Raw genomic sequence first — 57671 nt, forward strand, 5'->3', positions numbered from 1 at the left:
ATAGACGTCTGATTAAATATTTCTTTTTTCATCGCCATTCCTAAGCCCCTCCTCTTCTATAATTACAGCAGTGTTGTAAAATAACCAATCGACATTCCCACAATTAAGGCAATGCCTAAAGACCATTCCTTAAGCCAGCTGATATTCCTTCTATTTGCAATGAATGAAATAAGCATCATCGTGACTCCTGATGCGATGGCTACTGTTGCATGGCTAAAACTATTCACCATTTGCTGGCTAGTTAGATAACCGAAGGCACCCAGCATCGCTGCAGTAGAAACAATTGCCATGGTTTTAGCATTTCTTTTTACAACTTTTTTTTGAATATTGCCGAGTGATTTCGTAAATAAAGCAGCGAATAATAGCCAGCCCGTTCCGCCTAAACACATTGTCCACACAACCGTTGTAAAGGCTTCAAGCGTAAAGTTATCACCGCCCAATTCAACACCGTATGCATTAGCTCCTATACCAGCTGCTGTTAATTCAGTTGCTGCTGAACCGATTATTCCAATTCTCATTAACGTCATTGGCGATCCAATTACCGTAATTAATGAAACAACAATAACAGCAATACCAAATGATGGCCCAAGACTACTGATAAAACCCGTACGAAGGGATTGTTTTACCTCAGCAGACGTCATCCCTATCTCCGGTGCGGTCTTTATTGAGATCTTCATAAAAATTAATGCTTGAAATATAACAATGAATACAACAAAAGAAGCAATCAGCCATATCGGCCAACTGTTAGCTACCTCCATAACTTCACTCATAATCATTTTCCCCTTTCATCCACTAACAGAGCTGAATATTATGATGATTCAGTCTATTATTGGTGTAAAATAGCCTGATCGAGCTGAATTAATCGCATAAATTAATTCAGCTCAGCTTCAAGCACATGGTTACTGCTTGATGTATGCTCAGCTTGATAATCAAATACGGCCAAGATAAATAATTTCCCGATATTCAGCATGGCTTGCTCATCAACATCAAATTTTGGATGATGGTGTGGAAATTGAGGGATTTTTTCAGGGGCAGCTCCTCCTACCCAGAAAAATGCACCAGGTACCTTCTGTACATAGTAAGCAAAATCCTCCATGCCCATATGAGGAGCAATTTCTTTTACTTGTTCCTCCCCAAAAAGGGATGCCGCCACTTTTTTAATTCGCTCAGTTTCTCGAGGATTATTTTTTACTGCAGGATAGCCTCTAACATAACGGTAATCTGCCGTTGCCCCTGACCCGCTGCATGTGCTTTCCGTTAATTCTCCAATTTTCTTCTCAATCATATCTCTTACATCTTCATCGAATGTACGTACAGTTCCAATAATTCTCGCCTTATCGGGAATGACATTAAATCCGCTCCCGCTGTTAAATGCACCCACAGTCACAACTGCTGGTTTAATTGGATCGACATTTCTGCTTACAATTTGCTGTAGATTAATATTTAGCTGGCTACCAATAATAATCGGATCCACAGTCAGATGAGGAGTTGCTCCATGCCCACCCTTGCCAAATATCTCAATTTCGAAGGTATCACCTGCAGCCATCATAGCACCTTCACGAATACCGACTACTCCAAGTGGGTCAACAGATGAAACATGAGCGCCATAAATAACATCCACTCCGTCAAGGCAACCGTCTTCAATCATCGACTTCGCCCCTCCTGGTATCACTTCTTCTGCAAACTGATGAATAAAAACGACATCGCCTTCTATCGTATCTTTTACTTCACTTAGGATTTTTGCTACACCTAGTAAAGCTGCTGTATGTATATCATGACCACATGCATGCATAACACCTGGTATACGTGATTTATACGGTACATCTTTTTCATCCTGAATCGGCAGGGCATCAAAATCGGCTCTTAAAGCAACCACTTTCCCTGGCTTGCCTCCTTTTAGTAAACCTACCACCCCTCTGCCTCCGACTTCTGTTCTTACCTCTAACCCTAATTCAATAAGAAAATCTGCTACTTTTTTTGGTGTATCCACCTCATGAAATGAAAGTTCAGGGTACATATGAAGATTTCTTCGGAATTCAACCATTTCTGGATATATAGCTTTCAATCTCTCAAATAGATGTTGTGCCATTGCGAAACTCTCCCTTCTTATCTTGTTACTATTATTTTCTGTTTGCTGCTAGACTCACCGCTGAAATACAAGCTACTACAATTTCAACTATTCAAAGACTGGCAATGTTTCATTTCGCAAAAGTAACCGAATCGCATTTCATATCATACATTTTAAAAAAACACTTAAATCCTCCTAATTAGAGTATTTTTAATCATAAAACTATGAATTCTAAACATTCTTCATATTACATGTTATTAAATATAACATAAAAAACAATTCTTTATCTAGTCATTAAATATATAAAATTAACGTTATATTTCATAACATATCATTTGACTGTTCCATGCGCATTGTCTCTTGAAACCCTCTCTATACACGTAATAACGAACCGTTTTTATTATTTAACACGAAAGATATTGCTTCTAAGATTACTTATTTTTCTGGTTTTTCTTTTTGCAGGATCGCAAAATTAATCACAGGTACATACTTTTAACATTTATAAGGTGTACACTGTTTTCCATTCACTTCTTTCTGTGTATACTTAAAAAGAAACTTGATGTAAAGTACGTTATTGTCTAGAAACGGCACAGATTTTACCTTAGCTGCTGAATACGATATATTTTAGCAATAACTTTCATTCCCCTGGAAGGAGACGTGCAAAAAATGAATGAAGATAAAATAATCCATAGTGAAGCAATGGACATGTTAATGGAGACAAGTCGAACTTTCTTTATTCCAATCAGTTATTTAGAAACAGGACTAAAAGAAACGATCGCTTCTGCGTATTTATGCATGAGAGCGATTGATGAGATAGAGGATCATGTTGAGGTGGAGCCAGAAATAAAGAGTGCTTTGCTTAAGTCTGTTAGTGAGCTTTTAAGAAAACCATTTGACAATAATGCTTATCTTTCTTTAATTCAGCCTTACAAGGATATCCTTCCCCCTGTAACACAACGACTCGATGAGTGGATCAGCCTATGCCCTTCCGAAATTGTTGAAAAAGTAAAAGAAAAAACGGCCATCATGGCTGATGGAATGGCTGAATGGGTAACAAAAGAATGGGAGATTAAATCCAAACAAGACTTGGATGAGTATACCTATTACGTCGCTGGACTTGTCGGTGTCATGCTTTCAGACATCTGGGAGTGGTACGATAATATTGACTCTGACAAAGATCTTGCTGTTTCATTTGGGAGAGGGCTGCAACTAGTTAACATCTTGCGCAATCGTCAAGAAGACTTAGAAAGAGGCGTCGACTTCTTCCCAAATGGCTGGACAATGGATGACATGTTCGCTTATGCGAAAGAAAATCTTGCTTCCGCCCATAAGTATATAGAAGATATAAACAATTCTACCGTAGTCGCCTTTTGCTCCATTCCACTTGCACTTGCTGACAGTACAATAGACGCGCTGGAAAAAGGGAGAGAGAAAATTAGCAGAGCAGAGGTAACCGAGCTCGTAAGTCAAGTACGCAGAGGATTATCATAGGCAACAAAGGAATCAACGCGGCAAGACTTCCCTTTTCTAGTCAAATAACAACATGAACAGAACCCGAATAGCGGACTTTTTATAAATCGTCCTCTCTATTCGGGTTTATCTATATGTGTAAAAAACCATTTCTTCATCATGTGATTTGAAGATAAAAAAAGACTTCGGCTCTCCTTACCCTTTTATTTTTTCTTTGTTAATTCTTGTTCGTATAAGTTTTTCAATATAAGTGCAAGTTCTTCGTTTTCTATCCTTTTACCTTCGTATTCACGGTGAGCGACCATTGCCATGACTTGGATATAAGCAAACGCTAGCGCCGTTGTAATAATTGACGCTGTAGCACCACTGATGAACCCGCCTAGAGCCGTTCCAACACCTGGAACGAGCTTAAGAACGTTCGCTACGATATAACGACCAAGAAAAGTTGCCCCGCTTGTTCCTCCAATTGATCCAATCAGACTCGTAAGGAGTGCTCTATCCATTGACACCCCAAAAATGGCGGTTATATGAGCTAGCATGCCGACCTGAATGGGAACCAAAACAGCTGCATCAGCAAAAGGGATTGGTGTAAAACCAGCTCCAAATGAGGTTCCGATATACCCAACAGACCACGACTGGGCTTCCTTCACCTTTTTATCAATATCTACTTTTTGCGCATTGTTAAAAGCTTTTTTTACCGATTGGGGTAACACCTCATAGGTTCGGCCCACTAATTCCTTTAAACCGTAAGGAGGAATCGTATAGTCTGCATGAATTTTATATGGCTCAGCCAGTACTAACTGAATCCCTTTTACATCCAAATTCATATTTTCCAAACTTTTTTTAAACTCTTCAGCACTTATACCAAAACTCTGAGTCAGTACAAGAAAAATGGGGGCCTTTTCAGATAACTGATTGATCATGTCAATCTCGTATTCTTCAATTCTGTTAGAACTCGCATTGATACAATACCAAATGGCATGGATATAGTCTTTCTCGTCTTTCCCTGTATATAATTCATGAATTTTATAATTAATTTCTTCTCGAATTTGTGACTGAATCTCCTGGTCAAGCTCAAGTCCACGGGTATCGTACAGCGTTATAGGGACGCCCTCCTTCGTAATCCTCCTAAGATGCTTCGTAACCGGTTGTCCAATACCCGTTTCTGCTAAATTTTCTCGAAAAATATTATTAATAAGCGTACTTTTTCCTACACCTGTTTTCCCAATAAGCATAATGTTGACAGGCAATAAACGATTAATCTCTTCTTTCGTTTTATTTAGTAACTCTTCTACGATTGTAGAATAGGCTGCTTGTGACATAAATTTCCCTCCTCATATTCAACGTGGTCCTAGATCTATTTTACAATAGTAGGTTGAAAAGGAAAAAATAATATTCTATTGTCCTGTTGTTCTTTTAATAGTAAATGGTCTGACACGATGTCCAATACATTGAATAAAAACCCATGTTTTTCTTTAATATGGTAAGATATTACGGTAGCAACAATATTTTTTACGCACGATTATGAATAACCATACATTTCGGTAGTCTTGATGAAAAGGAGACCTTTGCAATGGAGAGTCATCCATTCACCCGCTTCTTAGGGGTTATATGCTATTTAACAGTCATTCTTTATTTAATTGAGCTTTTTTATCCGAGTACAATGCTTGAACTTACATACAGCCTACTCTGTGCGATCTTACTGGCATGCGCTTTTCTTTATTTATCACGTATCACCAGGTTCATAGTTTTTACTTTATTGGCTGCAGGAAGTATTTGTTTATATGCGGAAGATATTTCTTTTAATGAATCGATGATAGGATTTGGGAAAAATACGAATCTTTTATCTTTATTTTTATTGATTCCATTGATTGGAACGTTTATGTCTACTGCTGGATATTTGTCTGCATTAAAAGAAAAAGTGCAAGCGTGGGAAAAAAAAGGAGCTTATCACCCCTATCGCTTCAGCTATTTCTTAACAGCAACAATAGGAATCCTATTAAACTTCGGTTCTATGGCAATTGTTAAACGGATTGCAGCGGAGAGCTTCTCTTCTTATCGCGATAAAAAGATCACACTGAATATTATGCGCGGGTTTGGCTTTGGCATGCTTTGGTCACCCTATTTTGTCAATATCGGGCTGGTCCTTGTATTATTTGAGTTATCGTGGTTTGATATCGGGGGATATGCATTTATACTTGCTGTTATCTATATCTTCTTTTGCTGGTTATCCTTTAGGAGTATTTCTTTTCCGGATGACCCGATCGTGGAATATGAACCTAAAAGTAAAAATTATTCCTATCATCAATCACTTGTACCATTCTTCTTTTTTAGTTTGATCCTTATTACTTTATCGTTTTTACTAGACTATCTCTTAGAAGTGAATATGCTGACAGTCGTTTCATTTCTGGCCATACTTCTGCCGCTAGTCTGGGCAGTATTTACAAAAATCATAAAAAACTACTTATACGATGTTTCGCAGCACATGCAGCTTTCATTTAATCGTCTCAAAAATGAGCTTGCAGTTTTTATCAGTGCTGGATTTTTTGGTATGGCGATCTCAAAAACAGCGTTTGGATCCATAGTTTCCAACCTTTTGTTCGACGCTTCATTCGGATCTATTTTTTTCTTGAGCCTAATTATTGTCACCCTGGCAATCGCACTCGGACAAATAGGCGTTCATCCAGTTATTATTGTAATTGGTATTGGGAGCTCATTGTCACCTGAAAAATTCGGTGTCAGTCCTGAATATATGGCACTGCTACTTATCATCGCTTGGACGACGGCTACACAAATGTCCCCTTTCTCCGGTCAGCTTTTAATGACCTCAAGGTTAATGAATCAGCCTCCATCGGTCATTATTAAACAAAACTACACCTTCGCACTATCATTAGCCGTGATTCTTACAACAACAATTTATAGCTTTCTTGTGATGGGCTTGCTATAAAGTCAGCAATCACAAGAAAGCTTTTGTGTGAAGGCGACTCGTGAAAATTGATCTTATACAAAATCGGTCTATTTCTTTCTAGTTTCCTAGCTAAGAATTAGGCCAATTTTTTATCATAGTAGATTTCTAAATTGCAGACTGTTTTTCAAAGCTAATGTGTAGCAATAAACAGCCTGCTTATTGTTTGAGAATCAAAATAATATCTCTTACTAATGGTTAAAATTGATCTTGTATTCATCGTGTAAGCTGAATAAACATTTAATACGCCCTATTTTACACGCAGAAGCAAATAGATAAAATAGGGGACGCTAATAATTGAAACAATAAGGCCTGCAGGTATTTCAATCTGAGCTAAAAGATTTTTGCCTAGTGTATCCGACAAAAGCAGGATCAGTGCACCGACAAGTGCTGCTGTTGGTAAAACAAAATGATGATCTGGTCCGACCATTCTTCGGGCTAAGTGTGGTGCAATTAATCCAAGAAAAGCAATCCCTCCACCTACTGATACCCCAATTCCTGCAAGTGCCACACCCGCAAATAGCATAATAAGCCGTTCCATATTCACATTAAGACCTAAGCCCCTAGCAAGGTCATCATGTAAATTTAATATATTTAGTTGTTTCGCTTTAAACATAACAAATGGTACAAGAACGGCGAACCACGGCAGTACAGCTAAAACATACGGCCATTGTGCCGCCCAAAGATCTCCTGACAGCCATACAGTTGTTCTCATAAAATCCTGCGGCTCAAGCCTTAGCTGAAAGTAAATTAGCCCAGCACTAAGACCTGCATTGATGGCAATCCCAACTAAAATAAGACGCATGGATTGAAAGTCTCCTCGCCACGATAGCATGAGAATTAAAACAGCCGTGATCATCGCGCCAGAAAAAGCGATGATTGGCATCAAAAAGATTCCAAAGGTCGGAAGATTAGTACTAAGAACATCAAAAAATGAAATATAAATGACAACAGCAAGTCCTGCGCCTGAGTTAATTCCGAGTATTCCAGGATCCGCAAGATCATTACGTGTGATTGCCTGCAAAACCACACCTGAAAGCGCCATTGCTATGCCTACTAATATGGCAAGCACAATAGCTGGAAGCCTAATTCTAAAAAGAACTAACTCAGATCTTTCTGTCCCTTGTCCCATTATTGTTTGAAAAATCTCGTTTGGTGAAAGTGTAACTGTACCAAGATTGAAGCTAACTACTGCAATAACCATCATTAAAGAGAGCAAGCTTATAATTGTTACAAAAAATCGATTGCGAAAAAAGTTCATTTCATGCTTCCGCCTTTTCGTTGGATTAAGTAAAGGAAAAATGGAACACCTAAAAGAGCTGTTACTACGCCTACAGGTGTTTCAAAAGGCGGGTTCATTAACTTGGAGCCCACATCCGCTAATACAAGCAATAAGCTCCCTAAAACGGTGCTAACTGGTATCATATATCTAAAATCGCCGCCAACTAGCATTTTACTAATATGGGGAACAATCAATCCTACAAAGCTGATCGCACCAGCAACTGATACGGAAGAACCTGTTAACAAAAGAATGGTAATAATAGAGAGAAGCTGGACAATCTTTATACGTACACCAAGACTGCTTGCAACATCCTCCCCGAATCTGAGCAGCGTCAATGGGTGCAGCAAATAAATTAAAACAGGAATCGCAATGGCTCCAAAAATTACCAGCAGTCTGGCATCATCCCATGTTGCAGTGGATAATGAACCCGCATACCAAAAGCTCATGTCCTTCGTCACGTCAAAATAAAGACTGATTGCGGTTGTTAAAGAAGTCAAAAACATGCCAATGGCCATACCGGCAAGTGTTAATTTAACTGGTGATGCGCCTCCTTTCACATAGGAAGCAAGCAAAACAATTAGTACCATTGCTATCGTGGCTCCAAGCATTGCAGCTGCTGTCGTCCCGAAAGTAGAAAGACCCGGAACTATAGCTAATGCTATGACCAGAACAAAAGCTGCCCCGCTTGAAATCCCAAGCAGACCAGGCTCTGCAAGCGCATTTCTCGTAAGCCCTTGCATAATGGCACCTGATACAGCGAGGTAGCCTCCAATTAAGAGTGCAACAACCATTCTGGGCATACGAATATCCAATATAATTTGACTTGCCTGACCACTCTCTTCATTCGATAGTAGGACATCCATCACTGTTTGGATGGAATAGTTTGTTGAACCGTACTGAAGAGATGAGATGGCAGCAGCCACGAGCAGCAGCAACCCACCCAATGTGATAACAATCGTTCTTCGTTTTATGTTTCTTGAAGCCATATAGTTTTTTTTAGGTCTTAACATTTATCATAATCCCCCAAGGCTTTATTACTGTTCAATATGTATGATAGCCGAAGCAATTTACATACTAAGCATTATGCCACTTTTAAGTATTTTTAGTAAGTAAATGCGATTAAAAATGAAAATTTCGAAAAAACAACCATTGACACTTCAAATGAAAATGATTATCATTACCATTGTACTAGCAAATCATTCACGATGGAGGAATATTTATGAAGTCTTTCAAAAAAAGTTTTCTTTTTGTCATTGTAGCATGTTCATTCATGTTGATTCTAGCAGCTTGTAGTGATACAGCGGAAGAATCTACTAACACTGAAGAACCACCCGCGCAGGAGGAAGTAACGGTAACAGACGCTACTGGAGAAGTGACAATCCCAACGAATGCAGAGAGAATTATAGCTCCTTATATGGAAGATAGTCTTCTATCATTGGATATTACCCCTGCTGCACAGTGGTCGATCGGAACAACTGTTTTAAATTATTTACAAGAAGACCTGACGGATATACCAACGATTGAGTGGAACCTTCCACTTGAAATGACCATCGAAGCTGATCCAGATCTCCTTATTTTCCAATCTCAAGCCGGTATGGCAGAGGGTGCATCTGAGGAGTATGAGGCAATAGCCCCTACCTATGTCTTTAAAGACGAAGAAGGAACTGACTGGCGGAAACAAATTGAAATAATCGGTACCCTGACCGGTAATGAAGAAAAGGCTGCGACCGTGCTGGCAGATTACGATACACATGCAGTCGAAGCCTCCGCTCAAGTGAATGAGCTTATTGGGGATGGAACTGCAGCTGTCATCTGGGTATTTGCAGACCAGTTCTATCTATTTGAAGAAAATCGTCACGCTGCAAACGTTTTATACAGTGACCTAGGAATCGCAGTTCCAGAATTCGTTAAAAACCTTGGTCCGGCACAACCTGCAGCTTGGAACCCGATCTCCCTTGAAGCATTGGCAAACCTTGATGCAGATCACGTTTTCCTAGTGGCAAATGAAGGTGAACCAGGTGTTGAACGTCTCAATAATAGTACTGTATGGCAGGGACTTCCAGCTGCACAAAATGATCAGGTCTATGTAATTCCAGATACGGGTCATTGGACACTTACTGGAAATATTGCGAACAGACTGACCATTGATAAGGTGCTTGAAGCATTGTCAAACGAATAAGAATAACAAATTTCACACTATCGTCTTTATTTAAATAAAAATCTGCCAGACATCATTGATTGGTTTCATGATGTCTGGCAGATTTTTTACTTTTCAATCTTATTTAATCCATCTTTACTCATTGATCCGCTTATATACTCTTGGAGTCGGCTGTTTCTTTCTTTCTGTTCTTCTTTAGAAACCAGGTCATATTTTTTAAAAAGATGAAACAATTCATTTAGTATTTGCTGTGAATGCTTGCTCTCAAGTTCCTTCTTCAATTCCTTGAACAAAGGCTCCGGTATAAATGCTTGTTGGCTATTAAGCTTTTGAATAACATCTTCCTGAGAATGATCGATCACACATTGTCCCATTTTATCCCCTCCTGCAGTACTAAGTTACTATTATATGCATGCTATTTTTTATCATAAAGACATGTTTAATTTTCTATTCATGCCGAATATTTTTATGGGCACGTTTAATATCTCTCTATACACCTTGATAACTGATAAGTCTTCAGCAGCAATTGGATTAGAAGGAAGCCTATCATACGATGTTAATAATTGTATCATATTCTCTACGCTACTCTATAAGAAAAATTAGTTCAGGCTCTCTCATGGTCAGTAAATGATGCGACTTTGAGAGAGCCTATCGTTATTCGATTTTTTTATGATGCACACTCAATTCGAGCAGGTCATGGGCCATATGGCTGTTTGGAAATAATGCTTGTGCCTCGCGCTCAAGCCGCTCTGCATCTTCCAATGTATATCTTGAACTAATATGAGTAAGCCAAAGTTCACCAACATTTGCATTTTTTGCGACAGTAGCTGCCTGTGCAGTTGTGGAATGAAAATATTGAGAAGCCATTACTTCGCTAGCTGCATCAAAGGTTGCTTCATGAATCAGCAAGTCTGCGTTATTAGCCAGTGATAAGGCTGATTTGCACATTCTTGTATCACCTAAAATGGTAACAACAAGCCCTTTTTTATCAGGACCTACAAATTCTTCTCCTGACAGTTCCTCTCCCTGCCAAAGCACCTTCTCTTTAGTTTTAAGCTGCTGATACAATGGACCAGGAGGAACACCGATTGCACGAAGTTTTTCTACCTGCAGCTCACCAGGACGGTCCTTTTCAATCACGCGATAGCCAAATGACGGAATTCCATGATCAAGCTGACCTATTATTATCTGATATTCATCCTCATCAATAACCATTCCGTCCTCTATCTCCACGACACTTAACGGATATTTCAGATGAGTGGCGCTAATGGATAGCGCAGCTGAGACAAATTCTTCAGTCCCTTTAGGTCCATAGACGATCAGCGGTTCAGTGCCCCCCTGAAATGACCTGCTCCCTAAAAACCCTGGCAAGCCATACAGGTGATCGCCATGAAGATGAGTGATAAAAATTTTTTCAATTCTTCTTGGCTTAATTGACGTGTGGAGAATTTGATGCTGAGTTGCCTCTCCACAATCAAATAGCCAAATAGAACCTCGTTTATTAAATAATTTTAAGGCGATAGATGTCACATTTCGCTGTTTTGCCGGGACACCCGCACCTGTTCCTAAAAATTGTATCTCCATCGATACAGCACCTCCAATCATCCGTTCACCATCTTACCATAACGTATCCTTGCCAAGGGTTCAACACAAGGATACGTCTAAAAAAAATGATCTTTATTGTGATGAACCCTACTATCATCTAGTTTGGATAATTATACTAATACCTTTTTCTTTTTTGAACATAAGCTTCTCCTTTTTTACAATAAATGATAAAAACCACTTGATTTTAGGTTAAATTATCGATTTTTTAATTTTCTTTTAATAAGGTTGTTGCATAAGAGTTGCATAACATACAATGCAACTATACAATTTAACTATTGCATCGACAGGTTATGCATTTTTCTGCTAACCTGCCAAAGCTTGAAATATCATAAAAGTGAGGTCTTAATCGTGAAACAAGAAAACACACCCCCAACATTGATCATGATATTTGGCGCAACGGGAGACCTTGCTAAACGTAAACTCTTTCCTTCCCTTTATCAGCTATTTTTGAAAGGAAGCCTGTCCCGCCGTTTTGCATTATTAGGTGTGGGCCGCAGAGAGTGGACCAACGATCAGTTTAAAGAACATGTTCGTGATTCATTAAAAGCATCCGGACATTCTCAGGAACAGGTTGAATCGTTTATCGAGCACTGTGTCTATCAGTCTCACGATGTGTCAGATTCTAATTCATACATACAGTTGAAAGAACTGGCAAATGAGCTTGATCATAAATTCGATTTAGAGGGCAATCGAATCTTCTATCTTGCGATGGCTCCAGAATTTTTCGGGACCATTACAGATCATTTAAAACTAGACGGCTTGACAGATACAAATGGTTTTACGCGTCTTGTGATTGAAAAACCATTTGGTCACGATTTGCGCTCTGCATCAAAGCTTAATGAACAAATACGTGAATCATTTTCTGAAGATGAGATTTATCGTATTGACCACTATCTAGGGAAAGAAATGGTTCAAAATATCGAAGTTATTCGCTTTGCTAATGCATTATTTGAACCGTTATGGAATAACAGATTTATTTCGAACATCCAAATTACTTCTTCAGAAACACTAGGTGTTGAAGAGCGTGGACGCTATTACGAAAAAAGCGGTGCTCTTCGTGACATGGTACAAAACCATATGCTTCAAATGGTTGCGCTGCTAGCAATGGAGCCGCCAATCAACCTTAGTACGGATGAGATCCGCAGTGAGAAAGTTCGTGCATTTCGTTCCATGCGCCCGATTGAAGGCGAAGAGGTAGACAAGTATTTTGTGCGCGGACAGTATGGTGCAGGGGAAATTAATGGTGAAGCAGTAAATGGCTATCGTGACGGTGATAATGTTGATGATCACTCGAACACCGAGACCTTTGTTTCAGGGAAAATAATGTTCGATAATTTCCGCTGGGCAGGGGTTCCATTCTATATCCGAACTGGAAAACGTATGAGTGTTAAATCAACAAAAATTGTTGTCCAGTTTAAAGATATTCCAATGAACCTTTACTACAATAAAGAACATTCCCTTGATCCAAACCTTCTCGTGATCCATATACAGCCTGATGAGGGTATAACGTTGCATTTAAATGCTAAGAAAACAAATCAAGGTGTAAACACAACTCCGGTTCAGCTTAGCTATTCTGCCAGCAGTATCGACGGAATCAACACACCTGAAGCCTATGAAAAGCTGTTATACGATTGCATTCTAGGCGATGCCACAAACTTTACGCATTGGGATGAGGTCAAGCTATCCTGGAGCTTTGTTGACAAAATCTCAGATTACTGGGAAGCTGTTCGCGAATCTTCCTTCCCTAATTACCAGTCTGGTACTATGGGACCTGAAAAAAGTGATGAGCTTCTCGCAGAAGAAGGTTTTCAGTGGTGGGCAATCGGAGAAATTGACGGTAATAAAGAATCATAAAATAGGATTCTTTTTGGATTTCTTCCCATCTATATTTTATTTTTCATTTACCCAATAATAGGATATTCATGAGTTGTAAAACATTCCTATTATATAGGCAAAGCTAACAGTTAAAACGTAAAGGCTTCTAAACTATCGCCATTACACCTACACCCATAGTAAAAAGAGCCTGTCCACAATTGGACAAGGCTCTTTTGTACTTTATTAGTCTTCTAACCACTCTGTGTGGAATGTTCCATCTTTATCAACGCGCTGATATGTGTGAGCGCCAAAGTAATCACGCTGAGCCTGAATAAGATTGGCCGGAAGCGTTTCTGTACGATAGCTGTCATAATAAGAAAGTGCCGTAGAGAAGCCAGGAACCGGTACACCATTTTTCACTGCGATTGAAATGACTTCACGAAGTGCAGCCTGGTAGGATTCAACAATTTCTTTAAAATATTCGTCTAGCATTAGGTTTAATAATCCTGGATCACGATCATATGCTTCTTTAATCTTTTGCAGGAACTGGGCTCGAATGATACAACCGCCGCGGAAAATCATGGCGATATCCCCGTACTGCAAATTCCAGTCATATTCTTCTGACGCAGCTCTCATTTGAGCAAAGCCTTGTGCATAAGAAGCAATTTTAGACATGTAAAGCGCACGACGAATCGCTTCAATAACCTCTTCTTTACTTCCTTCGGGCAAAACAGGTGCTGGGCCGCTTAATACTTTGCTTGCCTTCACACGCTCCTCTTTCAATGAAGAAATGAATCGTGCAAAAACTGATTCTGTAATAATCGGAAGTGGTGTTCCAAGGTCAAGCGCACTTTGGCTTGTCCATTTTCCCGTTCCTTTTTGCCCTGCTTTATCAAGGATTACATCCACCATCGGTTTCCCAGTTTCCGCATCTTTCTTTTTGAAAATATCAGCTGTAATTTCAATCAAATAGCTATCAAGCTCTCCTTTATTCCATTCAGCAAATACTTCATGCAATTCATCTGCAGAAAGGTTCAACACATTTTTCATTAAGAAATAGGATTCAGCAATCAGCTGCATATCGGCATACTCGATGCCATTGTGCACCATTTTTACATAGTGGCCCGCTCCATCTGGACCGATATAAATACTGCATGCATCACCGTTCACTTTAGCAGAGATCGCTTCAAAAATCGGGGCAACTAGCTCGTACGCTTCTTTTTGACCTCCTGGCATAATGGAAGGACCTGTTAGCGCTCCTTCTTCTCCGCCTGAAACGCCAGTACCGATGAAATGAATACCGTGTTCGCTTAGCTCTTTATTACGGCGGATCGTATCTTTATAGTAAGTATTGCCGCCATCTATTAAAATATCTCCTTTATCAAGTAAAGGCAGAAGGCTGTTAATTGTAGCATCTGTTGCAGCACCAGCTTGCACCATCAGCATAATTTTACGCGGGGATTCAAGAGAGGATACAAACTCCTCAACGCTGTATGTACCTACAATTTGTTTTCCCACGGATTCCTTTAGCATGTCGTCCACTTTTTCTGATGAACGATTATAAACAGATACCGTATATCCTCTGCTTTCGATATTCCATGCAAGGTTTTTCCCCATAACGGCGAGGCCTACAACCCCAATTTGCTGTTTTGACATTGTCTAACGTCCTTTCCATCACTAAATTCACTTGCTCATCACAATGAGCTTATATTTATACATTCCTATTGTATCATTAAATGGGCAAAACGCGAAAAAAATGCTCATTCTTGCTCATTCATGGTCACGAAAAAAATCTTTGCTGAAGCTCGTTTCGGCTGATGGCTTCATCTGTTCATTTTTCCCGCTCACTCCTCGCTTTAACTTTCCGGACCCATACCTCTTTTCAATTTGATCAAGCACTTTATCAATTGGTTCACGTTTTATTTCTTCTTCATAATTAAATAAATCAAGCTGTTTTACAACCTGCCGCTTATCTACCAGGTCTTGAACTGTAACGCCTAATAATCGTATCGGTGTACCATCCCAATTTGCTAAAAAAAGAGTTTTCGCCGTTTCATATATTTCTTCAGAACGATCAATTGGAATCTTCACCGTACAGCTTCTCGTGATCGTTTTACGATCCTTAAAGCGGATCATCACCGATACACCATATCCAAGCATTGATTTCGCCTTTAATCGTCTGCTTACCTTTTCGGACAGGTCATTGATCATTTGAATGAGCTGAGACTGATTTGTAATATCCTGCGGAAGGGTGGAAGAATGACCTACACTTTTTAAATCATAAATACTGTCTGGATCAACTTTGCGTATATCAATGCCATTGGCCCGATCCTTCAGGCGTTTACCATTGATACCAAGCAGTGCCTTTAGTCTAATCTCGTCTGCCGCAGCAAGATCTCCGATTGTCATAATTTCTATTGTTTTTAACTTCTCAGCCGTTTTCTTTCCAACCCCGTGCATCCCGATAACTGGCATGGGCCACATTACGCTTTCAATGTCCCTTTTTCTAAGGACCGTGATGCCTAAAGGCTTTTTCATATCAGAAGCCATCTTGGCTAAAAATTTATTGGGAGCAACGCCAATGCTGCAAGGTAAATCAAGCTCACGCAATATCTGATTTTGAATAATTTCAATTAACTCAAGATGTGTAGATTCTTTATAGTCGGTCACGTCCATATACCCTTCATCAATCGATACTGGTTCTACGAGTGAAGTATAAGAACGTAAAATATCAAACATGGCTTTTGATGCTTGACGATAACGGTCAAAATTAGGTCTGAGAACAATCAAATGCGGACAAAGCTTTTTTGCCTCCCATAGCGGCATCGTTGTTTTCACACCATAAGCCCTAGCTTCATAGCTGCACGTTACAACAATGCCCTTTCTCTCTTGAGGATTGCCGGCTATGGCTACAGCTTTGCCTTTCAACGAAGGATCGTGAGCAGCTTCAACAGATGCATAAAAGCTGTTCATATCTACATGTGCGATCACTCTCGCGTTTCGATTTTCCAAATTTGCCCCTCCTTATCCCTTATTGTACAGGAAAATTCATGAGGATAAACAGACAAAGCACCCATACAAATGGGTGCTTTCATACTTATATGCTAATCTGTTCTTTTTTAACTTCATTCATATATTCTTGGATTTCTTTCATTCCATCCAGACTGTTAACAAGAATAGCGGGATCAACCATCGTTATTAATCGATCCTCCAGATGAGCAATGGCTGTAAAATACGTCGTATTAGAATACGCTACTAAGCCTACCTGCTTCAAATTTTCCGGTTCAATGTCGATAATTTCCTTCGCATCCTTTACACGGATGGCTAATGAAAGCTGATTCGTTTTCAACACTAAGATTTTGGCTTGTTCAAAGTCTTCACTTGAACGATGATATAGAATTTCCTCAAAATCTAAAACAGGAACAAGCTCACCCCGAACATTTATAATCCCCAGCATAAATGATGGTAAATGAGGGATAGGAGTAATCGTATCGTTTTTTTCAATGGATAGGACTGTTTCGATTGAAATGGCATACTCTTCGTTTCCACTATCAAATACAACTACTTTTTGACTATTTTCCAAATAATTTCGTCCCTTCTCAATAAAAATGATACGTCTAATGTATCATATAAAGAGGAGAGAACCAACTCATGTTGATGCTTTTATTCATTAACGACCCGCTACTTCTTTTACAATGGCCAACAGCATTTCAGCGAGCTTGTTCAATTCTTCAACCGGCATTTTTTCATTTTTAGTATGGATTTCTTCGTATCCAACTGCTAAGTTTACAGTTGGTACACCCATTCCCGCTATGACGTTGGCGTCACTGCCACCGCCACTGGTTAATAAAGAAGACGGTCGATTGATCGCTGCTGCAGCTTTCTGCGCAATTTGCACAACCTCATCCCGCTCTGAAAATTTAAAGCCAGGATACATGATTTGTATTTCTACGTCGGCTTTTCCACCCATCTCCTGTGCGGCTTCTTCAAAAGCAGCCTTCATTTTTGCCACTTGTGCTTCCATTTTTTCCGGTACAAGAGAACGAGCTTCAGAAAGTACATCTACACGGTCACATACGATATTTGTTGCACTTCCGCCTTCGATACGGCCAATGTTAGCAGTCGTTTCTTCATCAATCCGTCCAAGCGGCATAGCAGCGATTGCTTTTGACGCAATGGTAATGGCAGAAACACCTTTTTCCGGCGCGACACCTGCATGTGCTGTTTTTCCGTGAATCACTGCTTTAACTTTAGCTTGCGTAGGTGCAGCAATAATAATATTGCCAACCTTCCCGTCACTATCAACTGCATAGCCAAATTTTGCTTTTACATAGGATCGATCCAGTGCCTTTGCACCAACAAGACCTGATTCTTCACCAGCTGTAATAATGAACTGAATCATACCGTGCTCAATGCTTTGTTCCTTTAATTGATGAATCAGCTCAAGCATTGCTGCAATTCCAGCTTTGTCATCCGCACCTAATATTGTTGTACCATCTGAGTGAACGTAGCCGTCCTCCTTCACTACCGGTTTGATGCCCTTTCCTGGTGTAACGGTGTCCATATGTGAAGTAAAATAAATCGGATCGACATCTTGTTTAGTTCCTTCTAGTGTACATATTAGATTATTGGCGCCATGTCCGGTGATGCCTATACTGTCATCCTCTTCCACGTGTACACCAAGCTCATTGAATTTATTGATAAGCACCTTAGAGATGGCTGCTTCATGCTTTGTTTCAGAGTCAACTTGAACCAGCTCAAGAAATTCATCTAGTAAACGCTCTTTATTTACCATAATTAAACCCTCCAAATTATGAATTCACGTTTATTAGTATAGCGTGAATGCATAGCAACCTCAAACAAGGAACCTATAGAGGAATATTCCCATGCTTTTTTTTCGGTCTCTCTTCTTTTTTATTTCTCATCATATCAAGGGCTTGAATCAGTTTAATTCTTGTTTCTCTTGGATCTATAACATCATCGACCATGCCTCTCGCTGCAGCAACAAAAGGATTGGCGAATTTTTCACGATATTCTTCAATCTTCTTAGCACGAGTTGCCTCTGGATCATCACTTTGAGCGATTTCTTTTGCAAAGATAATATTCGCTGCGCCTTGTGGCCCCATAACCGCAATCTCGGCATTCGGCCAAGCAAATACTAGGTCAGCGCCAATAGACTTACTGTTCAACGCAACATAGGCACCACCGTATGCTTTACGCAAGATCACCGTCATTTTTGGAACAGTTGCTTCAGAATAGGCATATAGAATCTTCGCCCCGTGACGAATAATACCTCCATGCTCCTGTTTAATACCAGGAAAAAATCCTGTAACATCTTCAAAAGTGATAATCGGAATATTAAAGGAGTCACAAAAACGGATAAAGCGTGAGGCCTTGTCGCTAGAATCGATATCCAGCCCGCCTGCCATAACCTTTGGCTGATTACATACAAGGCCTACTACTTCTCCTTTGATTCTGGCAAGACCAATGACAATATTACGTGCGAATTCTTTTTGCACTTCCATAAATGATCCCTCATCTACAATCTGCTCAATCACAACACGGACATCATATGGCCGGACTGGATCAAACGGAATCGCTTCGGCTAAATCCGGGCGATCATCCGAGGTTTCGTCTGCTTCAATTCTTGGTGGCTTTTCCTCATTGGAAGCAGGCAAATAGCTTAGCAGCATGCGAACCTGTTCGAGTATCTCCTTCTCGCCTGCTGCTCTAAAGTGAGCATTGCCACTTATCGTATTATGTATTTTAGAACCGCCTAAATCCTCGGCGCTTATTTTTTCACCTGTAACGGTTTCAATGACTTTAGGCCCTGTAATAAACATTTGACTAGTGCCATCCACCATAAAAACAAAATCAGTTATGGCAGGGGAATAAACAGCTCCTCCAGCACAAGGTCCCATAATGACCGAAATTTGCGGGATGACCCCGGAATAAATAGCGTTGCGGTAAAAAATGTGGCCATAGCCATCCAATGATACGACTCCTTCTTGAATTCGCGCACCTCCGGAATCATTTAAACCAATAAAAGGAGCACCATTTTTTGCAGCTAAGTCCATTACGTTCGCAATTTTTTCTGCATGCATTTCACCGAGTGCACCGCCGAAAACCGTGAAGTCCTGAGAAAATAAATAGATTGGCCTTCCATTCACCTTTCCATATCCAGTCACAACCCCGTCACCAGGTCCCTTCATCCCTTCCATTCCAAAATCGACAGAGCGGTGCTCAATAAAGGGATTCAATTCTACAAATGTACCTGTATCAATCAGCAGATCAATTCGCTCGCGTGCTGTCAGCTTCCCTTTTTCATGCTGTTTTTCGATTCGTTCATCCCCACCGCCTAACTCAATTTCTCTTCTTCGGTCATATAATTCATTTGTTTTTTCAAACATACTACTCATTCTCTTTGACCCCTTTTCCAGTAGAATGATCACACAGCTCGTATAATACGCCATGACCAGAGGACGGATGCAAAAATGCGACTTCTGCTCCTCCCGCTCCTAGTTTCGGTTGTTCAGAGACAAACTGAACTCCTTTGCTTTTCAATTCCAGTATTCGTTGTTCGATCCCCTCTACCTTCAAAGCAACATGGTGAAGTCCTTGTCCTCTTTTTTGAATAAAGCGAGCAATAGGAGACGCATCATGAAGAGGCTCTAGCAGTTCAAGTTTGACATTACCAGCATCTATAAACGCTACGGCTACACCTTGCTCTTCTATACGCTCTATTTTAACGAGAGTAAGCGCTAACATTTTCGTGTAAAATGGCAGTGCCTTCTCAATCGATTGAACTGCAATGCCAATGTGATCCACCTTTTTCATTCTTCCATCCCCTTTTCTGGCTTTTCTCTTATATTGTACTGATTTATTTCTGTATTTGCTAGATTTACTAGCTTACTTGCGATTTTACCTTAGGGACGATATTATAAAGGTACTATTTCTTGAAATAAGGAGAGACGTATAATGCGAAATCGTAAGTTCCGCACTTTTATCGTTTATTTAATGATTTTTGCTATGCTGGCATCCAGTTTAGCTGTCGGATTTGCCATGCTCATGTAATGAAAAAAGCGACCAGCTTAATTGGTCGCTTTTTCTCCTTTTACTGGCAGTCCCCGGAACGATTGTTTCAGATATAAATATTGCTCCATCTCCCTGACAAACTGGTACAACGCAGCTCTTGTTTCAAATTCTTCTCTCGTTTTTGGCATGTCCATTTCCTCAAACATCAGCTTCATATCAAACAGCTTTTTTAAATACAATAGCGCTGTATTTCCAGGATGAATATGTTCACTCAAATCCTCGATAAAAGAAGCAATCATTCCCCGCTGCTCGACTGATGAAGATAACGAAGACACAAGAGGCAGCATTCGTTCAATCAGCTCAAACTGCTTTTCTCTCATCGTAAAGTATAAATAGTAACGGTCTTCATTTCGAACAAAGTGGTTTTCAACATCCTTGAAAGCGATCGTTTTTGCTTCTTTAATAATTTTTTCGGTCTCTGTAATTTCAGAACCGTCCCACTGATCTTCGCCTTCTCGCAAATAAGAAGCCATCTGAACAAAAATCCGCTGAAAATTATCCTCTAACTGGCATTGATAGCTTAACAGCTTTGACTCAACACTTGGCATATAGAGGTTCATGATCAGCGCTACCCCTACACCAATCGTAATGAGCAACAGCTCATTCCAAAGCAGTTCAAGGGTAATATTTCTTTCCATAAAAATATGTAACACGATCACACTGCTTGTAACAATTCCCTCTTTTACATTTAGCATCACCGTAGTCGGAATAAAGAATAAGAGCATTAAACCGATGACAATCGGATAATAGCCCAGAATTTCAAAAAACACAGCTGAAAAACCCATTGCCACCACACAGGCAATAAATCGACTCCATGAAGCTCTTACTGATTTTCTCTTTGTATTTTGTATACACAGAATGGTGATAATTCCAGCTGATGCATAATGGTCAAGCCCCATTAGCTCAGCAATTATAATGGCGATGGCGGTACCGACCGCCGTTTTAATGGTACGATAGCCAATTCGAAACATGTTGGCCGTCCTTTCAAATTGGATTGATTAGAAAAAAGGAAAGATGACCAAGTGATCACCTTTCCTAAAAGCATACTATGGTTATAACACTTTTTGCAAGAAGTCCTGTGCACGCTTGCTGGATGGTGCAGTGAAAAAACTGGCTGGATCCGCTTCTTCAATCAACATTCCCCCATCCATAAAGAGAATACGGTCGGCTACTTCTCTTGCAAAGCCCATTTCATGTGTCACGATCACCATGGTCATACCTGTTTTTGCCAAGGACTTCATTACATCAAGCACTTCCTTCACCATTTCAGGATCAAGTGCTGAGGTAGGCTCGTCAAAAAGCATAATGGACGGTTCCATTGCTAGAGCACGCGCGATGGCGACACGCTGCTTCTGTCCACCGGATAAACGGTTTGGGTATTGATCTGCTTTATCAGAAAGTCCAACTTTCTCTAATAGTTCCATACCGATCTTTTTAGCATCGGCCGTTTTTAATCCTTTTACTTTGATCGGCGCATACGTAACATTTTCAAGTGTGGTCATATGCGGAAACAAATGAAAATGCTGAAACACCATCCCTACATTCGATCGAAGCTTTAAAGGGTTATATTTTTTATTCGTAATTTCTTCTTGTCCAATATGGATCATACCGCTTGTTGGTTGCTCCAATAAATTCAGGCAGCGAAGGAATGTTGATTTGCCTGAACCAGATGGGCCAATAACGACCACAACTTCACCTTCATCAATCGAAGCATCAATATTTTTTAACACTTCGAGCTTTCCAAACGACTTGTACAGTCCATTTACCTTAATCACTTCGTCTCATTCTCCCTTCAACCCATTTACCTGCCACTGTAAGAACAAGGACCATGACATAATAAATAAGACCTGCAAATAAAAGCGGCTCTAAGAATGAGAATGTATCACTACCAACGATGTATGAACGTCTCATAATATCCGTAACCCCGATCACGGTTACGATCGCAGATTCCTTCGTCAAAGTAATGAACTCATTCATTAGAGCAGGTAAGATATTTTTCATTGCCTGCGGTAAAATAACGTCCTTCATCATCTTATTATACGGTACACCAAGCGCCATTGCAGCTTCTTGCTGTCCCTTATCAACTGCAAGGATCCCAGCACGAATAATTTCTGAAATATACGCAGCAGAATTTAAACCAAAGGCTAAAATCGCTGCTGTATACGGCTCGATTTGGATACCAAATAGCTGTGGAGACGCAAAATAAATGATCATAAGCTGCAGCACAAGTGGAGTACCGCGGAAAATAGATGTATATGCGTCTGCAATCCATCTGAGGACTTTTATACGCCCAATTTTAAATAGCGATAAAATAATGCCTAAAATAAAACCAAGAATCCCTGCTATGATGACAATTTGTAATGTAACCCAAATCCCCTGTAAAATAAAGGGCATGGACGGAACGATTTGTTCAAAGTTCATCGGCTTACCTCCTTCAATCAAAAAGAGAGAGTGCTCCATTACGGCCGGAACCAGCAATTGGTGCACCCCCTTATTATTATAATCTGTTAATCATCTTACTCTTCCGTTAGCCACTTTTCTTCTAGCTCTTCTAGTTTACCAGAAGCTTCAAGTTCAGCCAGGACTTCGTTAAATTGATCTGTCCACTCACTGCCTTTTTGAAGAGCGATTGCAGAACCCGCTTTCTGCTCATCTGCCTCAATAACCGTTCCAGTAAGCTCATCGTTCTGAGCTAAATAACCTTCTGCAACAATATTTTCAATAACAATAGCATCAAAGCGTCCGTTAATAAGATCTTGAACCAGTTCTGGAATACGATTTAATGTTTGAACATCTACATCCATTTCCTCAGCTAAACCATCTACATATTCTTGTTGAATCGACCCTAGCTGAACCCCAACTTTTTTTCCTTCAAGATCTTCAGGTGTTGTAATTCCACTGTCATCAAGAGAGATAATCATATCTTGTGCTACGTAATATACATCCGTAAAATCAACATTTTGTTGACGCTCTTCGGTTGGTGTCATTGCTGAGATAACAAAATCAGCTTGGTCATTTGTTAATGCTGTTACAAGACCGCTAAATTCCATATCACGGATTTCAAATTCAAAGCCAAGCTCATCTGCAATTAAATTGGCTAAGTCAATATCATAGCCGATTATATCATCGCTTACCGCTGTATCTACAAATTCAAACGGTTTGTAATCAGCTGAAGTACCCATGATTAGCTTAGGCGTCTCTTCTCCAGCAGTTCCTTCACCGCTTGTTGCTTCTTCTTCTGCCGCTCCGCACGCTCCCAGTATCATGACACTTGCTAAACCAATTGATAAAAGTGTTTTTTTCATATTTATTCCCCCGAATTTAAATGTATTTTAATTCAAATCTATGAATATTTATTGTAATAGTATTTTACCACGCATCTGTTATTACGCAATGGTTTTTTCTTGATTTTAAAATAAAATAACTATTCAGAAAAAAGAAAGCGCTTATTCGTTTAAAAGATTGCAGATTTCATTAATATTCATTTTTAAGAATAATTATTCGTTTTACCTCGTAGAAAAACGCATGCATTACTGCATGCATTTTTCTATTTTATCAGACCTCTTCACAATGTACTTCAAATAATCCCTGTAGATGGGTAATAACTGACATTGGATCATGGCCTTCAATTTCATGACGCTCAACCATTGTGACGAGCTCACCGTCTTTTAATAAAGCAAAAGACGGTGATGATGGCGGATAGCCAGTAAAATAACTTCTTGCTTTAGCAGTTGCTTCTTTATCTTGACCAGCAAATACGGTTACAAGACGGTCTGGACGTTTATCATAATGTACGGAATGTGTTGCTGCTGGACGGGCAATTCCTCCTGCACAGCCACAAACAGAATTGATCATAACTAGAGTAGTTCCTTTTTCAGAAAAGACACTATCTACTTCTTCAGGAGTACGAAGCTGTTCATAACCTGCTGCTTCGATTTCTTCACGGGCCTGACGAACTACGTCATTCATAAAAATATTAAAATCCATGCTCATTCGATGTCTCTCCTTTACAGTTGATTTGCATAATAATGATAGAACAAATTCTCCCTTGAATCAAATATTTACATTTGAAAACGAAAAAAATTAATTTTGATTTTAAGTGTTGGCTTTGTTAAACGAGTCTATTGATTGCAGCACGCTGGCGCTCGCCTTCCGCTCCAATCAATGCTGTGCAAAAATTATCAATGGACTTTATCATAGCTTAAATTTTAGATATTTTACGATTGAATCTAAATGTCAGCCCCTAGATCATCGGATGGCTTCACTTTGAAACCGTTCATTTTTATTCCTTTAAAAATAGCATTTCAACCGCCTGTGCTGGTGTAATATCCCCGCTTTTCACCTGCAGCTGAAGATCCTTTAGCTTTTTACTTCTATTATTTTCCTGTAAAAAATCATCAAGTAGCCGATTGTGAATCATCTGCTTCATCCAATCCAGCGACTGGCCGGCTCTTCTTTCTTTAAGGACACCATTTTCGAGCGTTTCATCATAGAATTGCTGAGTCATCTGATAAACATCATCCATCCCGAAGCCTTCAATCGCAGAACATGCGAAAGCTTTTGTTTCCCACCCCGGTGTTGCAGGGTGCACGTAATGAAGAAGCTGTTTATACTCGGCTGCACCACGAATAGCATGTTCTTTATTGTTACCATCAGCTTTATTCACGATCACCGCATCAACCAGCTCCATAATGCCTTTTTTCATTCCTTGAAGCTCGTCTCCTCCGCCTGTGAGTGCCAGCAGCATGAAGAAATCAACCATCCCCCTTACCACCACTTCACTTTGACCGACTCCAACCGTTTCCACGATAATTCGATCAAATCCTGCAGCCTCACAAAGCACAATGGTTTCACGTGTCATTCTATGCACGCCTCCTAGAGTTCCTGCTGTAGCGGAAGGACGAATAAACACATTCGGGTGATGTGATAGCTGTTCCATCCTTGTTTTATCCCCCAGTATACTTCCCCCAGACAGTGTAGAGCTTGGATCTATAGCCAGTATTGCAACACGATTCCCCAGATCCACAAGTTTTTTCCCGAACGATTCAATCCACGTGCTTTTCCCTGCTCCTGGAACACCCGTGACCCCAATTCGAAGACTGTTTCCCGCATTAGGCAAAAGCTCGTGTACAAGATTGTTAGCAAGATCACGGTGTCTCTTCGCCTGGCTTTCAACGAGGGTGATTCCACGAGAGAGTGCCATACGATCACCCTTTTTAATACCCTGTACCATATGATCAATTGATATTTCTCTTGATTCCTTTTTTCTAAAAACCTTTTTCTTTGCAAATTTTGCGGTACTTGGAGGCTGATTCTCCTCATTCATCCTCTTGCACTTCCTCATAGCCAAGACGCTTGTAAATTTCTTCAATCACTTTTTCAGCTGCAACAGGAATAACCGTACCGGGACCAAATATGGCGGCTGCACCATTTTCAAGCAAAAATTGATAGTCCTGTGCTGGGATGACACCGCCAACGACAACTAGCACATCTTCACGACCCCATTTTTTCAGTTCGCCTATTAAATCAGGCACCAGTGTCAAGTGACCAGCTGCAAGCGAGCTTACACCGATGACATGGACGTCATTTTCAATGGCTTGCAGGGCTGTTTCCTCGGGCGTTTGAAAGAGAGGACCAATATCAACATCAAAGCCTAAATCTGCAAATGCCGTCGCGATAACCTTCGCTCCCCGATCATGCCCATCCTGTCCCATTTTCGCAATAAGAATTCTTGGTCTTCTGCCCTCAGCCTCTAAAAACTCTTCCGCCAGTTCTCTTACAGATTGAATCTCGTCTGCTTGAGAAAAAGATTGGCTGTACACACCGCTTATCGATCGAATCACAGCCTTATGACGGCCATGCACCTCCTCAATAGCACTCGAAATCTCTCCAAGTGTAGCGCGAACTCGAGCTGCGTCGATGGCAACGGCAAGTAAATTCCCCTCACCTGTTTCAACCGCTTTTTTTAAAGCTGCCAGTTTCTCAGACACTTGTTCTTCATCACGCGTTTCTTTTATGCGCCGCAATCGATCAAGCTGACTTTTACGTACGATGGCATTATCGATGGATAAAATATCGATCGCTTCCTCCTTCTTCAGCCTGTATTGATTGACGCCAATAATTATTTCTGTTCCGGAATCAATTTTCGCCTGCCTTTTTGCTGCCGCTTCTTCTATTTTCATTTTTGGCAAGCCGGTTTCAATCGCTTTCGTCATTCCTCCGAGTGCTTCAATTTCTTCAATGTGCTTCCACGCTTTCTCCATTAACTCATTTGTTAGCGTTTCCACATAATAAGAACCGCCCCAAGGATCAATTACATCGGTAATACCAGTCTCTTCCTGCAAAAAAAGCTGTGTATTTCTAGCAATGCGCGCTGAAAAATCTGTTGGAAGGGCGATGGCTTCATCAAGTGCATTTGTATGCAATGATTGCGTGTGTCCCATTACTGCTGCATGCGCTTCAATTAATGTACGCATCACATTATTGAAGGGGTCCTGTTCAGTTAGTGACCATCCCGAAGTTTGAGAATGTGTTCTTAATGCTAATGATTTTGTATTCTTCGGTTCAAACTCGGCAATGAGCGTTGCCCACATTCTTCTGGCCGCTCTCATTTTTGCAACCTCCATAAAATAATTCATCCCAATCCCCCAGAAAAATGATAAGCGGGGAGCAAATTGATCGATGTCAATACCAGCATTCAGGCCTGTCTTTACATACTCAAGCCCATCTGCCAATGTATAAGCCAGCTCTAAGTCAGCTGGTGCACCTGCTTCTTGTATATGATAGCCCGAGATACTGATGGAGTTAAACTTTGGCATTTCAGCTGCAGTAAAAGAAAATATATCTGCAATAATCTTCATGGATATTTCAGGAGGGTATATATATGTATTTCGAACCATATATTCTTTTAAAATATCATTTTGTATGGTCCCTGAGAGCGCTGATGGAGATACTCCCTGCTCTTCTGCCGCAACAATATAAAACGCCATGATGGGCAGAACAGCACCATTCATCGTCATCGATACAGACATTTGATCAAGTGGGATTCCATCAAAAAGGATTTTCATATCCTCTACAGAATCGATCGCGACACCTGCTTTTCCAACATCTCCTGTCACCCTCGGATGATCAGAGTCATAGCCTCTATGAGTGGCTAAATCGAAGGCAACAGACAAACCCTTTTGCCCCATCTCTAAATTCCTTCGGTAAAATGCATTACTTTCTTCCGCCGTTGAAAAGCCAGCATACTGTCTAACTGTCCAAGGTCGGCTAACATACATACTTGGATAAGGTCCACGTGTAAATGGAGGCAGGCCTGGTAAGTCTGCCAAATGGGTGAGCTTTTCATGATCTGATTTGTGATAGGCAGGTTTTACAGTGATCTCTTCATTCGTTTCTATTGGCGGTCCTTCAGGAATAAAAATCGTATTTAATCGATCAAAGTTAAATGGCCGCTCTTTAAAATTTGGCTTCATGATTTCATCACCTCTACTTCCAGCAGTTGTACTAGTTCATCCAAAAATTGAATGACATTCATACCGTCGTAAATGACGCCGTTAAGTCCCTTTTCCTGCCATTCAATAAGCTTTTCTTCTGCTGGTTTTCCAGCTATATATATTTTTACATCCTCTGTTTTTTCGTGCAATATTTCATCTAGTTGGTTTTCGTATGCTTGATTTGTTCCACAAATAATTTGTACCGGTTCATTTGTTTGCAAATCATAGGTCCAATTAATCCCTGCAGCACTAAGAATCCCTTGAACAAAATCTGCTCGCGGCTTATATTCTTTTAATGATCCTAGACAGACAAGCTGAACTGCTGCCATCTGACCCATATACTGCTTTTTCAAAACTTTTGATAGCAAAGCTTCCCAATCTTGACCAATTGTACGTTTTCTTAATGGATTGAGCTTTAAATCTTGCTCATTTTTGGTTCCTTTTGTAACTTGGTTTTTCTCATAAGGAGCATACCTGTTAGTGCCAACAATGGTTTTTTTTCTAGTGGCGACGTCCACTTGCCTTTGCTTCCATATTTCATCAATTTGATTCTGCAGCCATCCACTAACAAGAGTTTCTTCAATTCCTCCATGGTCTTCAATCAGTAAAAAATACTGCCAAGCTTGATCAGATAATTGTTTAGTTAGTGATTCAACATAATAAGAACCGCCAGCTGGATCCATTAGCCCGTCTAAAAAAACTTCTTTCTTTAATATCAATTGAATATTCCGGGCAATTCGCGCTGAAAAGCCTGTTGGTTCTTCATAGGTAGTGTTAAACGGCTCAACATGCTGATAATTCACTCCCCCAAGCGCTGCCGCGAATGCTTCATTTCCGCTTCTTAAAATATTCACATGCGGATCTTGTATCGTTTTATTAAAAGATGAGCTTTCTGTTCCAATTGATACAGAGAGCATATCGACATTGTAAGAGCCCATAAAATGGCTCCAAAGTGCACGGAACGCTCGTAGCTTCGCTACTTCCAAAAAGAAGGTTGAACCTGTCGCAAATTGAATATGCATGCGCCTAACAACTTCGTTAACTGTCCAGCCCTCCTCTGATAAATAATCAATATACCAAGCAGCTTCAGCCAATGCTGCGCTAAGCTCCTGAACTGCATTCGCACCTGCCTGGTGATAGGGGACTGTTGAGATAACAATCGATTTAACGTTTGGATACGCATTAGAAACATCATTTAAACGATGCGCCCATTTCTTTTTATGATCCTGTGTTACTTTTCTGTCATAAACAGCTGCTTGTGATAGAAAATCGTATCCTAAGACGCCCATTACATTAGTGCGGCAGGCGTGCTCGATCAAAAATGGCGACAGCTGATCTACAATCTTTGCCTCTGTGATAAAGAGATGTGGTGATGATTGAATGGATAAAAGACGCTTTACATCCTCTGATCTCCAATCTTCTTCTGTGGAGTCCCTCAAGGATATGACTTCCGTTCCTTTCTCAATCTCTTCCTTAACCCGATCGATAATATTATCGATGGTCATTCCTTGAACCTGCTGTGCTACATGCCAAGTTTCAGTTTGACTCCACCATCTTGATGGGTGATTTGAGGACGGAGGCTCCCATTCCGTATACAATGGCTGCAGGGTAATACCTTCGTATGTTGCTGTATGTAGATCTTGCAGTGGTCGTCCCTTTAATGATGATACCACTAATTTTTCCCAATCCTCTTTTGAATACGCCCCAAAAAATGATTGGCGGCTGTCGTTTTTTGTCATACGGCCGCTGCCAGGCAGCTTCCCTCCCTTCATGATTTGAAATCGCTTTCAATCAATCTGCTTCTATTTTAGTATAAACAGGCAGTGGATGAAAGAAATATTACGATTCAAAAAAGCTAGACCTCCTAAAAAGGACATCTAGCTTAAGTCAATCTAATATAGAGATGAATTCTCTTTTGAACTATTTTCCAGAATTTCCTTCACGCGTTGAAGGAATCTTCCACACACTAAACCGTCTAGCACACGGTGGTCAAGTGATAAGCATAGATTCACCATATCACGTATTCCAATCATGCCATCAATAATAACTGGACGTTTAACAATCGATTCCACCTGCAGGATCGCTGCCTGAGGATGATTAATAATACCCATTGATTGAACGGAACCAAATGATCCTGTGTTGTTAACAGTAAATGTGCCGCCTTGCATATCTTCAGATCTCAGCTTTCCTGTACGAACCTTCTGTGCTAGCTCATGAATTTGACGTCCTATGCCCTTAATTGTTTTTTCGTCGGCATTTTTAATGACGGGAACAAATAATGCATCCTCTGTTGCTACGGCAATGGAGATATTAATAGCTTTCTTCTGAATAATTTTATCTCCTGCCCACATGCTATTCATTTGAGGGAACTCTTTTAATGCTTGTGAGACTGCTTTTACGAAAAATGCGAAATAAGTAAGGTTAAATCCTTCATTCTGTTTAAATTCTGTTTTGATCGAATCGCGGTAGGCAACTAAATTTGTGACATCCACTTCTATCATTGTCCACGCATGCGGCGCTTCATGTAAACTCTTTACCATATTTGCAGCAATAGCTTTGCGGACACCTGTAACAGGAATTTCAATATCACCAGCTGCTGTTGGTATGGAAACCGGCTCTTGCTGTTTTTGTGGCGCAGTTCGCTGTACAGGTTTTCCTGCTGGCGCTTCGCCTGCAGAAAAACCTGCTTTTGGCACATTCCCGCTGTCAATTAATTTCTGCAGGTCTTTTCGTGTAATTCGGCCGTCTTTTCCACTTCCGGTAACTTGTTCAAGATCGATATCATGTTCCTGTGATAGTCGTAAAACAGCTGGAGAGTATCTAGCCTTTTGTCCATCTGCCGTTACTTTGACCGCTTTTTCAGCAGATGAAGCAGCATTTTGTTCAGTACTAATTGGACCAGCAGCTTCTGACGAAGTACTACCCTCTACTTCAATTGTACAAATGATTTCTCCAACCTCAAGGGTGTCGCCTTCTTGACCGATCAGCTCTTTGATCACTCCGGTAAAGGAAGATGGAACCTCTGCATTAACTTTATCCGTATTCACTTCTGCGATCGAATCATATTTATTTACATAATCGCCGGGAGCAACAAGCCATTTTTCAATTGTTCCTTCTGTCACCGACTCGCCAAGCTGCGGCATTGTGATTTTTTCAATACCCAAGGGAATGTCCTCCTCTGTTCATCGATTAATATTCGGCTAATTCTCGCATCGCTTTTTCCACTTTATCAGGGTTTACCATAAAATACTTTTCCATTGTTGGTGCGTATGGCATTGCGGGTATATCTGGACCGGCAAGACGCATAATAGGTGCATCAAGATCAAACAAACAGTTTTCTGCAATAATAGCTGAAACTTCACCCATAATACTGCCTTCTTTGTTGTCTTCTGTTAACAGCAGTACCTTACCTGTTTTAGACGCCGCTTCCATAATAGCTTCTTTGTCTAACGGATAGATTGTTCGCAAATCCAGAATATGAGCAGAATAGCCATCCTTAGCTAATCGTTCAGCAGCTTGCAGCGCAAAATGGACACATAAACCGTATGTAATCACTGTTATGTCCTCTCCTTGACGCTTCACATCTGCTTTTCCAATTGGCAGTGTATAATCCTCGTCGGGAACTTCGCCTTTAATTAAGCGATAAGCACGCTTATGCTCAAAAAAGAGGACAGGATCATCGTCACGTATTGCTGCTTTCAATAGTCCTTTTACGTCATAAGGCGTTGAAGGCATTACAATTTTCAAACCAGGCTGATTAGCAAAGATCGCTTCCACTGATTGAGAATGATAAAGAGCACCATGAACCCCCCCACCATAGGGAGCACGAATAACCATTGGGCAATTCCAATCATTATTTGAACGATATCTTATTCTTGCTGCTTCAGAAATAATTTGGTTTATTGCTGGCATAATGAAATCTGCAAACTGCATTTCTGCAATTGGGCGCATACCATACATCGCTGCTCCGATTCCTACTCCAGCAATCGCTGACTCAGCTAGCGGCGTATCAATCACACGCTCTTCTCCAAACTGATCGTATAGACCGTGTGTTGCTTTAAATACGCCCCCTTTTTTTCCTACGTCTTCTCCAAGAACAAACACGCGCTCGTCCCGTTCCATTTCTTCCTTCATTGCTAATGTAACAGCATCAATATATGAAATTACTGGCATCGGTTCGTTCCTCCTTAATTTTCTTCTGCGTAAACATATTTAAGAGCGGATTCAGGGTCTGCATAAGGAGCCTGTTCTGCATATTCAGTCGCTTCATTAACGTTCTTCATTATTCGATCATTAATTTCTTTTTCAAGTTCATCGTCCAATACCTTGGTTTCTTTCAAATAGGCACCGAAGGTAATAATAGGGTCAAGAGATTTCGCTTTTGCTACCTCATCTGGTGAACGATAAGTACGATCATCATCATCAGATGAATGGGGCGTTAATCGATAGGAAACCGTTTCGACTAAAGAAGGACCTTCTCCTCTACGTGCACGATCAGCTGCTTCTTTGACAACACGATACACCTCAAGCGGGTCATTTCCATCTACTGTCACTCCCGGCATACCGTAACCTATGGCTCGATCAGATACCTTTTCACAAGCAAGCTGTTTTTCAATCGGAACTGAAATCGCATACTTGTTATTCTCTACCATGAAAATAACCGGAAGCTTATGTACACCGGCAAAATTAGCTCCTTCATGAAAGTCACCTTGATTGGATGATCCTTCACCAAATGTAACAAAGGTCACTAAGTCTTTTTTCTCCATTCTTCCAGCAAGAGCAATACCAACCGCATGCGGCACTTGTGTCGTCACAGGAGAGGATCCTGTTACTATACGGTTTTTCTTTTGACCAAAATGGCCTGGCATTTGACGTCCTCCTGAGTTTGGATCCTCTGCTTTTGCAAATCCTGATAGCATCAGTTCTCTTGCCGTCATACCAAAATGCAGTACAACACCCATATCCCGGTAATAAGGAAGAGCGTAGTCCTTCTCTTTATCAAGTGCATATGCTGCCCCTACCTGAGCTGCTTCCTGACCCTGACAGGAAATAACAAAAGGAATTTTACCCGAACGGTTTAATAACCACATACGCTCGTCAATTCTCCGAGCTAATAACATCGTTTCAAATATTTCAAGAACTTGATCATCTGTTAATCCAAGCTCCTGGTGACGGTTTTTTACCATACCATGTACCTCCTTTAGTCGTTTAACTATTATGAGTGAATTGCTTTTCCATCAACAGCCAGCGCAGCTTCCCCAATGGCCTCGCTCAGTGTAGGATGAGGGTGAATCGTCTGTCCCACTTCCCAAGGTGTCGCATCTAGCACTCTTGCTAAGCCAGCTTCTGAAATCATATCTGTTACATGAGGTCCGATCATATGAACACCAAGAAGGTCATTTGTTTTTTTATCGGCAATCATTTTTACAAAACCATCGCTTTCACCGAATACTAAGGCTTTTCCAATGGCGCGGAACGGGAACTTACCAATTTTCACATCATATCCCTGCTCCTTCGCTTCTTGCTCTGTTAGACCAACGCTCGCCGCTTCCGGTGTGCTGTAGATACATTTACTAATCATCGTGTAATCAATCGGAACAACATCCAGATTGGCAATATGCTCCACCGCCTGTATCCCCTCATGTGATGCTACATGGGCTAGCTGAAGACCTCCAATGACATCTCCAATCGCGTAAATATGAGACTCTTTTGTTTGAAGTAGTTCGTTCACATGAATAAACCCTTTTTCTACTACAATATCGGTATTTTCTAGTCCAATCCCTTCAACATTGGCCTGTCTTCCTACAGAAACGAGAATTTTATCAGCAGAAAAAGCTTTCATTTCCCCTTTTACTTCTGCTGTGATGGTAACATTGCTCTCTTTAACCAAGGAAGCGGCATCCACTTTCGCACTTGTAATAATCGTAATTCCCTTTTTCTTAAGGAGCTTCTGCATTTCTTTTGAAATATCATGATCCTCAGTTGGGATTATGCGGTCTGCGTATTCAATAACGGTCACCTCTACCCCAAAGTCTGCCATCATGGAGGCCCACTCAATCCCGATCACTCCACCACCCACAATAATTAATGAGTTTGGAAGCTCCGTTAAAGCAAGTGCTTCATCAGAACTTAATACCTTTTCTCCATCGATATCAAGACCAGGTAAAGAGCGAGGCCTTGAGCCTGTAGCGATAATCACATTTTTTGGAATCAGCATTTCATTTTCTGTACCATCATTCATTTCAACAGAAATAGTTCCAGGTGTTGGAGAGAAAATCGAAGGGCCTAAGATGCGCCCTAAACCATCATACACATCAATTTCCCCTTGCTTCATCAACGTTTGTACTCCCTTATGAAGCTGATTGACAATAGAGGATTTTCTTTCTTGCACTTTCCCAAAGTCCAATGCTACATCGTTAACTATGACACCAAATTCTTCTGCATTCTTTGCAGTTGCAAATACTTCTGCACTTCTTAAGAGAGCTTTGCTCGGGATACAGCCTTTATGTAAACAAGTTCCACCAAGTTTCCCTTTTTCCACGATCGCAGCAGACAAACCAAGCTGAGACGCACGAATGGCTGCTACATATCCACCTGTGCCACCACCAAGAATTACAAGATCATATTCCTTTGACATATGTATTCCCCCTGCCGTTTACTTTATTTCAACACGCTTTCTATTTGGGTAAACTTTCACCTGTTCTTCATTACGTAATATTCGCAGCGCTCCTTCTGCCAATGCTTGTAATTCATTTTCACCTGGCTGGACGATTACATCTGCGATCCAGTTCACTCTTTCTGTAATGTTGCTGACAAACTCTTTTCCATAGGCAAGCCCACCAGTTAAAATGATTGCATCGACTTTACCAAAAACAACGGCACTTGCGGCACCGATTTCTTTTGCTACCTGATAAGCCATTGCTTCGTAGACTTTTTTAGCTTCAAGATTACCGTTTTCAATCATTTTCTCAACTTTAACGGCGTCATTTGTCCCTAAATAACCAACCAGTCCGCCTTGCCCTACCAGCTTTTTCATAACCTCTTCTCGATAGTAGTCACCGGAAAAACACAGATCCACCAAATCTCCTGCTGGTACAGTTCCAGCACGTTCAGGACTGAATGGACCGTCTCCATGCAGTCCGTTATTAACATCGATCACTCGCCCATTTTTATGAACGCCAACTGTGATGCCTCCGCCCATATGTGTGACTATAAACGTTGATTCTTCATATTTCATCCCGATTTCCTTGGCTACTCGATAGGAGACTGCTTTTTGATTTAGTGCATGGAAAATACTTTTCCGCTCAATCAATGAAAAACCGGAAATCCTAGCAATATCGTCTAGTTCATCAACCACTACAGGGTCAACAATAAAGGAAGGAATGTTCAGTCCAGATGCAATTTCATAGGCTATGATTCCACCTAGGTTAGATGCGTGCTGACCTGAATACCCTTTTTTTAAATCCCTGAGCATTTGTTCGTTGACTTCATATGTTCCACCCTCAATAGGGCGAAGCAACCCTCCACGACCACATACAGCACTAAGCTTAGAAATGTTCATTCCTTCCTGGTCAAGTGATTTAAGAATCGTTCGTTTTCTAAAATCATATTGATCAATAATATTCGCATACGATCCAATTTCTGTTGAGTCATGACGAATCGTTTTTTCAAATATAGACGTTTCTCCGTCAAATATGCCAATCTTTGTAGATGTAGATCCAGGGTTAATGACTAAAATACGGTGTTGTATTTCCTGCACGACTTTCCCTCCAATAATACGAACTGAGCGTCCAGCTCTACAGCGAACGCTTAGTCATTTGACTGTTCTTATCGACGGCTTAAAATATGATGCTCTTTTTGCAAAAACGTATTTCTTGAGCGGGCAACACGCTCAATTCTCTCTTCAGCCATGCGGTCAGCCGCAACGTAGCTAGGAACACCGTCACGCTTTGCAATCTCAAATACTTTCGATACATTATCAAAGATCGTTTCTACGTTTTTCATTGCACGTTCACGGTTATAGCCATAGAGCTCATCTGCCACATTAATAACGCCTCCCGCATTGATCACGTAGTCAGGCACGTATACGATTCCACGCTCATGTAAAATATCACCATGCCGTGCTTCTTTTAACTGGTTATTGGCTGCTCCAGCAACAACTCGCGCCTTTAATATTTCCAGCGTTTCGTCATTGATTACAGCACCTAGTGCACATGGTGCGAAAATGTCACATTGAACGCCATAAATTTCATTTGGCTCTACAGCTTGTGCCCCAAACTCATCAACTGCTCGCTGAACAGCGGCTTTGTTAATATCTGTAACAATCAGTTTTGCCCCTTCTTCGTGAAGATGACGGCAAAGCGTGAATGCTACATTTCCGACACCCTGAACAGCAATGGTTTTTCCTTCTAAAGAATCATCCCCGTACGCTTCGAGTGCGGCGGCTTTAATTCCGCGATAAACACCATATGCCGTAACAGGAGATGGGTTGCCCGAGGAACCAAATGCAGGAGAAATCCCTGTCACATAGTCTGTTTCTTCGTGAATCAAATCCATATCCATTACAGTTGTTCCCACATCTTCTGCTGTGATGTATCTGCCAGCTAGACCTTGTATATAACGCCCAAATGCCCGAAACATTTCTTCATTTTTATCCTTTAACGGATCTCCTATAATAACCGTTTTACCTCCGCCCAGGTTTAGTCCAGCAGCAGCATTCTTGTACGTCATCCCTTTTGCCAAACGGAGCGCATCTTCAATAGCGGCTTCCTCAGAAGCATACGTCCACATTCTCGTTCCACCTAGAGCCGGTCCTAAGGTTGTGTCGTGAATGGCAATAATAGCTTTAAGTCCTGAGTTTTTATCCTGACAGAACACCAATTGCTCGTAATCGTACTTCTCCATATAAGTAAACAATTCCATATGTAATTCCTCCTAAGGGATGTGTTGTTAGTTAGATGAGCAAATAGCCAAGGCCAATGAATTTAGCTTACTTTGAGCAGAATCAGCACGAGACGTTAATACAATGGGTGCTTTAGCGCCTGCAATGATTGATCCTACCTGGCTATTACCAAAATACATAAGTGATTTATACAAAATATTGCCGGATTCGAGTGTGGGGACAACTAGAATATCTGCTCGTCCAGCAACTTCTCCCCCAACACTCTTGTGCTTTGCCGCTTCCATTGAAATTGCATTATCAAGCGCTAATGGGCCATCCACAATGCAGCCAGTAATTTGACCTCTTCTATTCATTTGTGTCAGCGCAGCCGCATCAATAGTTGCTTTCATTGCAGAGTTAATCACTTCAACTGCAGCTAAAGGTGCAACTCTCGGAAGATTTATCCCGATCACATGTGCAATTTCAACCGCATTACGAATAATGTGTACTTTTTGCTGTAAATCGGGCTCTACATTCATTCCAGCATCAGTTACGAAGATCGACCTTTCTAATGATGGAACCTCAAAAAGAGCAACATGAGATAACACACTTCCCGTTCGTAATCCGTACTCTTTATTAAGCACTTCCTTTAACAAAGGAGCGGTCTCAATCTGTCCCTTCATTAATACGGACGCTTCACCTTCGCTTACTGCTTTGACGGCCTTCATAGCAGCTTCTGCTGAGCTCACAGCATGCCGTATTACAACGGATCCGCTTTCTACAAGCTCCGGAAAATTGGCTGCAATCAGTTCTGTTATCTTTCTTTCGTCTCCAACCAAAATAAAATTAGCCAGCTCGCTTGATATCGCCATATGAACGGCGTGCAATACCTCAAGATCCTCCGCACCCGCAACAGAAACCGTTACTTCTTCCTTTTTTGCTGCCTGCTTTAGAATATAACGAAACGACACCACTCACCCGCCAGCTCCTTTATGTAAAATAATTAAAAATCCAATTCATATTTTTCTATTTTGTAGTATAAATTTCTTATAGATATATCAAGCTCTTTCGCAGCAGCCGTTTTATTTCCATTATGAGCAGCAAGGGTCTGTTCAATAATCTCCTGTTCTACTCTTTCAAGCTTCTCGGCCAAAGAGCTTCCTTTCAACCGTTCGATTCCTTCTCGATTATTTGAGGGGTTGGAAGAATAGAGAGGAATTAAATGCTTGGGCTCTAAAATCGTTTCCTGGTGCCGCATAAAGATCATTGCTCTGCTTAAAACATTTTCTAGTTCACGCACATTGCCTGGCCAGTCATACTCAAGGAGCTGATCAATCGCTGCCGGTGAGACTTCTCTTACATGTCTTCCATACGCCTGATTTAAATTTAGAATCAATCTTTTACAGAGCGCTGGTATGTCACTTTTATGTCTTCTCAACGGTGGAATTTGAATGGGCAGTCTGGTCAAATGATAGTAAAGCCCCTCAATAAAACGACCATCTGCAATTGCACGTTCCAAATTATTATTTGTGGCAGCAATAATGCTTGCCTTGAGCGGCAAGGCTATTTGACCATTTAAGCGATACAGCTTTTTCTCCTGCAGTGCTTCCAGCAAGGCTTCTTGTGTATCGAGACTCAGTTCTCCAATTTCATCTAGAAACAAGCTTCCTTCACCAGCTTGTTCAATTAACCCTCTTTTAATATGGTGATTATCTTTTGGATCTTCAACTCCAAACAATGCTTCCTTCAAATAAGCAGAGGGCATGGAGGCGCAATTCACACGAACAAATGATTTGTATTTCCTATCACTGGCATTGTGTATGGCATGAGCAAACAACTCTTTTCCAGTTCCTGATTCCCCTCTGAGTAAAACAGTGGTTTGTGTCTTGGCCGCAAGTCTCGCTTGTTCCATTGCAAGTTGAATTTCATCAGAGCTTCCCACAATATCCTCGAACGTATACTTTGCTTCAAGTGTTCGAATGATTTGCCTTGCCCGGTCGAGTTCATTGGTTAAAGATTGAATTTCTGACATGTCATGAATGACACCGACACTTCCCTTTAAATGACCGTTAACGATAATTGGCGCCACATTTACAATGACTTCTTTTTTGTGAGATCCTACCCTCATATGTGCCCCGCGCACAGGTCTCCTGGTTTTAAGAACCTGCATATGCATGCTGTCACCTTCAGATATATCGGCCGTTGCGGGTTGATTGAGGATTTCATTTTCCGTTAAACCGGTTAGTCTTGTATAAGCAGGGTTTATCAAAATCCCCCTGCCGTGCTCATCTACAACAGAAATCGCATCATCGCTTGATTGAATGATAGCTTCAAGCATCGTTTGGATTTCCTTTAAATTTGTCATTTCCTCAGCTAAATTAACAACCTCTGTAATATCTTTAAACACAGCGAACGCTCCGATGATCTCCCCTTGTTCATTGATCATCGGAATTCTCGTTGTGACCACCTTATGACCATTATCCAGTAAAAGTTCCTGATTACTTTCAGTTCTTCCCGTTTCAATAATTCTCGGTAATCCGCTTAATGGAATTACATTATAGATCGATTGGTGCATTGCTTTATCCTGATCAATCCCAATCATTTCAGATGCTCTTTTATTAAATAAAATAATGCGGTAATCACAATCAATTCCGATCATGCCATCGTGGGTGGAATTGACAACCAAATCTCGTATAAAGGAATCATGCTCCATATGTTCAATTAATGTTTCCTTCTCTGTAAGTAATTGATAGATTAAAGATGCCACGCTCCCAGGAACCAAAACCGTATGCCTAGACCTAGCGTCTCTAAGATCAACGAATGTTTGTGGATCTCCAGTCACATCGATAATGATATCCGGATCATCGGAAAGAAAAACTTTCCAATCAGGTCCTGTATCGATAGCTAACTTGTGCGCCAATACAAGTCCCGGTGCTTGAGGATCATGGTCGACAACTCCAACTATCTGAAAAGCATCAGATTCTGCCATAACTCGTAACAAGGCAATTCCTCCTCGCCCAGCTCCGACAACCAGCACTTTTTGCAATTTTTTTCATCCCCTCTATTATACAACGCAACTTTTTGCAACCCACTATATTGTACATGAAAGCATTTTCCTTGACAATTATTTTCAAAAGAAGGATAGTTTGTTTAGAATATTGCAGGGAGATTTGCCTATGACTAGAATGATCGCACTCGTTATTATGCTTATTCCCGGTATCATTGCAGCTTACGGGATCAAGCTAATGAGAGATATGTTATTTGGAATACAAACTGATTGGATACCTGCATTATGGTTCCAATTTGTTCTTGGCTTTTTCATGTTTGTTATTGGAATTGGCTTTATAGCTGGATTTTTGTTACATCGAGACCGTAAACGCAATAAGGTTCAAGACCGATTCAAATCAAAAAAATATGCATCCAACGACACACAAAATAAATAAGCATTACACTTTCTTATTAAAATGAAACACCGATCATCCTAATTGTTTTTAGAATGATCGGTGTTTTTGATTTTGTGTTCTCTCTTTGAGATCAATGATTCACGAATATTTATCGCCTTCTCCGGATAATCCGTTATAATCGCATCGACTCCGCTTTCCATCCAACGCTGAAGAGCATTACTTCTATTTAATGTGTAAAGCCGAACGGCTACAGACGCTTGCTGACATTGCTTCATTTGTTCATATGATATTGCACGAAAATTGGCATGTACACTAGTTGCTCCTACAGATTGAGCCAACAAAAGAGGGTTTATTCCCTTTTTCGAGTATAATGGAGCCTTCTCCATATTTGGTGCTAAATTGTTTAATTCAGAGACAGACTGATGATTAAATGAGGATAAGATCATTCTTTCATCTAATCTATACTGTGCAATTTTCTGCAATACTTTTTCTTCCATCCCTTTGTAGGGTACTTTGTTATTCTTAAGCTCTATATTGCATACCATGTCATTATTTGTTAACCATTCAAGCACTTCCTCTAAATGAGGAATTCGATGGCGAACAAACCATTTTTTCTTGTTATAGCTAGCATCCAATGAAGAAATTTCTCGCCAGTTCATCAATGCAACCGCACCTCTTCCATTCGTCGTCCTGTTAACCGTTTCATCATGAATGACAACAAGCTCTCCATCGTTCGTTTGCTGAACGTCAAGCTCAATCCCATCGCATCCTGTTTTCAACGCTTCGTTAAAGGCCTTCATTGTATTTTCGGGATAGCGCCCAGAACTTCCTCTATGAGCAAAAATTTGTGTCATCACTGTGCCTCCTAAATACTACTATTAATTTTTTGACTAACTATATTGTATGGAAAAGAGATATAGATTGTCTTGTATACCAATGAATAAAATTAGACTTACAGGATCGTTAGCTGGTATACCTTATACATGACCAATGACTAAACGGAAACTTAGATATCTATATAGCAATTCCAACGTTCTGCCTTTTTAACAAACAAAATCATTTCCTTTATATTAATAAGACGAATTTTAACCATCTGAACGATGGCTATTCCATTAATTCCGCTACCCCTTTCACCCAAAGTAATAACCTTTCCAAATTATATCCATTCACAAAATCATCTGAAGTGACCCTCCATTAATTTTAGAAATTAAATCATATTAGGAAGGAAATTTATTAATATTTCCCTTGTATTTCAATAAACAGGTGTCCATTAATCGACATTGTTCACTTTTATTCTAATCTATTTATTTCACTGCAATGGTATTAGTCGTTAATTCCTTGTTTTTTAATCCATCACATATTACATTAAGGTAATAAACAATAAATATTTGCCTAAGTCAGCGATTAATTATGTTTAACCATAATAAAAAAATTATATAGCTTTATTAGAAACTTTCTCTATTTCTATACGTATTACTAATTTGTATACGTTAGAAAGGGTGAATAAAAGGACGTGAGACCGAGATGAGTTTTTTTGGAAAATTATTTGGCAGTAAAGAAAAAAAACGTCCAGAGATAGAAGAACGGACAGTTATGAACCTTAAAGTCGGTGACATTGTCACGTACGATCTTGAGGACTATCAAGTAGTCGGAAGCCTATCGTACAATGATCATGGCTTTAAATGGTACGCCTACCAGCTGCAAGGTGCGAGCCGGGTAATTTGGCTAAGTGTAGAAATGGATGATGAACTAGAGCTTGGCATTTATGAAAAGTCCAAACTTAAGGTCCAAGAGCCAATTCCGAAAAAGCTCGAACTTGATGGCGTTACCTACTACCAAGATGAAACTGGAACAGCCACTGTACGCGGAGAAGGACGCAGTCAAAATGTTGATGGCGTTAAATGCCGATATTATAGCTTTTATGATGAGGAAGAAGAAAAGTACTTATCATTGGAAATCTGGGGCAGTGAAATTGAAGCCAGCACCGGGTTTGGGATTGAAGAATATGAAATTAAAATTATAGCTGGAAGCCTATAATATACAATTTAACTACGTGGAGGAATGACAAATGTTTCAATTTTTTAAACGAGTAAAAACCGTGGTTGGTTCTGAATTAAATGCAATGCTTGACAAGGCGGAGGATCCGGTAAAAATGCTGGACCAATTTATGCGTGAGATGCAAGAAGATATCCGAGATGCAGAAGCTTCAGTCGCCAAACTCATCGCTAACGAAAAAATGCTGGAAAAAAAAGTGAAAGATGCTGAAAATATGGCCTCTAAACGTGAAGATCAGGCAATTAAAGCACTGGAATCAGGAAATGAAGATCTAGCCCGCCGCGCACTGGAAGATAAAAAGACACATGCGAATACGGCCGCTTCTCTTCGTGAATCCTATGAACTTGCGAAAGAAGACGCTTCGATTCTTCGTACGAAGCTTGATGAAATGAAAAATGAATACAATGAAATGAAGCTTAAAAAGGATACACTAAAAGCGCGTGCAGAGTCAGCTAAAACTCGTACGAAAATGAATAGAAGCATGTCTGGTTTTGGCGGAAATGAAGCCAGAGGCGGCTTTGATCGGATGGAGGAAAAAGTCCTTCAGTACGAAGCGGAAGCGGAAACAAGTGAAGATATGCGTTCGTCAAACCGAAGCCTTGATGATGAACTAGATGCATTAGATAATAATGGTGTAGAAGATGAACTAGCTGCGCTCAAGAAAAAATTAGGTAAATAATAATGACAAAATCTATAAAGACAAGATAAAAGGAGCGTAAATTCAAATCCTTTTTATCTTTTCTTTCAAAACTGGCCTTTGGTTTCGGGCCAGTTTTCCTACTGTTTAGGAAGGCGTGTGATGAACATGAAGAAGGCATTAGTGTCCGTAATGATCACAGGAGTGCTTTTTTTTCTGTCCGCATGCGGCAGTGGATCAGGCTCCCTATTCCGTGATGATATCAGTGACTTTATCAGCGGCAGCTATCAGCTCTACGATACGGTTTCTTCCGCTGAAAATAGCGATGATTTTGCAAGAATCTATCTTGCTGAAGATCAGGATATCTCCTCTGTTGCCAGCGAACTCCAAAAGCATGAAGAGCCCACAGAGATGAGTGAGCCTAGAAATGGCAAACAAATTCTTGTGTATGATAATCAGTTCGTAACCTTGACTGAATCAGAAGATGATTCCTCTGATACTATCATCGAGCTGGCAGGTGAGGAATTTGTCCGCAATAATTACAGCCCAAGCTTTTTTGAAGGCTACCTTTTGGCAACTTTTCTTAATAATATTTTTGGCAACAGCTGGAGCAATGACAGAAGTCAGGCATGCCGTTCGAATCCAGATCGATGCTACGGCGGGTATGGCTCTGCAGGAACATTTGTAGGAAAGAACGCAGTTCCCTCTCTCCGCGGTGGGTCGTCTTCTGTACGCGGCGGCGGAATTGGTGAAGGAAAATAAAAATTGAAAGGGGACTACCTCATGGAAGAATTCTTACTGACGGTCATGTATTTTATTATTGCCGTTATGATTGTTGTCATTGGCCTATTTCTTTTTGAGATATTGACTAGAAAATATAAGGATTGGGATGAAATCCTAAACGAGAATAAAGCGGTGGCTCTTTCCATAAGCGGAAAGATAATTGGGATCTGTATTATTTTAGCGTTTGCTATTTATAATAGCTTTTCATTGACGCAAACATTGATTTGGGGTGTAATAGGCGTGGTCCTTCAATTACTGGCCTATGTGATCTTTGAATTATTAACACGCAAATTCTCAGTTGAAGAACAGTTAAAGCAAGGAAATATTGCAGTTGGAATCATTAGCTTTGCTATTTCTGTAGGTTTGGCCTTTGTCATTGGCGCCTCGATTACATAATTAGTGCAGAAAATGCAAGGTTAGGGAGTAGAATGAAATGAAAAACCTGACTGATCTAGGAACGAATCAAAGCAAAGCCATTTATTGGGCATCAGGCATCGTATCCATTTGCGGTATTATTTTTGAGGTATTATTTGGAGCAGCTGGGTCTTATATTTTGGGAGATGGTGTGAAGCAATATACCCTCACCATCTCGCTTTTTTTAACGGGAATGGGAATTGGCGCTTCTATTAGTGAACATGTAACAAAAAATTTAATTTTATCTTTTATTTGGATTGAATATGTGATCGGATTAATCGGGGGCTTTTCTATTTTCTTATTTTTCGGTGTGACCGCTTTTCTTCCGGAAGGAACCGATTCCATCTTCCTTTACTCCATTACGCTGCTAGTTGGTGGATTGACTGGGCTTGAACTCCCTATTTTAATTCGGAAGGCGAATGAAATTGGTGTTACATTAAGAAAAAGTACAGCTAGAGTGCTGTTTTCAGATTATGCCGGAGGATTAATTGGCGGATTATTATTTGTTTTCTGGCTCAGACCAGAATTCGGTCTGGTCAAAACAGCTTTTATCGTAGCACTTGTCAATGTTGCTGTAGCGATATGGATCCTTTACTATTTTAAAAAAGAGATTGCCCATTTTAGATTGCACTTAATAGCTGGTGGTATGTTCTTTCTTACATTATTATCAGGAGTGTTTTGGGGTGATGAAGTAGCCTTTACATTTGAACAGCGGCTTTATCGGGACCCGATTATCCACCATGAACAAACTGAATATCAGCAAATCATATTAACAAAAGAACAGGGAGATGTTCGCCTTTTTCTTGACGGACAGCTTCAAATGAGCTCGTCAGATGAATACCGTTACCATGAAATGCTTGTACACCCTTCAATAGGCAGTACAGAAACCCCAAACCATGTGTTGGTGCTTGGAGGCGGAGATGGCTTCGCTTTAAGAGAACTATGGAAATATGACGAAGTAAAACAAGTGGACCTTGTCGATTTAGATCCTGCGGTAGTCGATTTGGCAAAAACCAATTATGATATTGTGCAGTTAAATGAGCAATCCTTTTTAGATCCACGAGTAACCGTCCATCATCAGGATGCCTTTCGGTTCATTGAGAACTCAGATGAACTATATGATGTCGTACTAGTTGACTTCCCTGATCCGAACAATGAATCATTGAATAAGCTATACACCTTACAATTTTATCAGCTGCTTAGAAATCATCTAAGACCAGGTGGCACAATCATGATTCAGGCAACAAGCCCCACCTTCGCTCCGAAAGTTTATTGGACTATCGATTACACCGTAAGGCAAGCTGGACTCCATACGGAAAACTTTCATATTGACGTTCCAAGCTTCGGTAACTGGGGATTCATAATGGCCAAAAGAGAAGCAATTAGTGGCGACATTGAAAACGTGGATCTTACAGTAGAGACAAAATTTTTAACCCAGGAATTACTGCCAGGACTCACTTTTTTCGGAAAAGATATTGATCAAGATATTACGGATGACAACGGAAAAACGTTTGAGTATCAGGCGAATACATTAATGCATCCAATTTTACTTCAATTGTATGATGAGGCATGGAAGAATTATTAAATCAGAGGGGGCTATCTTATTTTTAGCCTCTTCTGCAGCTTTAGAATAAAGTTTGATCATTTTACTCTCACAATGTTCCACTAACTCTCCCTTTAATTGAAGATTGTACCGAAGCTTATTCCCCGCACCAACATTCCAGGTAAGCCTCCGATCTCTTAATATTAAATTTATTCAAATTAACAGCACTCTATCTATAATTACTTGATTTTCGTGTACATCCCGAATGTTTGGTAAATCTTCGTCTGAATTATGGTAAGTAACTCAATTTTCGCAGACCAAAGTAGGCAGATAAGCCCTGATGTAGCCTGGTACACCTGCAATTAATAGTTGTAACGATTTTGTTGAATCGCCTCTATTTTCGTCCCATGATCAGCGCCGCTTGCTTTAAAATATCGACTTCCATTTCTAGCTGTTTATTTCTTTTTCTTAACTCAATCAATTCTTGTTTTTCAGGGCTTCGATTGTCTTTCTCTTTGAACGAACCAGACTGTTGAAATTGAGCAATCCATCTGTCTAAAGCAGATGCAGTTAAATCATATTCACGGACAATATCTTGACGACTTTTTCCACTTTCGTATAAAGCAATCACTTGCTTTTTAAATTCTGTGGTTAACGTTCTTCTTTTTTGGGACAGAGTAGATTCGCTCCTCCCTTGTTGTGTCTTATTCTGCTAGCCCTTATTTTTATTGTCCAACCAAGTGCAGCCTATCCACGATAAAAGAAAACTATTTTAATTACAATGAAGTCGAGCTTATTATCCTTCCTGATGAGCTAAGAGAACACAATATAGATTATACAAGTTCTGAAGACTGAACAAACTAATACATCATCTCACCCTATATATTATTTTATAATTTTTGAATCTAAATTACCCCGTTAGCTCGCTCATTAAGCGAAAGGAGCTGCCGTTACGACAACTCCCGCTTCATTCAAGTATTCGTTAGTTGAGCTAAGAGAGTGGTTCATTTTTTGCTCACTTTAATTACAGTATTGATACCTGCCACAATAGATAAAACTCCTATTATATTCATAAGAATGTTTTCTATTTCTACAAGGCTTAATGTTAATCCAATTAAAAAAATTCCTAATAAATTTAGAGTAATACCAAGTTTAATTCTTATAATTAACCATTTAAATACTTTATGGCTTTTCGTGATTGTGCCATTTCCCTTTAAATGTTAGACGAAATTTTTTCAATATCCTTCTTTCATTAACCTGCCCTGTTAATTTAAGTTCAACTCTTCGCAATCTCTTGATTTTAACACAAATACCCAATCCCATATGAAAAAGGTATTCAACAATCTGGTCTGGTTGTTGAAAAATAAGGTATTGAATAATTTGATACTATGCTATTTTGTGATACGGTTCACCTTACCATCTCGTACTGTTTCCGAAACCTGGAACTCTGACCCTTACTAGAAAGGCAAAAAATAAACAAAAATAAGGCTGACTCCAAAAAGGAGCAGCATTACTTTGTACTATTTTGAGAAAAGAAGTAAGAACCGTTCCTAGTTTCTCTAATGCTTATATATCAGGTACCACAAAAGGTTCGATATGGGGTTGTTGACTCCGTCAGTGTGGTATATTCTGCCTGTACGTTAGAGTGAGCGTATGGGTTTGAAAGAACGTCCAAAAGCCGTTCCATCACGCTGTAGTCTCCTTGTCCCACTGCGGCTTCTAGTGCCTCTTCTACCCGGTGGTTCCGTGGGATTAGCGCCGGATTGCTATTTCTCATCAACTGATGCGAGGAGGCTTTCGATTCCTCCTGCCTGCCTAGCCTCGCCTGCCAGAGCTCATCCCACTGTTTAAATTCATCGGTGCCAAACAGAGTATTATCCCCCGTTGTATCAAAGGTCAAAGCGCGGAAGGTGTTCGTATAGTCCACACGATACTTATTCATCATACTAAGGAGATCTTCAATAAGGCTTTGATCCTGTTGTTCTTCGTTAAAAATCCCCAGTTTCGCTCTCATTCCAGTGAGCCAATTGAGGTTATATAAAGCTGGATAGCTCGAAATTGCTTCTCGGGCCAGTTCAACGGCTTCTTCTTGATAATCATGCAGCAGCGGCAATAGGCTTTCAGCAAATCGTGCGAGGTTCCATCCTCCAATATTCGGCTGATTGCCATAGGCATAGCGGCCTTGAATGTCAATGGAACTGAATACTGTTGCCGGGTCGTAGGCATCCATAAATGCGCAAGGACCATAATCGATGGTTTCTCCGCTAATGGTCATGTTGTCAGTGTTCATCACCCCATGAATAAAGCCAACCAGCTGCCATCTGGCAATAAGCTCAGCCTGGCGCTTGATCACTTCCTTAAGCAGCGAAAGATATCGGCTCTCATCAGGTTCTACGTCTGGAAAATGCCGCTTAAGTGTATAGTCAGCCAGGATCCGGAGTTCCTCAACTGTACCCCATTTTGCCACATATTGAAAAGTACCAACGCGCAGATGACTGGCAGCCACACGGGTTAGAATGGCACCAGGAAGCTCGGTTTCGCGGATTACTGACTCACCCGTTTTCACCACCGCTAAACTACGGGTGGTAGGAATACCAAGCGCATGCATGGCTTCACTGATGATGTATTCACGCAGCATCGGTCCAAGCGCCGCTCGACCATCACCCCCGCGCGAGTATGGCGTTCTGCCTGAACCTTTAAGCTGAATATCAATCCTCTCACCTTTGGGCGGGACCTGCTCGCCTAGCAGCACAGCTCGGCCGTCCCCTAACATGTTAAAATGCCCGAACTGATGTCCCGCGTAAGCTTGAGCTAGAGGGAAAGCATCTTTTGGAATCTGGTTTCCGGCAAGCACTGCTATGCCATCTTCGCTTTGCAGCGCCTGAACGTTTAAACCCAGGGAGTTTGCCAACTGCTGATTGAGAATGATCAGCTTTGGCGACCGTACAGGCGTTGGGTTGATGCTGGAAAACAATGATTTCGGCAGACGGGCATAACTGTTGTCAAAATTCCATCCTGTTTCTTTACTCTTTGTCATAATTTCTCCTTTTCTTCTATTGTCTTTTTGTATAATCTTTTTTCTCTTATATGAAACAAAAATCATAAACATTTTTAGTTATCTACATTCAATTAAAAACACCCGCAGTCCCTTTTTAATGTCTGCTTCTATCAATTTATTATACCGTTTCCACACAAAGATGGCGCCCTTTAAGTAAAATTGATTGCCTGCCACTGCCCTAGATTTGAATTGATTGACTGTAATACATGATTATCGGCGGCTTTAGAGAGTTGACTTTTTATTAGGTGATTTGATAGGAGATTTTGAAACGCCTTGTATGATGATTCCACTGAATAATTAATTATTACAGGAGAATTAACTAATTCGGTAAAAAACGATTTATAGAATTTTAAAAACAATAACCCATAGAGAGATAGGAGATTTGGGTTTAATAAAACAGCACAGCTCACTTACAGTTTAAAATAACCATAACCATGTTTAAAGTTTACGCATGGTCTGGACGATTCAGGGTCATTCTGCTAATAAATTCCCGGGTTTTTCCGGCAGTAAGCTAAAAGGTATTACCTATAGAAATTTAGTATATTCATCCTGTTAATTGTCCCTTTCAAATCAACGCTCGCTCGCATTTAATAAAGTAGAAGCACTTGATGCTTAAATAAACTTGTGTTGTATAAGTATCATGTAGAGTGCAAGTGAGAATTTGATCTAGGAGAGATGTAGCGTGAAACTGGGTATTATGTGTGGGATGCCGTTAAGCGGAAAATCAACATTCGCAAAAATTCTTCAGAGCCAAGGGTGGGTACGTGTATCTCTAGATGATCTCAGGCTGGCTTTACATGGCCAAATTTATAAAGCTGAGGCTGAACCGCTCGTGTGGGAAAGCACTGAACTTATGGTCCGTTCATTTCTAAAAAGTGGACATAAAGTGGTTGTTGATACAACAAATAGAACGAGAGAACGACGTAAAAGATGGATACGTGTTGCTAAGGAATTTGGACTTACATTGGAAATTTTCCACGTTGATACTGATTTTGAAACGTGTAAAGAACGTAACAGAGCACTGAATCGATTAACTGAAAATGTTTTGAAACAAATCTTCAAAGAATTCCAGAAACCAACTTCAGAGGAGGGGAAAATTGTTAACGTACTATAGTAAAAAATACAGCTATGCAAAGATAAATAAAATGGCTGAATGGTGTGATGACAAAAATAATAGTACTGTGTAAACGAATAATCCTGATTCTGAATTAAGTTATCATTTACGGAGCCTCATCATTAGATTAACTATTTTCCCTGCCTTTTCTCTTGTCGATGAATAGTATTTGGACCACTTTGCTTTTTCTACTCTCTTTATGCCTCACCCTTGTAACAACGAGAGTATGAATTGAATTTTTAAATAGTAAAACAACATTAAGACTGGGAGGAAGAAAAGTGAGAAAGTATATCACCTTTGATGTAGGCGGGACAAAAGTAAAGCACGGACTATTATTAGAGGATGGAACTATTCTTTCAAAAGATAGCTACGATTCCAAGTCCACAAATCTAGAACTATTTTTAAAAGAAATGGTAGATACCATTGATTTGTATACAAGAAATCATAATGTGAGCGGTGTTGCGATTAGTTTGCCAGGCTTTATTAACCCCCGTACAGGTTATTCAGAACGAGCCGGGTCTGTAACAGTACTAGATAATCAGAATCTTAAAAGGTTATTAGAAAGAAGAATAACTCTACACGTTGAAATCGAAAATGATGGAAACTGTGTTGCTTTAGCAGAAAAATATAGTGGTAATGCACAAAAATGTACTGATTTTATCTGTGTGACAATTGGCACTGGAATTGGTGGGGGGATTTTTATCAATGGGAAACTTTTACATGGTCACAGTTTTAGAAGCGGTGAATTTGGTTTTATGATTACCCAGGCTAAAATGGATAACAGTGTATTGCATAACAATGCTTCTACTACTGCCTTAATCAGATCCTATAAAAAACTCAAAGGCATTAGTGAATCTGAAAGCATAAATGGAGAGACTGTTTTTTTAGAATCTGTTGAAAATATGGCAGTTAGAAGACTCATTGATGACTGGATTAAAAACATTAGTTATGGAATTTATAACCTAGCAGCAACTTTAAACCCACAAAAGATATTAATTGGCGGCGGAGTCATCGCTCAACAGGATTTGTTAAGTAAGATAAACGATCAACTTGACCAGCTCTATTGGTGGAAAGATATTAAGATTCCTGTTGAAACCTGTAAACATCAAAATGACGCAGGAATGATTGGAGCCATGTACCATTTCATACAAAAGTACGCTTAGGGGTGTTAGAAAATTCCCTTTCTTTTCAATATCTTTTACCTCTAATTTCATTTTCGAATTCCTCTATTTTATAAAATCCAATCTTTTCATATATTTTAATGGCTCGTTTATAAAGAGTAACAACAAGTAATTTTAAAAATTCTCTCTCTTGAAATTCTTCATCAATTATCCTGCCATTTAATACAGTAACTAAGAATTGTCCTCAAATGCAAAACGAGCACAACCCTTAATAAAGGATTGTGCCAGTTAAAAAATCCATTTGGAACATTAATTAACATGATTATAGAGCTATAGCTTATAAAAATATTACTATAATCACTTTTGCGTTGTTTTTTGACTACTCCCGATAACAGAAAATCTCGTAAGTATTTACACTATTTCAGAGAGAGCTGTATTAAATCATTTAAATGATCTCGTATTTCATAATTTCTGTTGCATAAAGATTACTTTCTGAGCCATTGTGATGACCTATTTCCTCACCAATAAAGAGGATAGTTCTGGATCTCATCATTGAATCAATTGTAACAAATTGCTGCCTTAAAAGCTTATTTCTTTGCCTCGTGGACTTTTAACACCTTTCCCTTAACTGTTGTGTTCTTCATTGCCTGCAAAACCATCGGGCCTTTTCCATTTAATATTTCAACATACGATACATTTTCCTGAATGGTGATAATGCCAATATCAGCAGCTGTTACACCATTAATTTTTGCAATGGTCCCTACAAAATCTACTGCTCTTATTTTCTTTTTCTTTCCACCGTTGAAATAAAGCTTCATGATCTCTTTATTTAGTTGAGCACTTTTATCTATTTTTAGAATGGGTTGAGCATTTATTTTCTCTTCGAAGGCTGGTTTTTCTCTTTTCACTTCTTCTCTTAAAGGAGCATTTTTTTTAGTGATCTCAAAACCAATGTATTCTTCTATTTCTGCCAGGAACCTTTCCTCATATGGTGTTACAAAAGAGATGGCTTTTCCCGATTTTCCCGCTCGTCCAGTTCTTCCTGTACGATGAACATAGCTTTCCTTTTCTAGTGGCAGATCATAGTTGATCACAAGGGTAATGCTGTCGATATCAATTCCTCTTGCAGCTACATCTGTTGCGATTAAGTAGCGGAATTTTCCTCGTTTAAAATCATTCATTACAGCAAACCGATCTTCTTGTATTAATCCCCCATGAATTTTGTCAACCGGATAGCTGGATCGATTTAGTTGCTGAAACACAAAATCTACTTGGTCTTGCGTACGGCAGAAAATGATACAGCTGTCAGGATTTTCAACTGTCGTTATATCTTTAAGAAGAGAAAGCTTCTGCTCATCACTTACATCATATAAAATATGCTCAATTGTATTATTCGTAATCCCTGAAGCCTCAATTTCGATTTCAATTGGATTTTTCATATATTGATGACAGAGATTTTCGATATCCTCTGGTAATGTTGCCGAGAAGAGCATCGTCACACGATCTGTCGGCAGCGCTTGTATAATGGCTTCCACCTGGTCGATGAAGCCCATATTCAGCATCTCATCTGCTTCATCAATGATAAGAAAGCTTAATCGCTCTAAAGCGAGAGTCCCTTTTTCAATATGGTCTAATAACCTTCCAGGAGTCCCTACCACCACATGTGTTTTTTGCTTTAATTCCGTTTTTTGATGTAAAAAAGGTTGTTTGCCATAGATCGCTGCAGCTTTAATTCGTTTGTATCTTCCGATATTCGTTATATCTTCTTTAATTTGAGCAGCAAGCTCCCTAGTCGGCGTAAGAATTAGTGCCTGAGGCTTATTCTCCTCCCACTCCAACATTTCACATATCGGAATACCAAAGGCAGCTGTCTTCCCGCTTCCTGTTTGAGATTTTACAACTAAATCTCTCTTTTCTAAGGCGACTGGAATGACTTTTCTTTGTACCTCGGTTGGGTTTTCATAATGTAAGCTTGTTAATGCTTTTACGATGTCATCATTTAAATTCAAGTCTCTAAAGCTGTTAGTGTTCATGTCTTAACCTCATTTTACTTTGTATTGTTAACTTAACGTGCATTCAATAAACGAATACATTATCAAGATTGTTTCATTATACTTGAATTATTCCATACTCCGCATGATAATTGTGGAATGCCCTTGAACAAAAGGGTTAATATGCGTTATCTTAAGAACATAAATCTAAACTAAAAGGTGTGCTTTTTTTTGCGAATCAATAAATTTATCAGTGAGTCAGGTGTTACGTCGAGACGGGGAGCAGATAAGTGGATTGCCGAAGGCCGAGTAACAATTAATGGGACTGTCGCGGAATTAGGCAGCCAAGCAGAGCACGGAGACGATGTTCGTGTCGATGGAAAACCAATTTCTGCCGAACAAGAAAATGTTTACATTGCGCTAAACAAGCCTGTTGGGATTACAAGCACGACGGAAAGACATATAAAAGGAAATATTGTCGACTTCGTCAATCATCCATTGCGTATTTTCCATATAGGAAGACTCGATAAAGATTCAGAGGGCTTAATCCTATTGACCAACGATGGGGACATTGTAAATGAAATTTTACGTGCAGAAAATAAGCATGAAAAGGAATATATTGTTACCGTAGACAAGCCCATTACTCCTGCCTTTCTAAAAGAGATGTCAGAAGGCGTCGAGATTTTAAATACGAAAACATTGCCATGTAAAGTAAATCAGCTATCTAAAAATGTTTTTAACATTACATTGACACAAGGATTGAATCGTCAAATTCGCCGTATGTGCACAGCACTTGGCTATGAGGTTCGAAGTCTAAAACGATTGCGAATCATGAATATTCATTTGGGTGACTTGCCACGAGGACAGTGGAGAAATTTAGCCAAAAATGAGCTTCAGCAATTATTTAAAGACTTAAACTATTCATCAAAGAAAAGATAAAAGAGGATGATTTGCATAAGTCATCCTCTTTCCTTTTAAGCAATCCATTTTCCATATGTTCTTCATATGGTGAACAGGATAATGGTTATTGAACGTACCTTTTCAACCACTAGCTCTTGCACCTTGCAAAGAGCCTGTTAGAAGTAAGAGACAAATTTTATACGATCCATTATTTGAGCTAGATGAAAAGATGTATATAGGTTAAATAGATTCAAAAAAGGATAGCTTTTATACTTCGATCTCTATAAACACCGGACAATGATCGCTGCCCATTATTTCAGAATGGACCTGGGCATCGATTAATGAAGAGACCAATCGTTCTGAAAGGATGAAATAGTCAATTCTCCATCCAATATTTCTTTCTCTTACCTTGCTCATGTAGGACCACCATGTATACACATCTTCTTTTTCCGGATAGAGATATCGAAATGAATCAACAAAGCCGGCCTCAAGTAAGTTTGTCATTTTTGTACGTTCTCCATCCGTGAAGCCTGAATTTCCTCGATTTGATTTCCAATTTTTCAAATCGATTTCCTGATGTGCTACATTCAGATCACCACATAAAATAACAGGCTTGATTGCATCCAATATGATCATATAATGACGTATTCGATCTTCCCACTCTAACCGTTCGCCAAGCCGTGTCAAATCTCGTTTGGAATTGGGTGTATACACATTAATTAAATAAAACTCTTCAAACTCTAATGTAAGTATTCTTCCCTCTGGCTCAGAATCATCCTGATCCAAACCATATGTAACAGATAATGGAGTTTTCTTTGTAAAAACAGCAGTACCGGAATAACCTTTTCTTTCTGCGTAATTCCAATATTGTTCGTATCCTTCTAAATCAAGCGTTATTTGCCCTTCCTGCAGCTTCGTTTCCTGAATACAGAATAGATCAGCATCCACTTTTTCAAAGTACGTTAAAAACCCTTTCGCTACATTTGCTCTTAGTCCATTCACATTCCAAGACACCAGCTTCATAAATTCGTTACACTCCCTTCTTTAAGACAATCAAAAAATCACACAGGATGTTCCCATAATCGTAAAGGAAACATCCTGTGTGATTATAATCAACTGCCTTTATTGCTTGAGTTCAATTAGCTCTAGATGAAAATCCCCTACCGCATCTTCTTCATACAAATTGGTAACAGATGTTGAATAATTGTGAACTGTCCCTCTAAAAGCAAGATTTTTTTCAGGGACCGAAACATCAAAGTTTAATTCATATAAGAGTGTTGTAATCGCATGATATGCTTCATGGTTCACCTTAAAATCAACCACTATTTTCAACAATTCTTTCCCGCTAGCCGATACCATCTCATCTTGATAGTGATCCACATTTATTTTTGTATCATTTAGCATGATATGATTAGGCAATTATCATTCAACTCCTCAATGTTCTTAGAGGAATGGTATCATTATTGTTTAATCTTTTTCAAGTATACAGTTTGCACATACCAGAGAATTGAGTAGAAAAATTAACCCGCCTAAAAAAAGACCGATTTTAATTGGTTATACTGTTAAGCAATTTATCCTACAGTCCCAGCTTTTAAGTCCATATATGTTGAATGATGGATCCAAACGGTCTTACTTTTTTTATACCGCCCAAAATACCATCGTCCATCCATCACAGTAATGCCAAATTCTTGGTCTGGATTCACCCTATCGAGTTTACCGTTAATATGTAATCCCACTTCATGTGCAATCCAGCCTCTTTTTTCATCTTCCACTTCTGTCAATTGATACAAGTTATTATATTTCATAAGATTCACATTGAACGTCAGTCCGAATAAAAATATTTTTTTAACTTGATTAATTATATCTTGAAGATCCGCCCCTTCGTACATTACCTCGATTCGTTCCTTAATGAATGGACTTCTATTGGGATCAATTTCAATTGGACTTTTTAGGACATTCTCATTTGTCTCGATTCCAAAGATCGATCGTTTTTCCATTTTACACATGGAGGATTCACCTTCACGATGTGCAAAATGATAGATAAACATCTTATTATTATCTTTTTCCATTCAATTCCCATCCTTTTTAACGTGAATGTTCATTATCCACAGCTTTTATTAAAGGCTGATAAATAATGTATCTACGTTGATTTATTAGGTATCTAAATTGATTACAGAAGCATGTTATTTAATATTATGTTCAGTTGTATTTATGTGTTTTTATATTCTTACATTTTCATGCTGTACCCTCTTCCCCACTAATTGATTCTTAAAACATTTTATCGATAAGCTTCAAAAAAAAAAAAAATAGTTCTCCCGTTTTGATATTCAGTGGAACTATTTTTGTTTGTATCTAAAAGGATTCAATAACCTTATTCCGTCATCCTTAAAAGTCGTGCTAAATATCCTGCTTACTATAATAACGAGATAATTCGATCACCATAGCACCCATACGTTCTTTTTCGGGTACCAGCATCCGTTCAATTCCTTCTTCCTTAAGCGCTTCTGCTGTCACTTTTCCGACAGCTGCTGCCAGCGTCTGACTTTTAAAAGCATGAATGATTTTATCCAAATATTCATTTTCTCTGGCATAATCAAATAACTCTCTTACTTGAACGGCAGTTGTAAAGCAAACCGCGTCGACTTGATCGTTTATCAGCTCATCACATAAGGCTGACACAATTTTGCGTTCAGGTGCAATGTGCTGATAAGGTAAAATTTGCTGAACCGTTGCCCCTTTTTCATTCAGAAACTGAATCAATGCAGGCGCTTTTTCACCGTGCAGCTGAACCATAACTCTCTGTCCTGAAAAATCAAAAGATTCTAATGCCCTGATTAATCCCCTTGTGGTCCCATCTTCATCTACCGCTACGGGGTTAATGCCTAGTTTCTTTAGGGCAGAAAAGGTCTTGTACCCCCTAGAAGCGATTTTTGCTTCCTGTATTCTCTGAAGAAATAAATCCTTAATATTCATTCTCTCTGTTAAATCTAGCAATGTGTTTGTTCCAATGCCAGTTGTCAAAACGACCCAATCAGCACCTGTTTCAACAAACTTGCGTAGATCCGGCTCCACCTGCTCCTCTGCTAAAAATACCGTTCCCTGCAAAGGTCGCACGATCGGTATTCCACCCTGCTTTTCTATCAATGTGCTGATTTCATCCGTTTTGCGTGAGCCTGCTATGGCAATTGTTTTTCTTTCTAATCCTTTAGCCATGCTATATCCCTCGATTCTTTTGGTAGAATATATGAAATTACTTGCTGATCGAACCATTTATATAGCAGCTCGTAATTTTTTGATCCTTTAAACTATTCTACCATTTTTCCAGCTTGGTATTTCTAAAATGGTGTGAGCGACAGATGATGGATTTTGCAATAAATGATGATAAGTGCAAATTTCTTTAAGACAGTCTCCAAATAGCTCACAAAAAAACGGAGCTAATGACAGTCTCCGCAGCAAAAAAATAATTATTTTGTTCTGTCCTTATCCTTACTTTACTCCATGCTTCAAGAAATAATCGATCGGCTTCATTGGAATAAACGGTGCATCTTGCATCTCCAATATCCCGCTTTTTAAATCGATAGTGATAATATGATTCGCATCAGATTCGACTGCCGCGTCCACAAACATTTGATCATTTCTGTCAGTTGCAGTAAAATCGGATTTCGTGTGAGATGTATTCACGCTTTTTGCGTGCTGGAATAAGAAAGAAATGTAATCTAATTTTTTTCTCATATGTTCGTATGGAGAGTTGATTTCATTGGATATTTTTTTAATCATGTAAAGAAGCTCACCAATCGTATATTGAGAAAAAACGAG

General features: G+C 39.8%; 52 protein-coding genes and 1 pseudogene (2 of these 53 only partly in view). 14 read left to right on the top strand and 39 right to left on the bottom strand.

The genetic code is table 11. The annotated features are described in order from the left end of the window. The 3 genes from KP78_RS15065 to KP78_RS15075 all read right to left on the bottom strand — a co-directional run. Window positions 1–38, bottom strand: the start of a protein-coding gene (locus tag KP78_RS15065) for a hypothetical protein (RefSeq protein WP_041090181.1). Its footprint begins 667 nt before the window's first position; 38 of the gene's 705 nt are visible here — the first part of the coding sequence; it begins with the start codon at window positions 36–38; its stop codon lies beyond the left edge, outside the window. 24 nt (window positions 39–62) lie between these two features. Then, entirely contained in the window at window positions 63–770 is a 708-nt protein-coding gene (locus tag KP78_RS15070) for a DUF5058 family protein (RefSeq protein WP_041090182.1), read from the bottom strand. A gap of 101 nt (window positions 771–871) precedes the next feature. Continuing rightward, a complete protein-coding gene (locus KP78_RS15075; protein WP_041090183.1) occupies window positions 872–2089 on the bottom strand; it encodes a M20 metallopeptidase family protein in 1218 nt (405 codons plus the stop codon). 645 nt (window positions 2090–2734) lie between these two features. On the opposite strand from KP78_RS15075, the gene KP78_RS15080 reads away from it, so the two are divergent. Then, window positions 2735–3559 carry a squalene/phytoene synthase family protein gene (locus tag KP78_RS15080; RefSeq protein ID WP_041090184.1) on the top strand — a complete coding sequence of 275 codons (825 nt, stop codon included), beginning with the start codon at window positions 2735–2737 and terminating at the stop codon, window positions 3557–3559. 182 nt (window positions 3560–3741) lie between these two features. On the opposite strand, the gene KP78_RS15085 is transcribed toward KP78_RS15080, so the two are convergent. Then, window positions 3742–4860 (bottom strand): YcjF family protein, encoded by a 1119-nt coding sequence (locus KP78_RS15085; RefSeq protein ID WP_041090185.1) that lies wholly within the window; start codon window positions 4858–4860, stop codon window positions 3742–3744. Window positions 4861–5111: 251 nt separating this feature from the next. On the opposite strand from KP78_RS15085, the gene KP78_RS15090 reads away from it, so the two are divergent. Then, entirely contained in the window at window positions 5112–6485 is a 1374-nt protein-coding gene (locus KP78_RS15090) for a hypothetical protein (protein ID WP_052474861.1), read from the top strand. Window positions 6486–6753: 268 nt separating this feature from the next. On the opposite strand, the gene KP78_RS15095 is transcribed toward KP78_RS15090, so the two are convergent. Together KP78_RS15095 and KP78_RS15100 are read right to left on the bottom strand one after the other, a co-directional pair. Then, entirely contained in the window at window positions 6754–7764 is a 1011-nt protein-coding gene (locus KP78_RS15095) for a FecCD family ABC transporter permease (protein WP_041090186.1), read from the bottom strand. Then, window positions 7761–8795: a FecCD family ABC transporter permease gene (locus KP78_RS15100; RefSeq protein ID WP_041090187.1), complete on the bottom strand. Its 1035-nt coding sequence runs from the start codon at window positions 8793–8795 to the stop codon at window positions 7761–7763. Before KP78_RS15100 ends, KP78_RS15095 begins: the two co-directional genes overlap by 4 nt. 209 nt (window positions 8796–9004) lie before the next feature. Here KP78_RS15100 and KP78_RS15105 point away from each other — a divergent pair, with 209 nt between their 5' ends. Then, window positions 9005–9964: an ABC transporter substrate-binding protein gene (locus KP78_RS15105; protein WP_041090188.1), complete on the top strand. Its 960-nt coding sequence runs from the start codon at window positions 9005–9007 to the stop codon at window positions 9962–9964. 86 nt (window positions 9965–10050) lie between these two features. Here the strand turns inward: KP78_RS15105 and KP78_RS15110 are convergent, their stop codons facing one another. Together KP78_RS15110 and rnz are read right to left on the bottom strand one after the other, a co-directional pair. Further along, a complete protein-coding gene (locus KP78_RS15110; protein WP_041090189.1) occupies window positions 10051–10317 on the bottom strand; it encodes a hypothetical protein in 267 nt (88 codons plus the stop codon). 280 nt (window positions 10318–10597) lie between these two features. Then, complete coding sequence (rnz, locus tag KP78_RS15115) at window positions 10598–11527, bottom strand: ribonuclease Z (RefSeq protein ID WP_041090611.1); 930 nt, start codon at window positions 11525–11527, stop codon at window positions 10598–10600. 369 nt (window positions 11528–11896) lie between these two features. On the opposite strand from rnz, the gene zwf reads away from it, so the two are divergent. Then, the gene (gene zwf, locus KP78_RS15120; RefSeq protein ID WP_041090190.1) at window positions 11897–13402 is read left to right on the top strand and encodes a glucose-6-phosphate dehydrogenase; all 1506 of its coding nucleotides are present in this window, start codon (window positions 11897–11899) and stop codon (window positions 13400–13402) included. A 204-nt stretch (window positions 13403–13606) separates the two neighbouring features. Here the strand turns inward: zwf and gndA are convergent, their stop codons facing one another. The 6 genes from gndA to mce all read right to left on the bottom strand — a co-directional run bounded on the left by gndA (window position 13607) and on the right by mce (window position 20200). After that, window positions 13607–15019 (bottom strand): NADP-dependent phosphogluconate dehydrogenase, encoded by a 1413-nt coding sequence (gndA, locus tag KP78_RS15125; protein WP_041090191.1) that lies wholly within the window; start codon window positions 15017–15019, stop codon window positions 13607–13609. 114 nt (window positions 15020–15133) lie between these two features. Next, a complete protein-coding gene (locus KP78_RS15130; RefSeq protein WP_041090192.1) occupies window positions 15134–16375 on the bottom strand; it encodes a DNA polymerase IV in 1242 nt (413 codons plus the stop codon). A gap of 85 nt (window positions 16376–16460) precedes the next feature. Continuing rightward, on the bottom strand, window positions 16461–16946 hold the full coding sequence (locus KP78_RS15135) for a chemotaxis protein CheW (RefSeq protein WP_041090193.1): 486 nt from the start codon (window positions 16944–16946) through the stop codon (window positions 16461–16463). 87 nt (window positions 16947–17033) lie between these two features. Further along, a complete protein-coding gene (locus tag KP78_RS15140; RefSeq protein WP_041090194.1) occupies window positions 17034–18158 on the bottom strand; it encodes a M20/M25/M40 family metallo-hydrolase in 1125 nt (374 codons plus the stop codon). Window positions 18159–18231: 73 nt separating this feature from the next. Beyond that, the gene (locus tag KP78_RS15145) at window positions 18232–19782 is read right to left on the bottom strand and encodes an acyl-CoA carboxylase subunit beta (RefSeq protein ID WP_041090195.1); all 1551 of its coding nucleotides are present in this window, start codon (window positions 19780–19782) and stop codon (window positions 18232–18234) included. Next, the gene (gene mce / locus KP78_RS15150; protein WP_041090196.1) at window positions 19775–20200 is read right to left on the bottom strand and encodes a methylmalonyl-CoA epimerase; all 426 of its coding nucleotides are present in this window, start codon (window positions 20198–20200) and stop codon (window positions 19775–19777) included. The genes KP78_RS15145 and mce overlap by 8 nt, the downstream gene beginning before the upstream one ends. 141 nt (window positions 20201–20341) lie before the next feature. Here mce and prli42 point away from each other — a divergent pair, with 141 nt between their 5' ends. After that, a complete protein-coding gene (prli42, locus tag KP78_RS20150) occupies window positions 20342–20437 on the top strand; it encodes a stressosome-associated protein Prli42 (RefSeq protein ID WP_157841510.1) in 96 nt (31 codons plus the stop codon). A gap of 17 nt (window positions 20438–20454) precedes the next feature. On the opposite strand, the gene KP78_RS15155 is transcribed toward prli42, so the two are convergent. From KP78_RS15155 to KP78_RS15230, 16 genes are all read right to left on the bottom strand, one after another. Next, a complete protein-coding gene (locus KP78_RS15155) occupies window positions 20455–21429 on the bottom strand; it encodes an aromatic acid exporter family protein (RefSeq protein WP_041090197.1) in 975 nt (324 codons plus the stop codon). Window positions 21430–21510: 81 nt separating this feature from the next. Beyond that, window positions 21511–22233 (bottom strand): amino acid ABC transporter ATP-binding protein, encoded by a 723-nt coding sequence (locus KP78_RS15160; RefSeq protein WP_041090198.1) that lies wholly within the window; start codon window positions 22231–22233, stop codon window positions 21511–21513. After that, the gene (locus KP78_RS15165; RefSeq protein ID WP_041090613.1) at window positions 22226–22879 is read right to left on the bottom strand and encodes an amino acid ABC transporter permease; all 654 of its coding nucleotides are present in this window, start codon (window positions 22877–22879) and stop codon (window positions 22226–22228) included. Before KP78_RS15165 ends, KP78_RS15160 begins: the two co-directional genes overlap by 8 nt. 95 nt (window positions 22880–22974) lie before the next feature. Then, complete coding sequence (locus tag KP78_RS15170; RefSeq protein ID WP_041090199.1) at window positions 22975–23763, bottom strand: transporter substrate-binding domain-containing protein; 789 nt, start codon at window positions 23761–23763, stop codon at window positions 22975–22977. A gap of 250 nt (window positions 23764–24013) precedes the next feature. After that, window positions 24014–24451 (bottom strand): BrxA/BrxB family bacilliredoxin, encoded by a 438-nt coding sequence (locus KP78_RS15175; protein ID WP_041090200.1) that lies wholly within the window; start codon window positions 24449–24451, stop codon window positions 24014–24016. 289 nt (window positions 24452–24740) lie between these two features. After that, complete coding sequence (gene meaB / locus KP78_RS15180) at window positions 24741–25784, bottom strand: methylmalonyl Co-A mutase-associated GTPase MeaB (RefSeq protein ID WP_052474862.1); 1044 nt, start codon at window positions 25782–25784, stop codon at window positions 24741–24743. Further along, entirely contained in the window at window positions 25777–27933 is a 2157-nt protein-coding gene (scpA, locus tag KP78_RS15185) for a methylmalonyl-CoA mutase (RefSeq protein WP_041090201.1), read from the bottom strand. The genes meaB and scpA overlap by 8 nt, the downstream gene beginning before the upstream one ends. Beyond that, on the bottom strand, window positions 27930–29726 hold the full coding sequence (locus KP78_RS15190) for a methylmalonyl-CoA mutase family protein (protein ID WP_041090202.1): 1797 nt from the start codon (window positions 29724–29726) through the stop codon (window positions 27930–27932). Before KP78_RS15190 ends, scpA begins: the two co-directional genes overlap by 4 nt. 120 nt (window positions 29727–29846) lie before the next feature. Further along, the gene (locus KP78_RS15195) at window positions 29847–31118 is read right to left on the bottom strand and encodes a dihydrolipoamide acetyltransferase family protein (protein WP_041090203.1); all 1272 of its coding nucleotides are present in this window, start codon (window positions 31116–31118) and stop codon (window positions 29847–29849) included. Window positions 31119–31143: 25 nt separating this feature from the next. Continuing rightward, window positions 31144–32127 carry an alpha-ketoacid dehydrogenase subunit beta gene (locus KP78_RS15200; RefSeq protein ID WP_041090204.1) on the bottom strand — a complete coding sequence of 328 codons (984 nt, stop codon included), beginning with the start codon at window positions 32125–32127 and terminating at the stop codon, window positions 31144–31146. A 14-nt stretch (window positions 32128–32141) separates the two neighbouring features. Beyond that, on the bottom strand, window positions 32142–33140 hold the full coding sequence (locus tag KP78_RS15205; RefSeq protein WP_041090205.1) for a thiamine pyrophosphate-dependent dehydrogenase E1 component subunit alpha: 999 nt from the start codon (window positions 33138–33140) through the stop codon (window positions 32142–32144). Window positions 33141–33169: 29 nt separating this feature from the next. Continuing rightward, window positions 33170–34591, bottom strand: a complete 1422-nt coding sequence (gene lpdA, locus KP78_RS15210) for a dihydrolipoyl dehydrogenase (protein ID WP_041090206.1) — start codon at window positions 34589–34591, stop codon at window positions 33170–33172. 18 nt (window positions 34592–34609) lie between these two features. Further along, on the bottom strand, window positions 34610–35713 hold the full coding sequence (gene buk / locus KP78_RS15215) for a butyrate kinase (protein WP_041090207.1): 1104 nt from the start codon (window positions 35711–35713) through the stop codon (window positions 34610–34612). 68 nt (window positions 35714–35781) lie between these two features. After that, the gene (gene bcd / locus KP78_RS15220) at window positions 35782–36876 is read right to left on the bottom strand and encodes a branched-chain amino acid dehydrogenase (protein ID WP_041090208.1); all 1095 of its coding nucleotides are present in this window, start codon (window positions 36874–36876) and stop codon (window positions 35782–35784) included. Between the two features lie 27 nt (window positions 36877–36903). Continuing rightward, on the bottom strand, window positions 36904–37806 hold the full coding sequence (yqiS, locus tag KP78_RS15225; protein WP_041090614.1) for a phosphate butyryltransferase: 903 nt from the start codon (window positions 37804–37806) through the stop codon (window positions 36904–36906). Window positions 37807–37838: 32 nt separating this feature from the next. Next, on the bottom strand, window positions 37839–39881 hold the full coding sequence (locus tag KP78_RS15230; RefSeq protein WP_041090209.1) for a sigma-54-dependent Fis family transcriptional regulator: 2043 nt from the start codon (window positions 39879–39881) through the stop codon (window positions 37839–37841). Window positions 39882–40011: 130 nt separating this feature from the next. On the opposite strand from KP78_RS15230, the gene KP78_RS15235 reads away from it, so the two are divergent. Next, entirely contained in the window at window positions 40012–40278 is a 267-nt protein-coding gene (locus KP78_RS15235) for a DUF2627 domain-containing protein (RefSeq protein ID WP_041090210.1), read from the top strand. A gap of 38 nt (window positions 40279–40316) precedes the next feature. Here KP78_RS15235 and KP78_RS15240 read toward each other — a convergent pair whose 3' ends face one another. Then, window positions 40317–41093 carry a glycerophosphodiester phosphodiesterase gene (locus tag KP78_RS15240; protein WP_052474863.1) on the bottom strand — a complete coding sequence of 259 codons (777 nt, stop codon included), beginning with the start codon at window positions 41091–41093 and terminating at the stop codon, window positions 40317–40319. A 670-nt stretch (window positions 41094–41763) separates the two neighbouring features. On the opposite strand from KP78_RS15240, the gene KP78_RS15245 reads away from it, so the two are divergent. From KP78_RS15245 to KP78_RS15265, 5 genes are all read left to right on the top strand, one after another. Next, entirely contained in the window at window positions 41764–42276 is a 513-nt protein-coding gene (locus KP78_RS15245) for a DUF4178 domain-containing protein (protein ID WP_041090211.1), read from the top strand. Window positions 42277–42307: 31 nt separating this feature from the next. Further along, the gene (locus KP78_RS15250; RefSeq protein ID WP_041090212.1) at window positions 42308–42973 is read left to right on the top strand and encodes a PspA/IM30 family protein; all 666 of its coding nucleotides are present in this window, start codon (window positions 42308–42310) and stop codon (window positions 42971–42973) included. A gap of 120 nt (window positions 42974–43093) precedes the next feature. Next, a complete protein-coding gene (locus KP78_RS15255; RefSeq protein WP_235420956.1) occupies window positions 43094–43693 on the top strand; it encodes a DUF4247 domain-containing protein in 600 nt (199 codons plus the stop codon). 21 nt (window positions 43694–43714) lie between these two features. After that, entirely contained in the window at window positions 43715–44110 is a 396-nt protein-coding gene (locus KP78_RS15260; protein WP_041090213.1) for a DUF350 domain-containing protein, read from the top strand. A gap of 37 nt (window positions 44111–44147) precedes the next feature. Further along, window positions 44148–45713 (top strand): polyamine aminopropyltransferase, encoded by a 1566-nt coding sequence (locus KP78_RS15265; protein WP_041090214.1) that lies wholly within the window; start codon window positions 44148–44150, stop codon window positions 45711–45713. 323 nt (window positions 45714–46036) lie between these two features. Here the strand turns inward: KP78_RS15265 and KP78_RS15270 are convergent. Both KP78_RS15270 and KP78_RS15275 read right to left on the bottom strand, forming a co-directional pair. After that, window positions 46037–46347 (bottom strand): annotated as a pseudogene (locus tag KP78_RS15270) (transposase); the annotation flags it as partial. 897 nt (window positions 46348–47244) lie between these two features. Next, the gene (locus KP78_RS15275; RefSeq protein WP_041090216.1) at window positions 47245–48708 is read right to left on the bottom strand and encodes a protein adenylyltransferase SelO; all 1464 of its coding nucleotides are present in this window, start codon (window positions 48706–48708) and stop codon (window positions 47245–47247) included. A gap of 703 nt (window positions 48709–49411) precedes the next feature. Between KP78_RS15275 and KP78_RS18755 the strand changes: the two genes are divergently transcribed. Both KP78_RS18755 and KP78_RS15285 read left to right on the top strand, forming a co-directional pair. Then, the gene (locus tag KP78_RS18755; RefSeq protein WP_052474864.1) at window positions 49412–49843 is read left to right on the top strand and encodes an ATP-binding protein; all 432 of its coding nucleotides are present in this window, start codon (window positions 49412–49414) and stop codon (window positions 49841–49843) included. Window positions 49844–50121: 278 nt separating this feature from the next. Beyond that, the gene (locus KP78_RS15285) at window positions 50122–51006 is read left to right on the top strand and encodes an ROK family protein (protein ID WP_041090217.1); all 885 of its coding nucleotides are present in this window, start codon (window positions 50122–50124) and stop codon (window positions 51004–51006) included. A 545-nt stretch (window positions 51007–51551) separates the two neighbouring features. On the opposite strand, the gene KP78_RS15290 is transcribed toward KP78_RS15285, so the two are convergent. Then, on the bottom strand, window positions 51552–52997 hold the full coding sequence (locus KP78_RS15290; RefSeq protein WP_041090218.1) for a DEAD/DEAH box helicase: 1446 nt from the start codon (window positions 52995–52997) through the stop codon (window positions 51552–51554). Window positions 52998–53186: 189 nt separating this feature from the next. Here KP78_RS15290 and rluF point away from each other — a divergent pair, with 189 nt between their 5' ends. Continuing rightward, window positions 53187–53894, top strand: a complete 708-nt coding sequence (gene rluF / locus KP78_RS15295; RefSeq protein ID WP_041090219.1) for a 23S rRNA pseudouridine(2604) synthase RluF — start codon at window positions 53187–53189, stop codon at window positions 53892–53894. Window positions 53895–54122: 228 nt separating this feature from the next. Here the strand turns inward: rluF and KP78_RS15300 are convergent, their stop codons facing one another. From KP78_RS15300 to KP78_RS15320, 5 genes are all read right to left on the bottom strand, one after another. After that, window positions 54123–54878 carry an exodeoxyribonuclease III gene (locus KP78_RS15300; RefSeq protein WP_041090220.1) on the bottom strand — a complete coding sequence of 252 codons (756 nt, stop codon included), beginning with the start codon at window positions 54876–54878 and terminating at the stop codon, window positions 54123–54125. A gap of 99 nt (window positions 54879–54977) precedes the next feature. Continuing rightward, window positions 54978–55274: a DUF3219 family protein gene (locus KP78_RS15305; RefSeq protein WP_041090221.1), complete on the bottom strand. Its 297-nt coding sequence runs from the start codon at window positions 55272–55274 to the stop codon at window positions 54978–54980. 152 nt (window positions 55275–55426) lie between these two features. Then, window positions 55427–55924: a hypothetical protein gene (locus KP78_RS15310; RefSeq protein WP_052474865.1), complete on the bottom strand. Its 498-nt coding sequence runs from the start codon at window positions 55922–55924 to the stop codon at window positions 55427–55429. 328 nt (window positions 55925–56252) lie between these two features. Further along, entirely contained in the window at window positions 56253–57068 is an 816-nt protein-coding gene (locus tag KP78_RS15315; protein ID WP_041090222.1) for a uroporphyrinogen-III synthase, read from the bottom strand. Window positions 57069–57341: 273 nt separating this feature from the next. Then, window positions 57342–57671, bottom strand: the 3' portion of a protein-coding gene (locus KP78_RS15320; protein WP_041090223.1) for a PIN domain-containing protein. Its footprint extends 114 nt past the window's final position; 330 of the gene's 444 nt are visible here — the last part of the coding sequence; the start codon falls outside the window, past its right edge; the stop codon is at window positions 57342–57344.

The sequence above is a fragment of the Jeotgalibacillus soli genome (genome assembly GCF_000829435.1).
Lineage (GTDB): Bacteria > Bacillota > Bacilli > Bacillales > Jeotgalibacillaceae > Jeotgalibacillus > Jeotgalibacillus soli.

What these genes read in the sequence shown, in the direction of transcription:
- KP78_RS15200 (WP_041090204.1), bottom strand. Translation starts at nt 32,127, where the DNA reads ATGCCAGTAATTTCATATATTGATGCTGTTACATTAGCAATGAAGGAA.
- KP78_RS15235 (WP_041090210.1), top strand. Translation starts at nt 40,012, where the DNA reads ATGACTAGAATGATCGCACTCGTTATTATGCTTATTCCCGGTATCATT.
- KP78_RS15245 (WP_041090211.1), top strand. Translation starts at nt 41,764, where the DNA reads ATGAGTTTTTTTGGAAAATTATTTGGCAGTAAAGAAAAAAAACGTCCA.
- KP78_RS15170 (WP_041090199.1), bottom strand. Translation starts at nt 23,763, where the DNA reads ATGAAAAAAACACTTTTATCAATTGGTTTAGCAAGTGTCATGATACTG.
- prli42 (WP_157841510.1), top strand. Translation starts at nt 20,342, where the DNA reads ATGCGAAATCGTAAGTTCCGCACTTTTATCGTTTATTTAATGATTTTT.
- KP78_RS15095 (WP_041090186.1), bottom strand. Translation starts at nt 7,764, where the DNA reads ATGAACTTTTTTCGCAATCGATTTTTTGTAACAATTATAAGCTTGCTC.
- rnz (WP_041090611.1), bottom strand. Translation starts at nt 11,527, where the DNA reads ATGGAGATACAATTTTTAGGAACAGGTGCGGGTGTCCCGGCAAAACAG.
- KP78_RS15080 (WP_041090184.1), top strand. Translation starts at nt 2,735, where the DNA reads ATGAATGAAGATAAAATAATCCATAGTGAAGCAATGGACATGTTAATG.
- KP78_RS15240 (WP_052474863.1), bottom strand. Translation starts at nt 41,093, where the DNA reads ATGACACAAATTTTTGCTCATAGAGGAAGTTCTGGGCGCTATCCCGAA.
- KP78_RS15105 (WP_041090188.1), top strand. Translation starts at nt 9,005, where the DNA reads ATGAAGTCTTTCAAAAAAAGTTTTCTTTTTGTCATTGTAGCATGTTCA.
- gndA (WP_041090191.1), bottom strand. Translation starts at nt 15,019, where the DNA reads ATGTCAAAACAGCAAATTGGGGTTGTAGGCCTCGCCGTTATGGGGAAA.
- KP78_RS15255 (WP_235420956.1), top strand. Translation starts at nt 43,094, where the DNA reads ATGAACATGAAGAAGGCATTAGTGTCCGTAATGATCACAGGAGTGCTT.
- KP78_RS15140 (WP_041090194.1), bottom strand. Translation starts at nt 18,158, where the DNA reads ATGGTAAATAAAGAGCGTTTACTAGATGAATTTCTTGAGCTGGTTCAA.
- KP78_RS15275 (WP_041090216.1), bottom strand. Translation starts at nt 48,708, where the DNA reads ATGACAAAGAGTAAAGAAACAGGATGGAATTTTGACAACAGTTATGCC.
- KP78_RS15075 (WP_041090183.1), bottom strand. Translation starts at nt 2,089, where the DNA reads ATGGCACAACATCTATTTGAGAGATTGAAAGCTATATATCCAGAAATG.
- lpdA (WP_041090206.1), bottom strand. Translation starts at nt 34,591, where the DNA reads ATGTCAAAGGAATATGATCTTGTAATTCTTGGTGGTGGCACAGGTGGA.
- KP78_RS15100 (WP_041090187.1), bottom strand. Translation starts at nt 8,795, where the DNA reads ATGTTAAGACCTAAAAAAAACTATATGGCTTCAAGAAACATAAAACGA.
- KP78_RS15175 (WP_041090200.1), bottom strand. Translation starts at nt 24,451, where the DNA reads ATGAGCATGGATTTTAATATTTTTATGAATGACGTAGTTCGTCAGGCC.
- KP78_RS15300 (WP_041090220.1), bottom strand. Translation starts at nt 54,878, where the DNA reads ATGAAGCTGGTGTCTTGGAATGTGAATGGACTAAGAGCAAATGTAGCG.
- KP78_RS15165 (WP_041090613.1), bottom strand. Translation starts at nt 22,879, where the DNA reads ATGAACTTTGAACAAATCGTTCCGTCCATGCCCTTTATTTTACAGGGG.
- scpA (WP_041090201.1), bottom strand. Translation starts at nt 27,933, where the DNA reads ATGAAGCCAAATTTTAAAGAGCGGCCATTTAACTTTGATCGATTAAAT.
- mce (WP_041090196.1), bottom strand. Translation starts at nt 20,200, where the DNA reads ATGAAAAAGGTGGATCACATTGGCATTGCAGTTCAATCGATTGAGAAG.
- KP78_RS15145 (WP_041090195.1), bottom strand. Translation starts at nt 19,782, where the DNA reads ATGAGTAGTATGTTTGAAAAAACAAATGAATTATATGACCGAAGAAGA.
- KP78_RS15265 (WP_041090214.1), top strand. Translation starts at nt 44,148, where the DNA reads ATGAAAAACCTGACTGATCTAGGAACGAATCAAAGCAAAGCCATTTAT.
- meaB (WP_052474862.1), bottom strand. Translation starts at nt 25,784, where the DNA reads ATGAATGAGGAGAATCAGCCTCCAAGTACCGCAAAATTTGCAAAGAAA.
- KP78_RS15290 (WP_041090218.1), bottom strand. Translation starts at nt 52,997, where the DNA reads ATGAACACTAACAGCTTTAGAGACTTGAATTTAAATGATGACATCGTA.
- KP78_RS15070 (WP_041090182.1), bottom strand. Translation starts at nt 770, where the DNA reads ATGAGTGAAGTTATGGAGGTAGCTAACAGTTGGCCGATATGGCTGATT.
- KP78_RS15260 (WP_041090213.1), top strand. Translation starts at nt 43,715, where the DNA reads ATGGAAGAATTCTTACTGACGGTCATGTATTTTATTATTGCCGTTATG.
- KP78_RS15205 (WP_041090205.1), bottom strand. Translation starts at nt 33,140, where the DNA reads ATGGTAAAAAACCGTCACCAGGAGCTTGGATTAACAGATGATCAAGTT.
- KP78_RS15090 (WP_052474861.1), top strand. Translation starts at nt 5,112, where the DNA reads ATGGAGAGTCATCCATTCACCCGCTTCTTAGGGGTTATATGCTATTTA.
- KP78_RS15190 (WP_041090202.1), bottom strand. Translation starts at nt 29,726, where the DNA reads ATGAAGGGAGGGAAGCTGCCTGGCAGCGGCCGTATGACAAAAAACGAC.
- bcd (WP_041090208.1), bottom strand. Translation starts at nt 36,876, where the DNA reads ATGGAATTGTTTACTTATATGGAGAAGTACGATTACGAGCAATTGGTG.
- KP78_RS15085 (WP_041090185.1), bottom strand. Translation starts at nt 4,860, where the DNA reads ATGTCACAAGCAGCCTATTCTACAATCGTAGAAGAGTTACTAAATAAA.
- KP78_RS15250 (WP_041090212.1), top strand. Translation starts at nt 42,308, where the DNA reads ATGTTTCAATTTTTTAAACGAGTAAAAACCGTGGTTGGTTCTGAATTA.
- KP78_RS15310 (WP_052474865.1), bottom strand. Translation starts at nt 55,924, where the DNA reads ATGGAAAAAGATAATAATAAGATGTTTATCTATCATTTTGCACATCGT.
- KP78_RS15315 (WP_041090222.1), bottom strand. Translation starts at nt 57,068, where the DNA reads ATGGCTAAAGGATTAGAAAGAAAAACAATTGCCATAGCAGGCTCACGC.
- KP78_RS15110 (WP_041090189.1), bottom strand. Translation starts at nt 10,317, where the DNA reads ATGGGACAATGTGTGATCGATCATTCTCAGGAAGATGTTATTCAAAAG.
- KP78_RS15155 (WP_041090197.1), bottom strand. Translation starts at nt 21,429, where the DNA reads ATGTTTCGAATTGGCTATCGTACCATTAAAACGGCGGTCGGTACCGCC.